The sequence below is a fragment of the Peribacillus sp. NPDC096622 genome (genome assembly GCF_044762665.1).
GTDB lineage: Bacteria > Bacillota > Bacilli > Bacillales > DSM-1321 > Peribacillus > Peribacillus frigoritolerans_B.
The window spans coordinates 115344-173014 of record NZ_JBIWES010000008.1 but is presented as its reverse complement, the minus strand read 5'-3'; the positions used below and the strand labels follow the sequence as shown (position 1 = coordinate 173014).

Sequence of the window (57671 nt, the reverse complement as noted above, 5' to 3'; positions counted from 1 at the left end):
ATCCGTGCCCTGAAAATTGAAGGTGGATGTAATGTTCAGCTTGCGCTAGATCCGAACAGCTATCAATATTATGTCATTGAAGTGAACCCAAGGGTCAGCCGTTCATCGGCACTTGCTTCAAAGGCGACTGGATATCCAATTGCAAAGCTTGCAGCAAAGATAGCCGTTGGTTTGACGCTCGATGAAATGATGAACCCTGTCACTGGTAAAACCTATGCCAGCTTTGAACCGGCACTGGACTATGTCGTTACGAAAATTCCGCGCTGGCCTTTCGATAAGTTCGAAAGCGCCAACCGTAGGCTCGGTACCCAAATGAAGGCGACCGGAGAAGTCATGGCAATCGGCCGTACATTCGAGGAATCAATTTTAAAAGCTGTCCGTTCCCTTGAAGCGGGTATATACCATCTTAATTTGAATGACGAGTTTGAGGATGGAAAAATAGAGAAACGGATCCGAAAAGCGGGAGATGAACGGTTATTCTATATCGGTGAAGCGTTAAGAAGGGGAAAAACGATCGAAACCATCCACGAATGGAGCCAGATCGATTTATTCTTCTTGCATAAGTTGAAAAAGATAATCGACTTTGAAAAGCAGCTAAAAGAACATTCTTTTGATTGTGAAGTATTGCAAAAGGCTAAAGAACTAGGGTTTTCTGACAAAACGATCGCAGAAATATGGGGAGTTCCCGAAATTGATGTCTATGAATTCCGGAAACAGCAAGGAATCATCCCTGTTTACAAAATGGTTGATACATGTGCTGCCGAATTCGAATCGGAAACACCGTATTTTTATGGGACATACGAAGATGAGAATGAATCCATCGTTACTGACAAGAAAAGTGTCATTGTCCTGGGATCAGGCCCAATTCGGATCGGGCAAGGAGTAGAGTTTGATTATGCGACCGTACACTCGGTATGGGCCATTAAGGAAGCGGGATATGAAGCGATCATCATCAACAACAATCCCGAAACGGTTTCGACGGATTTCAGTATCTCCGACAAACTTTATTTCGAACCATTGACTATTGAAGATGTCATGCATGTCATCGATTTGGAAAAACCGGAAGGGGTCATCGTCCAGTTTGGCGGACAGACGGCAATCAACCTTGCAGATGGTCTTGTTGAAAGAGGAGTGAAGATCCTTGGTACTTCCCTTGAAGACCTGGATAGGGCGGAAAATCGCAATAAATTCGAAAAAGCACTTAAGGATTTAGGCATTCCGCAGCCAAAGGGCAAAACCGCAACATCGGTTGATGAAGCGATCGTCATCGCTGAAGATATTGGTTACCCGGTTTTAGTAAGGCCATCGTATGTTCTCGGAGGAAGAGCGATGGAAATCGTCTATAAACAAGAAGAATTACTGCACTACATGAAAAATGCCGTGAAAATAAATCCGGATCATCCTGTCCTGATAGACCGCTACTTAACGGGTAAGGAAATCGAAGTAGATGGTATTTCCGATGGTGAAACGGTCGTGATCCCTGGAATCATGGAGCATATCGAACGCGCTGGCGTCCATTCAGGTGATTCAATTGCAGTTTATCCGCCGCAAAACTTAACGGAAAAACAAAAAGAAGTAATCATCGATTATACGACCCGATTGGCAAAAGGCTTGAATATAATTGGTCTCTTGAACATTCAATATGTCATCAGCAATGAAGAAGTGTATGTGATTGAGGTAAATCCACGTTCAAGCCGAACCGTTCCATTCTTAAGTAAAATTACGAATGTGCCGATGGCTAACCTAGCCACGAAGGTCATCTTGGGCCACACGCTTGAAAGCCAAGGTTACAAATCGGGGTTAGTGCCAGAACAAACTGGGGTCTATGTGAAAGTGCCGGTCTTCTCTTTTGCAAAATTAAGAGGTGTCGACATCTCACTCGGACCTGAAATGAAATCGACCGGTGAAGTAATGGGGAAAGATAGCACCCTTGAAAAAGCTTTATATAAAGGGTTGGTCGCTTCCGGTTTCAAGATCAAGGGACATGGTTCGGTGTTATTGACGATATCGGATAAAGATAAGCAAGAAGCGCTTCTTTTAGCTAGGCGTTTCCATAATATCGGCTTCAAGCTGATAGCCACCAGCGGAACTGCTGCCCTATTGGAGCAATCCGGGATCCCGACTGCGATCGTCGGAAAAATTGGCGAAGAAGGTACAAACCTGCTGGATGTCATCCGGAACGGGGAAGCGCAATTTGTCATAAATACTTTGACAAAAGGTAAGCAGCCGGCCCGGGATGGTTTCAGAATCCGACGTGAATCGGTTGAAAATGGAGTGACATGCCTAACATCACTTGATACGGCAGAAGCCATTTTAAGAGTGATAGAATCCATGACCTTCTCGGCAGAAGCAATGGGAAAAACGGAAAAAAGTCGTGAGGTGAGCTATATATGATCAAGAAGGAAAGAATGAAGGTGTTAAATCATAAGGAACTGGCCCCATCCATCTTTGAACTTACCCTGCAAGGTGAATTGGTTTCAGAGATGAGTCAACCAGGCCAGTTTGTCCAAGTCAAGACAACAGAAGGCACTGAGCCATTGTTAAGACGCCCGATTTCGATTTCTTCTTACAACAGCAGTGAAAAACAGTTCACGATGATATACCGGGCTGAAGGTAAAGGAACGACGCTGTTATCACAGCGTAAAGAGGCGGAAGCGGTCGATATCCTTGGACCCCTTGGCAACGGATTTCCCGTTCATGAGGCTAAACAGGGCGAAACGGCATTATTGGTTGGCGGCGGGATTGGTGTCCCGCCCCTGTATCAATTATCACAAATGTTGGTTGCGAAAGGTGTTACGGTAATCCATGTATTGGGCTTCCAGACCAAGTCAGCCATTTTTTACGAAAAAGAATTCAGTGAATTAGGTGATACCTATATTGCCACGGTGGATGGTTCATACGGGACAAAAGGATTTGTCACGACTGTAATAGACAATCTGGAGCAAGAGTTTGCAACGATCTTTTCATGCGGGCCTACACCAATGTTAAGAGCCTTGGAAGCGGGCTATCGTGAGAAGAAGCTTTTCCTGTCCCTTGAGGAAAGGATGGGATGCGGCATCGGTGCATGCTTTGCTTGCGTGTGTCATACAGGGGATGATCCAACTGGTTTCAGTTATAAAAAGGTTTGCAGTGATGGACCCGTATTCCGGGCAGGAGAGGTGGTATTATGAGCAGGCTTTCAGTTGAATTACCAGGATTACATTTGAAAAACCCGGTCATGCCAGCATCTGGATGCTTTGGATTCGGCCGTGAATACAGTCAATTTTTCGACTTGGATATTCTTGGGGCGATCATGATCAAAGCGACCACTCCTGAGCCGAGGTTCGGCAACCCGACTCCGCGTGTTGCGGAAACCTCTTCGGGAATGCTGAACGCCATCGGTCTGCAAAATCCAGGTTTAGAAAAGGTCATCAGTGAAGAACTGGACTGGTTAGGTAAGTTTGATGTTCCCATCATCGCCAACGTTGCAGGTTCGCAAATAGATGACTATGTAAAGGTTGCCAAGGAAATAAGCAAGGTGGGGAATGTGAAAGCACTTGAATTGAATATCTCTTGTCCGAATGTAAAAGAAGGAGGCATTGCTTTCGGTACGGTACCGGAAGTTGCCAAAGAGGTAACCAAGGCGGTAAAGGAAGTATCTTCAGTCCCTGTTTATGTGAAGCTTTCACCGAATGTCAGTAATATTGTGGAAATGGCCAAAGCAGTTGAAGATGGCGGGGCCGACGGGTTGACAATGATTAATACATTAGTCGGCATGCGATTGGATTTAAAAACGGGCAAACCGATCCTTTCTAACAGAACGGGTGGATTATCTGGGCCTGCAATAAAACCTGTAGCGCTCCGGATGATTTATGAGGTTAGCCAGCAAGTGTCCATTCCAATAATCGGAATGGGCGGCATCGCCACGGCGGAAGACGTCATTGAATATTTCTATGCGGGTGCCAGTGCTGTTGCGGTGGGAACCGCGAACTTCGTGGATCCGTTTGTATGCCCGACCATCATCGAAGAATTACCGAAATTATTGGATGAGCTGGGATTTGACCATATTTCAGAATGTATCGGAAGGAGCTGGAAGCAAAATGAAACAGTCACTAATAATCGCTCTTGACTTCCCTGACCTCCTTCAAACGGAGACCTTCCTAAAACAGTTCCATTCGGAAAAATTGGCTGTAAAAGTGGGGATGGAATTATTTTATCAGAATGGTCCATCAATAGTTTCTTTCGTAAAGGAGCAAGGCCACGATGTGTTTTTGGACTTGAAGCTTCATGATATTCCAAATACCGTTAAAATGGCCATGACAGGATTGGCAACTTTAGGCGCTGACATGGTCAATGTACATGCGGCGGGTGGACAAAAGATGATGGAAGCAGCAATGGAAGGTCTGGATAAGGGAACGTCCGCTGGTAAAAAACGTCCGTTATGCATAGGGGTTACCCAACTGACGAGCACGTCACAAGAACAAATGAATGCTGAGCAAAACATTGCCGGATCTCTGGAAGATTCGGTCCTCCATTATGCAAAACTTACTAGACAGGCAGGATTGGATGGCGTCGTCTGTTCCACCCATGAAGTAAAGAACATACATGAACGCATCGGTCATGAATTCTTAACCGTCACACCTGGAATCCGAAGTGCAGGTGGACAGACGCATGATCAAAAGAGGATTGCCACGCCTGAACAGGCTAGGGATTTTGGAGCGGATGCCATCGTTGTTGGGAGAGCCATAACGGGGGCGGCAGATCCATTAAGGGCGTATTTGGAAATGAAAGCAGCTTGGGAGGGCATATCATGTTAAATAATAAGATAGCTGAACATCTATTGGAAATAAAAGCAGTGTACCTACAGCCGAATGACCCCTTTACTTGGGCATCTGGAATTCAATCACCCATTTATTGTGACAACCGGTTAACCCTTTCATACCCAGAGGTTCGCAATGAAATTGCGGAAGGATTGAAAGGTTTGATTGAACAGCATTTCCCTGAGGCTGAACTGATTGCAGGCACAGCAACTGCAGGCATTCCGCATGCTGCTTGGGTGAGTGAAAAATTAAATGCACCGATGTGCTATGTTCGATCCAAAGCCAAGGAGCACGGAAAGGGCAATCAAATCGAAGGCCGCGCAGTTCCAGGACAAAAAGTGGTGGTTGTGGAAGACTTGATTTCAACCGGCGGAAGTGTTATTACTGCTGTTAACGCGCTGAAAGAGGCAGGCTGTGATGTTCTTGGAGTCGTTTCGATCTTTACTTACGAATTGGAAAAGGGAAAAGAAAAATTCGAAGCTGAGGGCATTATTAACCATTCGTTGAGTGACTACTCGACTTTGATAAAAGTCGCTAATGAAAAAGGGTACATCACCGCAGAGGAATTGGAAAAGCTAAAAAAATGGCGGGAGAATCCGGCTGATACAGCTTGGATTTCAGCATGAAAATAGAGGCGGCCCAATCACGCACGATTGGGCCGCCTCTATTTTTTTTACTCCTTCTCCGCTTCCTTTAAGCGTATGACAGTATCGGCATCCGGTGTAATATAAATGGTCTGCTGATGGTCATAGATCACGAACCCGGGCTTGGAACCGTTCGGTTTCTTAACATGGCGAACTTGTGTGAAATCAACGGGCACTGAACTCGATTGCTTTGCTTTACTGAAGAAAGCTGCTAATACGGCTGCCTCTTTTATCGTTTTTTCACTTGGCGCTTCATTTCGAATCACAACATGTGAGCCGGGTATATCTTTCGTATGAAGCCATATTTCATCACGGCGTGCAAACTTATTCGTTAAATAATCATTTTGTTTATTATTCTTCCCGACAAAAATGAGATCTCCGTCTGTAGCATAATATGTTTCAAGCTGCGGTTTTGCATTTGCAGGCTTTTTCATGCCTTTTTTCTTTTTTTGCCTAATGTATCCTTCTTCCTGAAGTTCTTCGCGAATCTCCTCTATATCTCTGGGTGACGCTGATTGGAGCTGCTGATGCAAGGCTTCGAAGTAGGCCAATTCCAATTTTGTTTTTTCGATTTGTTCTTGGACGACTCCGACTGCATTTTTGGACTTTTGGTATCTGGAGAAGTATTTTTGTGCATTATCTGATGGGTTTTTTAATGGGTCAAGCGGGATGGTGACCACACTTTGTTCTTCATCATAATAATTGACGACTTCTATTTCCTTCATGCCTTTTTTCATCTGATATAGATTAGCTGTAAGCAGCTCACCGAACAACTGATATTGTTCTCCGCGTTCCGTATCTTTTAATGTACGTTCAAGCTTCCCGATTTTCTTTGAGTTCTTTTCGATTTCATTAGTAATGAAACGTTCTACATCCTGGCTCTTTTGCTTAACCCGATCTCTTTCTGCCTTTCCGAAGTAATAGCGGTCGAGCATTTCGCTCAATGAAGAAAACGTACGTTGATTCCCAGTCAGATGCTCTAGTGAAAGCATATAAAAAACTTCTTTATTTCCATCTTGTTTGATCGTGGCAACATATTTCTGTTCCGAGATTTCTTGGATAATTTTTAAAAAAGCTGTTGGAAGGGTCGTGCTGTTGGCAAGTCCAGCCCGGTAGACGGCTTCCTTTGCAACTAATGGTGAAACTCCTGAAAAATGGGCAACAAGCTGTCGATCCAGCTTTCCTGCATTGAAGTCAATGTTCTTCCTGATATCGTCCTCGGTAGCCTCGAAGGGGTCATTCTTTTCTTGTGCGGGTGGAGCCTTATATTCCTGGCCGGGCAATATCGCCCGATAACTGTTAACGGCATGTGATACATGCTTAATGCTGTCCAAAATCATATTTCGTTCTTTATCGACTAAAACAATGTTGCTATGTCGCCCCATGATTTCGATGATTAACTGCTTTTGAGAGACATCGCCAAGCTCATTGCGGCCCTTCACTTCAAAAATGATCATCCTATCAAGTTCATATTGATAAATATTTTCTATCGTATAACCTTCGAGGTGCTTCCTAAGAAGCATGCAGAACATGGGTGCCTCTTTGGGATTTTCATAACTTTCTTCGGTCATTTGAACCCTCGAATAACTTGGGTGGGCTGATAATAAGAGCTTATGGTTCTTACCTCCAGCACGAACAACCAGTATTACTTCATTTTTATAAGGCTGATGTACCTTATTGATTCGTCCACCTTTTAATAAAGAAGCGATTTCTTCCGTCATCGCCTTCGTAAATAATCCATCAAATGACATTCTATTTTTACTTCCTTTACATAAGATTTTCTAAGAACTCATTTTTGCCGGGCGTTATAAATCGATCGGGGCTGCCCATTTTAGTTAATCACAATTTTTAGCGAACTGGGTGAAAGCAGGAGTTGCAGTTCAGTGAATGGATTCTTTTTTTATTTCCTGATATTTATTCAAAATTGGTCCATTCATCATGATTACAGTTCGTTCATTCAAAAAATTAACCGGATCGTTCTTCTTTCCGCAATTCTGTTTAATTATAGCATTATTTTGGACGAGTCTGAATAATCATGGAAGAAGAGCAGGTTGTTTTATGTATCGGTAAGCAGGCAGGTGTTGGGTGAGTAAAGCAAAAAGCGCCTGTTGAGATGTATACAGGAGCCTATTTCATTCTATTCAAAGGGATGTGTGATACTTGATGGAGTTCAGGGAAATGAATAATCAAGAAATGGAGAAAGCGCTTCAAACAAACGTTACACACGGTTTGGACGATGATGAAGTAAAGGACAGGCTGCGAAAGAATGGTTTTAACGAATTGAAGGAAGGAGAAAAACAGTCAGCCATTCTTTTATTTTTCGCCCAATTCAAAGATTTCATGGTCATTGTTTTACTTGCCGCGACATTGGTCTCCGGGATATTGGGTGAATATATCGATGCGATTGCCATCATGGCGATTGTTTTTTTGAATGGATTACTTGGTTTTTTTCAAGAACGGAAGGCAGAAAAATCCTTGGATGCCTTAAAGGAAATGGCTGCACCTCAAGTTAACGTGCTTCGAGATGGCCAGTGGCTGAAAATCCCATCGAGAGAAGTTGTTGTAGGGGATATCCTGAAGTTTTCGAGCGGTGACCGTATTGGTGCCGATTTACGGATCATCGACCATTCAAGCCTTGAAATAGAAGAGTCGGCACTTACCGGCGAGTCACTCCCGGCCGTTAAATGTTCTGATCCATTGATGAATGAGGTTGAAGGTATCGGTGATCAGGAAAATATGGCGTTTATGGGAACGATGGTGACAAGAGGGAATGGAGTCGGAATCGTAATCGCTACAGGAATGAATACGGCGATGGGGAAGATTGCGGATCTCCTGCAGACCGCAGAAACAAAAGAAACACCGCTTCAACGGAGGTTGGAGCAGCTGGGAAAAATTTTGATCGTCACGGCTTTAATATTAACTGTAATCGTGGTCCTGACTGGTGTCATTCAAGGACATGACCTTTATACGATGTTTTTAGCCGGGGTATCTTTGGCAGTTGCGGCGATTCCGGAAGGCCTGCCGGCCATTGTGACCGTAGCCTTGTCTTTAGGTGTTCAGCGTATGATCAAACAAAAAGCGATTGTCCGTAAACTTCCCGCCGTAGAAACGCTTGGCTGTGCAACGGTGATTTGTTCAGATAAGACAGGTACACTGACACAAAACAAAATGACGGTGACGAAGGTTTGGAGTGGGGGGAAAACTTGGGATGTCGGTGGTTCTGGTTACAATCCGGTCGGAGAGTTTTCTTTAGAAGGAGTTTCAGTTGCCCCGAAAAACCATAATGCCTTGCTTCAAATAATTACATTCGGCATGCTCTGTAATAAAGCTGAGTTAAAGGAGAATGGTAAACAATATATTTTAGACGGTGATCCGACAGAAGGGGCGATGTTGGTCGCGGCAATGAAAGCGGGATTGACGAGGGAACACCTATCTAAGAGGTTTACGATAGTGAAGGAGTTTCCATTTGACTCTAGCCGCAAAATGATGAGTGTCATAGTGAAGGATGATAAAGATAATCATTTCGTTATCGTAAAAGGTGCCCCGGACGTATTGATCGCCCAGTCCGACACGATTCTTTGGGAAGGAAGGTCGGAAATATTAAATCGGGAGAGTAAGGAAAGGGTGCAACAGGACATGAATGGGCTTGCATCGCAGGCACTTAGAATGATTGCTGTGGGTTATAAACCTCTTTCAAAAGGAACGATTTTGCTGCATGAAACCGAAGCAGAGCGCAATTTGACCTTCATGGGACTGCAGGGCATGATCGATCCCCCGCGTCCGGAGGTGAAGCAGGCAGTTAAGGAATGCCGGGATGCCGGGATCAAAACTGTCATGATTACAGGCGACCATGTAATAACCGCAAAGGCAATTGCTAAAGACCTCGGAATTTTAAAAGGAAAAGACCGTGTACTTGAAGGACGGCAATTGGCGGACATGGAAGTCGGGGAACTTGAGGAAGTTGTTGAAAGTGTTTCGGTATTTGCCCGCGTTTCCCCGGAACATAAGTTAAAAATCGTAAAAGCCTTGCAAAATAAAGGGCATGTTGTTGCGATGACAGGGGATGGTGTCAATGATGCCCCTGCGATAAAATCAGCCGATATTGGTATATCCATGGGCATCACGGGGACTGATGTCGCTAAGGAAGCTTCTTCCTTGATATTGGTTGACGATAATTTTGCCACAATTAAATCAGCCATAAATGAAGGCAGGAATATTTATGAAAACATCAGGAAGTTCATCCGTTATCTGCTAGCATCCAATGTTGGGGAGATTTTGGTCATGTTTTTTGCGATGCTATGTGCCTTGCCATTACCTTTGATACCAATCCAGATCTTATTCGTGAACCTTGTAACTGACGGACTGCCTGCGATGGCATTGGGCCTGGATTCCGCAGAAGAAGATGTAATGAAAAGAAATCCAAGAAATGCTAATGAAGGTGTTTTTGGAAGAGGGCTTGGCTGGAAGATCATCTCACGTGGTTTTCTGATCGGGGTTTCTACATTGATTGCATTTTATGTTGTATATCGTGCAAATCCGGATAACCTTGCTTATGCACAAACGATTGCGTTCGCTACCTTGGTCCTGGCTCAGCTTATACATGTATTCGATTGCCGAAGTGAACGTTCGATCTTCTCGAGAAATCCATTCGGTAACCTTTATCTAGTGGGGGCGGTGATATCCTCCCTATTATTGATGGTAGCCGTCATGTATGTGCAGCCTTTACAAACAATCTTTCATACGGTACCGATTTCGGGCAGGGATTGGTTATTAGTAATAGGAATGGCATCCATTCCAACTTTTTTACTGGCTGGAACCTTTTTAGCAAGAAAAGCACAATGATATATGATATAATCTTTAAGGTGGTAGAGTCTTGCTCTATTGCCTTTTTATTTTTGTAGTATTTTATTTGTGAGCTAAAGTTTTTGTTCTTTAGCTAATATATAATGAATGTTTAAGGCCAAATTACTACATTATGTTTTGATAGGATGTGGAACCATGGTTACCAGTATGACGGGCTATGGAAGAGAAGAAGCGGAAAACGAACAGGTCAGGGTTTTTGCTGAAATCAAGACCGTGAACCATCGTTTTTGTGAATATATGATTCGAATGCCGCGCCAGCTTTTGGTTTTGGAAGAAAAGGTGAAGAAGAAGGCGAATCAATACATAAGAAGGGGACGGGTGGAAATCTTCATTACAGTGGAAGGTGAGAGCCTTGTTTCCAAAAAGGTGAAGATCGATTGGGATCTTGCTGATCAATATGTGGGATTGATGGATGAAGTCAAGGGAAAATACAATCTGGAAAGTTCAATTACATTACAGGATATGCTGCAACTTGAATCGATTTTCATGACGGAAGAAGTACCCGCCGTTCCTGACGATTTGGAATCCCTGTTAATGAAGGCTGTCACGGGGGCATTGGAAAATTTGAAAAAAATGCGGAATCTGGAAGGTCAAGAACTTGCCTTGGACATGAAACGCCAGCTTGAAAAGTTTGGTGAGATTGTAGCAGGGGTCAAGATGCATGCACCTTCAGTCGTCGAAAAATATAAAGCCCGGTTGGAAATCAAACTGGGCGAGTTGACTGATGGATTGATAGAAGATAGCCGCATTGTGACAGAAGCGGCAATTTTTGCTGATAAATGTGATATAAATGAAGAACTTACCAGACTCGATAGCCATGTACAGCAATTTTCAAGGACCCTTACCCATAGTGAACCAATTGGAAGGAAACTTGACTTCCTTGTTCAGGAAATGAATAGGGAAGTCAATACGATTGGATCAAAGGCAAATGATTCGGCCATTACCAAAGAAGTGGTGGAAATGAAAAGTTTGCTTGAAAAATTGAAGGAACAGGTTCAAAATATCGAGTAGTCGGTTTATGATGAACCTAACAAGGTGACAATAGATATGAATGGGGGACAAAAATGTCAATTAAGCTCATTAATATTGGTTTTGGGAATATCGTTTCCGCGAACCGGATTGTATCCATCGTGAGCCCTGAATCGGCTCCGATCAAAAGGATTATCCAAGACGCCCGAGATCGCGGATCCTTAATAGATGCTACATATGGTAGAAGAACTAGGGCCGTTATAATTACAGACAGCGACCATGTTATCTTATCTGCCGTTCAACCGGAAACGGTTGCCGCACGGCTTCAAGATAGAGATGACAGCGTAGAAGAGGGGTAACTGAAACAATATGAGAGAAAAAGGTTTATTAATCGTTTTGTCCGGACCATCCGGTGTTGGTAAAGGAACTGTTAGGAAGGCGATTTTTTCTCAGCCAGGAACGGCATTCGAATATTCAATTTCGATGACGACAAGGCTGCCTCGCCATGGTGAAGTGGACGGAGTGGACTATTTCTTCAAAAAACGCGAGGAATTCGAAGCACTGATTGAAGAAGGCAAATTGCTGGAATATGCTGAGTTCGTCGGTAATTATTATGGAACACCCGTGGATTATGTCCGTGAAACAATCGATTCCGGAAAAGATGTATTTCTGGAAATAGAAGTTCAAGGAGCTAAACAGGTCCGGGAGAAATTCCCTGAAGGACTTTTCATTTTCCTTGCTCCTCCGAGTTTGACTGAACTCGAAAGCCGCATCGTTACTCGCGGAACCGAGACGGAGGAAGCGATAAAAGGCCGGATGAAAGTGGCCAAGGAAGAAATAGAACTTATGGATCTGTACGATTATGTTGTTGAAAATGATCATGTGGATGCAGCATGTGCTAGAATTAATGCAATTGTAATTGCCGAGCATTGCCGTCGGGAAAGAGTTGCAGTTTTATATAAAAAAATGTTGGAGGCGGAATAAATCATGTTATATCCATCAATTGATTCTCTATTACTAAAAATCGATTCTAAATACTCACTTGTATCGGTGGCAGCTAAACGCGCCAGGGAAATGCAAATTAAAGATAATTGCCTTGTAAAACCGGTTTCCCATAAAGCGGTAGGTCGTGCCCTTGAAGAAATTCATTCCGGTAAATTGACTTACGATAATTCTTACGAGGAAAACTAAGAAAACACAGAGCTTGACCTATCGGGCCTGACACCCTAAAGCAAACAGGAGCGTTACATTTGGAAAGTGCTTCCTTCCTGCGGCCAAGGTGTCAGGCCTGTTTGTTTTGATTTTTTTAAATTAATGGGGGAATCCATTGGTTATTGCGCATTTCGAATGAAATTTCTTCGGTTTTCCGTCATAATTAGAAAAAATAGAATGTACAGTTAGGGGAAATTTGCATGCTTATCGATAAAAAAGTACTTCTTTGTGTCACCGGCGGGATTGCTGTATATAAGGCTGCTGCCCTGACAAGTAAATTAACTCAGGAAGGTGCTCATGTTAAAGTGATCATGAGTGAATCGGCACGTAAGTTCGTGACGCCGCTCACCTTTCAAGCACTTTCGAGAAATGATGTGTACACAGATACTTTTGATGAGAAGGATTCTTCAGTCATTGCCCACATCGACTTGGCTGATTGGGCTGATATCATCCTTTTGGCTCCAGCTACAGCCAATGTCATTGGCAAAGTAGCCAATGGAATCGCGGATGATATGATCACTACCACACTATTGGCAACGGAAGCACCTGTTTGGGTTGCGCCGGCAATGAACGTGCACATGTACGCGCATCCAGCGGTTCAGAAAAATATGGAGACACTTCGGTCGTTTGGATACCAATTCATTGAACCGGGTGAAGGGTATTTGGCCTGCGGATATGTAGGAAAAGGGCGATTGGAGGAACCTGAAACAATCGTAGAACACCTTAATCGATATTTCGGTGAACGCAAATCACAGCAACAGCCTCTTAAAGGAAAGAAATATTTGATAACGGCAGGACCGACACGTGAAGCGATTGATCCGGTGCGTTACGTGACGAATCATTCCAGCGGCAAAATGGGCTATGCCCTTGCCGAAGAGGCAATTGAAATGGGCGCTGAGGTGACTTTGATTACTGGCCCAGTGAACTTGACGCCACCTCCCGAGGCTAGAGTAATACCAGTGGAATCAGCAGCAGATATGTATGATGCGGTATTTGATCAGTTCGATACCATTGACGTCGTAATCATGACGGCTGCAGTGGCGGACTATAAACCGAAGATTTATCATACTCAAAAGATGAAAAAGCAGCCAGGGGAAAATGTGATTGAATTTGAACGGACAAAGGATATCCTTAAGGAACTCGGTGAAAATAAAACTCATCAGATTTTGGTTGGCTTTGCGGCTGAAACGAACAACGTTGAAGAATACGCAAGAGGAAAATTAGTCAAAAAGAATGCAGATATGATCGTTGCCAATAATGTTACCGTCGCAGGGGCAGGATTTGGAACGGATACGAACATCGTGACCATTTACGATAAAAATGGAAGTGCGACCGAACTTCCAAAAATGAGTAAAGCGGATATAGCTAAAAGCATCCTGGCAGAAGTATCTCGCATGCAAAAGGAATGATATCTTATGGATATAGCATCCGTCATCGTGGATGTACCTGCTAAACAAACGGATCGAGAATTCGACTATCGCATCCCTGAAAAGTGGAACCAAGTCATCAAGCCCGGAATGAGAGTCATCGTCCCATTCGGTCCAAGAATGGTGCAGGGGTTCGTCACAGGTTTAAAAGCTAAAAGCGATTTTGCGAAATTGCGCTTTATAAAGGAACCGATGGATTTGGAGCCCATCCTTAATGATGAATTGCTTCAGCTCGGTGACTGGTTGACCAAAAAGGCGATGTGTTTTAAAATTTCAGCGCTACAGGCCATGCTTCCGGCAGCGATGAAAGCAAAGTATGAAAAAGTTATTAAAGTCGTTGAAGATAAAGAGGGTCAGCTCCCTCCCTTCATTCAAAACCTTTTCGGAAAAAATGATTCAATATCTTGGAAAGATGTGATTGAAGGGGAGAATGCCTCCCTCTTCCAAAAGGAAATGCAAAATGGCAATCTTGAGCTCGTATATAATGTGAAAAACCGACTTAACAAGAAGACGGTCCGTGTCATTAAATCTTTGCTTTCCCCTAAGGAACTGAAAGAAATGGCATCAGCCATATCCAGCCATGCAAAAAAACAACAGGAACTCCTTCAATACTTTATTGAACATCAAGAACCCATTCCGTTAAAAGAATTGCTTGAATTGATGAACACATCAAGCGGTACCGTCAAATCCCTAGTGTCAAAAGGGGCCTTGGCTGAAATGGATCAAGAAATATACCGTGATCCTTATGAGAACCGTGTGTTCGAAAAATCCATTCCCTTTACACTAACAGCTGAACAAACAGCTGCATTGAAGCCTATCCAAGAGAAAATACATCATGATGAACATGATGTATTCCTTCTATATGGTGTAACCGGCAGCGGGAAGACGGAAGTGTATCTGCAGGCAATTGCCTCTGTCATTGAAAAAGGGAAGGAAGCCATCATGCTTGTACCTGAAATCTCCTTAACGCCACAGACGGTGAAGAGGTTTAAGGAACGATTTGGGGAGCAGGTAGCTGTCATGCATAGCGGTTTATCCGTAGGTGAAAAATATGATGAATGGCGGAAAATTCACCGTAAAGAAGTAAAAGTGGTGGTGGGGGCGCGTTCCGCCGTGTTTGCTCCTTTTGAAAACCTGGGTCTGGTCATCATTGATGAAGAGCATGAATCCAGTTATAAGCAAGAAGAAACGCCAAGGTACCACGCGAGGGATGTTGCCATCGAAAGAGCAAAATCATATGGTTGCCCGGTTATTCTTGGCAGCGCCACACCTACACTTGAATCTTTTGCGCGAGCCAAGAAAAATGTCTATAAATTATTGACCCTTAGCCAGAGGATGAATAAAAATGCGTTGCCAGCAGTGGATATTGTAGATATGAGGGAAGAACTAAGAACTGGAAATCGTTCCATGTTTTCGGAGCTGCTCTTCACCAAGCTGAAAGACCGGCTTGATAAGGGGGAGCAAACAGTCCTGATGCTAAATAAAAGGGGGCATTCTTCCTTTGTGATGTGCCGAAGCTGCGGATTGGTCATCAACTGCCCTAATTGTGACATTTCACTCACATATCATCGCTTTAATGATATAATGAAATGCCATTATTGTGGGTTTGAAGAGGGAATGCCTTCCGTTTGCCCTGAATGTGAAAGTGAACATATAAGGTTCTTCGGAACAGGCACTCAAAAGGTTGAAGAAGAACTTGCAAAAATTCTCCCGGAAGCAAGGGTCATACGAATGGATGTTGACACGACGAGTAAGAAGGGTTCACATGAGCGATTGCTGAATGCCTTTGGTGAAGGAAAGGCCGATATATTGCTAGGTACCCAAATGATAGCCAAGGGTCTTGATTTTCCTAATATCACTCTTGTTGGAGTCCTTTCAGCCGATACAATGCTGCATCTACCTGATTTCCGTTCTTCGGAAAAGACATTTCAGCTGCTGACACAGGTCAGCGGAAGGGCGGGACGTCATCAGCTTCCGGGTGAGGTGGTCATCCAAACCTATACGCCTGAGCACTATAGCATCGAGCTTTCTGCCCTGCAGGATTATGATGCTTTTTATGAACGGGAGATGCATCTAAGGAGGCAAAGTCATTACCCTCCATATTATTATGTTGTCCTTATAACCGTTTCACATGAAGACTTAATGAAGACGGTGAGTGTTACTGAGAAAATCACCAATTATTTAGGCTCGCGATTGAATCGGGATTCTATCGTACTAGGTCCGGTTGCTTCGCCCATTAGCCGAATCAACAATAGATATCGCTATCAATGTCTGATAAAATACAAACGAGAGCCGGACCTGAATCAGCATTTACGCACACTTTTAGAGCATTACCAAAAAGAAACCGCTCAGAATCATCTGCAGATTTCAATAGATTTAAATCCACAGATCATGATGTAATTATTTAAGAGATGGATGATTACCGCGAGCTGTTACAGCTTGCGTTTTTATATAATGAAGTGTTGTTTTTCATATCTAGGAGGGTACCTTTAATTTTGGCTATTTTACCGATTGTTTTGTTTCCTGAAAAAATTTTACAACAAAAATGCGATAAAGTAACAAGTTTTGATAAAAAGTTGGCAAAGCTGTTAAATAACATGTATGAAACGATGGTGGAGGCGGATGGCGTTGGACTTGCAGCACCTCAAATTGGCGTTAAAAAGCAAGTGGCCGTCGTTGAAATAGAGGAAGGATCAGGTGCAATCGAACTGATTAATCCGGAAGTGCTGGAATTGGAAGGCGAACAGACAGGTGTTGAAGGATGCTTGAGCTTCCCGAGTTTATATGGTGAAGTATCACGTCCTTACCGTGTCAAAGTCCGGGCACAAGACCGAAAAGGATCTTATTTCGAGATAGAAGCGGAGGATTTCCTTGCAAGGGCCCTTCTACACGAAATCGATCATCTGCAAGGAATTTTATTTACAAGTAAGGTTTCCCGGTATATTTCGGAAGAAGAGTTAGAAAGGTATGGAGAAGAATGACAAAAATAATTTTTATGGGTACACCGGACTTTTCAGTGCCGGTCTTGAAAAGAATCATAGATGAAGGGTATGATGTGATCGCCGTTGTCACACAGCCCGATCGTCCAGTAGGCCGAAAAAAGGTGCTAACGCCGCCGCCAGTTAAAGTCGAAGCCGAAAAGCATGGGATACCCGTTTATCAGCCTGAAAAAATCCGTGAAAAAGAAGAACTTGAAAAAATCATTGCATTGAATGCTGACTTAGTGGTGACGGCGGCTTTCGGACAAATCCTTCCGAATGAATTGTTGGATGCCCCTAAGTACGGCTGTATTAATGTACATGCCTCCCTGCTTCCTGAACTGCGTGGAGGGGCGCCTATTCATTATTCCATTTTACAGGGGAAAGAAAAGACTGGGATAACCATAATGTATATGGCGGAAAAATTGGATGCCGGTGATATATTGACTCAGGCGGAAGTTACTATAGAGGAAGAAGACAATGTTGGTACACTGCATGATAAATTAAGCAAGATAGGATCGGATTTACTTGCGGAGACACTTCCAAAACTTATAAATGAAGAGTTACAGGCAATCAAGCAAGATGATGCTAAAGCATCTTTTGCGCCTAACATCAAACGGTCGGAGGAAAAAATCGACTGGTCGAAATCAGGGGAAGACATCTATAACCATGTACGCGGCCTGAATCCTTGGCCTGTTGCTTATACAACCTTAGACGGTTCCATTATGAAAGTTTGGCAAGTAAAGAAAATTGAAGATGGCAAACAGGCCTTGCCGGGCACGGTCATCGATGTACAAAATGATGGTTTCATCGTTTCGACAGGCAATGAGACGGCAATACTAGTAACAGAACTGCAGCCTTCAGGAAAGAAAAAAATGCCAGCGAAAGATTACTTGCGCGGAGCTGGATCGTTCATTAAAGCAGGCATGAAGTTAGGAGAACAGAATGAAGCAAACTAAAAAGGGAGTACGTGAAATCGCTCTCGATATTTTGGAATCTGTAGAGAAAAACCAATCTTACAGTAACCTATTATTGAACAACTTGATTAAAAAGCACCAGTTATCCGTCGTGGACAGTGGTTTGCTTACAGAAATAAGCTACGGTACCATCCAGCGGAAAATGACTTTGGATTATTTTTTGAACCCGTATATTAAACAACCTAAAAAAACGCAAAGCTGGGTCATCAATTTACTTAGACTTTCCGTTTACCAAATGGTCTATTTAGATAAAGTGCCTGACCATGCAATCATTTTCGAGGCTGTCGAAATTTCCAAAAAGCGCGGGCACAAGGGTACATCTTCGATGGTCAATGGTGTGCTTCGTAATATTCAAAGAAATGGTGTTCCTTCTTTAGGGGAAATTAAAGATGATCTGGAACGGCTTTCCATAGAAGTAAGTCATCCTATTTGGCTGGTCCAGCGTTGGGTAGAGCAATTTGGTTATGAAAAAACCAAGGAAATGTGTGAAATCAACTTAACTGCGCCATTACAGACAGGACGGGTTAATCTAAAGAAGATTTCACGCCGTGAACTGATCAGCATATTAACGGAAGAAGGATATGATGTTGAAGCAAGTGAAGTCGTTCCCGAAGCAATCGTCAGCTATAAAGGGAATCTTGCTCATTCAGAAAGCTATAAAATGGGGTATTTATCGATTCAGGACGAGAGTTCAATGCTTGTTGCCCATGCATTGGGTGCGAATGAAAATGATGCTGTGCTCGATTGCTGTGCTGCACCTGGAGGGAAAACGACACATATCGCAGAAGGCTTGACCACAGGACAAGTATATGCGCTCGACCTTCATGAGCATAAGGTCAAGCTCATTAAAGAGCAGGCGGAGCGCCTGAAACTCAGAAACAATATAAAGACAATGGCCCTTGATAGCAGAAAAGTGCAAGAGCACTTTAATAAGGAAGGGTTTGACAGGATCTTGATCGATGCACCATGTTCCGGGTTGGGAGTAATGCGCCGGAAGCCAGATGTAAAGTATACTAAAACAAAAGATGATATAATGAAACTCTCAAGTATACAAAAACAATTATTGGAATCGGCTGCCCCGCTTGTTAAGCAAGGCGGACGGTTAGTATATAGTACCTGTACGGTGGATAAAGAAGAAAATGATAAAGTCGCTGCAGCATTTTTGGAAAGCCATCCGGATTTTGAAAGCGATGCAACCTTGTCCACAAGAATGCCTGAAAGCGTTCAGCCATATATCGAGGGTCATACGCTGCAAGTTTTTCCGCAATATTTTAGCAGTGACGGATTCTTTATTGCGAGTTTTAGAAAGAAGGTGCTGTAATGGCAGAAATCACTAAATCATCTAGAGTAAGAAAAGACACGACACCAGAAAAACCATCGATCTACTCATTGGAGCTTCACCAAATTAAAGAATGGCTTATTCAAAATGGAGAGAAGGCATTCCGGGCCGATCAAGTATATGACTGGCTTTATAAAAAGCGTGTCTCCAGCTTTGAAGATATGTCCAACCTCTCGAAATCACTACGTGATAAGTTGGAGTCACAATTCACCTTCACTACATTGAAGACTTTAATTCAGCAAACGTCCAATGACGGAACGATGAAGTTTTTATTTGAACTCCATGATGGATATTCGATTGAAACGGTGCTGATGCGTCATGAATATGGAAACTCCATTTGCGTGACAACGCAGGTAGGGTGCAGAATTGGCTGTACATTCTGTGCGTCGACACTAGGCGGTTTAAAGCGGAATCTTGAATCAGGGGAAATTGTTGCCCAGGTCGTTAAAGTTCAGCAAGCACTTGATGAATCGGATGAACGTGTTAGTTCTGTCGTCATCATGGGAATCGGTGAACCGTTTGATAACTACGATAATATGATGTCATTCTTGAAGAATATAAACCATGAAAAGGGCTTGAACATCGGGGCGCGTCATATTACCGTTTCCACAAGTGGAATCATTCCTAAAATCTATAAGTTTGCCGAAGAAAGCATGCAAATAAACTTTGCTGTTTCCCTTCATGCACCGAATACGGAATTGAGAAGTAAATTGATGCCGATCAATAAGGCCTACAAACTTCCAGACTTGATTGAAGCCATCAAATACTATACAGAAAAAACAGGTCGTCGTGTAAGTTTTGAATATGGTCTATTCGGTGGCGAAAATGATACAGTGGAGCACGCTGAAGAATTAGCAGCTTTAATAAAAGGGATAAAATGCCATGTAAACTTAATACCGGTTAACTATGTACCGGAACGCAACTATGTACGAACACCTCGGGACCAAATTTTTGAGTTTGAAAAAACATTGAAGAAGCGCGGCATTAATGTAACGATCCGAAGGGAACAAGGCAGTGATATTGACGCAGCCTGCGGCCAGCTTCGGGCCAAGGAGCGTAAAGAAGAGACGAGGTGACCCTATGAGGGCAATATTTAAGACAGACCGTGGAAAAGTCCGCCAGCACAATGAAGATAATGGCGGAATCTTTAAGAACTCGGAAGGCGTTCGCCTTGCCATCGTTGCAGATGGCATGGGCGGCCACCGTGCCGGGGATGTAGCCAGTGCAATGACGATAGACCTTCTGAAAAAGGGCTGGGAAGTATCCAACGGAATCGAAACGGCAAATGATGCCGAAGATTGGCTTAAGCAGCAAATCTTCACGGTCAATCAGTTGCTTTTTGAACATGCAGAAGCGAATACGGAATGTAAGGGCATGGGGACCACCATTGTTGCGGCCATTTGCACCGACAAGTTTGCCACCATTGCCAACATCGGGGACAGCCGGTGTTATTTGTATAATGAGAGCGGTTTTAAGCAGGTCACGGAAGATCACTCACTCGTTAACGAATTGGTCCGTTCCGGTCAGATTTCGAAAGAAGATGCCGAAAACCATCCACGGAAAAATGTTTTATTACGAGCCTTGGGGACAGAAATGCAAGTGGAAATGGACATTATGACGGTCATCTTCGAAGAAAATGATTTACTATTGCTTTGTTCGGATGGATTGACGAATAAAGTGAGTGAACTGGAACTGGAAGAAACGGTAACCAATGCACAGTCACTTGAAGAAAAGGCGAATTCATTAATAGATAAGGCCAATCACTACGGTGGGGAAGATAATATCACCCTTGTGCTTGTTCAATTTACTGAAGAAAGTGAAAGCAGGTGAATTGAATGTTGATTGGTAGAAGAATCAACGGCCGTTATAAACTGATCGAGATGGTCGGCGGCGGCGGTATGGCGAATGTTTACCTTGCAAGGGATATGATCTTGGATAGGGATGTTGCATTGAAAATACTTCGCATGGATTTTAATAATGACGAAGAGTTCATCAAGCGCTTCAATCGGGAAGCCCAATCGGCAACCAGTTTGGCCCATCCCAATATCGTAAGCATTTATGATGTTGGTGAAGAAGATTCCATCTATTATATTGTAATGGAATACGTTGACGGTTTTACACTTAAGCAATACATACAAAAATATTATCCAATCCCAGTTGATGAAGCTTTGGATATCATGAGGCAAATCACGGCAGCGATTTCCCATGCCCATCATAATGGGATCATCCACCGTGACATCAAGCCACAGAACATTTTGATTGATAAAGAAGGAACCGTCAAGATTACGGACTTTGGCATTGCATTGGCCCTAAGTGCAACAAACATAACGCAAACCAACGCAGTCTTGGGCTCGGTACATTATTTATCTCCGGAACAGGCCAGAGGCGGTATGGCAAATAAGAAATCGGACATTTATTCACTTGGCATCGTCATGTTTGAATTGTTGACGGGGAGATTGCCTTTTTCGGGTGAATCAGCCGTGTCGATAGCTCTTAAACATTTACAATCGGAAACTCCTTCGCCAAAACGCTGGAACTCTGAAATACCCCAGAGTGTGGAAAATATTATCTTGAAAGCGACAGCCAAAGATTCATATTACCGCTATGAGAGCGTGGACTCGATGGAAGATGATATACGGACGTCACTTAATCCGGAGCGTTCAAATGAACTGCCTTTTGCGATTCCCGAAGACCATGATGCAACAAAAGCCATCCCTGTCATTACGGATGATCAGCTTTCAAGCATCGATGAGACAATCATAAGGGGTCCTGAAAAAAATACTTTAGTTTATGCGGACGATGAGGAAAGTGAATCAGAAGCAGAGAGTAAATCGAAAAAGAAACAGAAGAAACAAAAGAAACAGAAAAAACAAAAAAACAAGTCGGAACACAAAGGTAAAAAACGAAAGAACATGCCTGCAATCTTGGTGTCCACCTTTTTAGTTCTCGCACTGCTTGCTGTTTTATCTGTCACTGTTTTACCTCCCCTCCTTGTCTCGAAGGAAGTGACGATCCCTGACCTTAAAGGGGAAGAATTGGATGACGCCATTACTGAATTGCTTGAATTGGATTTGGTCATTGGAGATACGATCGAGATTGAAGATGAAGAGGTTGAAGCTGGTCTTGTTATCAAAACCAACCCTAAGGAAGGTAAGACGGTGAAGGAAGGCGCAGAAATCGATATTTATCAAAGCGTTGGTAAAGAGACGATTTCATTGTCCAGCTATGAAGGTCGAGATTACTCAGATGTTAAATCCCTGCTTGATAAAATGGGATTCAAAAACATAAGCGTGACTGAAAAATATGATGACAGTGCAGCCGGCACGATCATAGATCAATCGCCTTCGGGTGCCACTGAAGTCGTACCATCCGAAACGGAGCTTGAGCTGACGGTCAGTAAAGGGGAAGATCTGCTGAGTTTGAAGAACTTAACGGGGTTCAATGAAGCTGGCCTTAATGATTATTCAAGCGAAAGTGGAATAAAGATTGATGTCGAAGAAGAAATCTATCACGATTCCGTGGCAGAGGGGCTAGTCATTTCCCAGTCACCCGAACCTGATACGAAGGTGGAAAAGGGCAGTACAGTGAAAGTGGTCATTTCAAAAGGGAAAGAAGAAATTCCTCCCAAGAGTGTAACGGAGGAAGTCAAAATCGAGTATGATCCGGTTGAGCCAGGCAAAGCGCAAAAAATCCAAATTTTCATCGAGGATATCAACAATAGCATGACTGAGCCTAAAGAAACATTCTTTATCGTGGAAGATGCCAAGAGAACGATCGAATTAACGGTTTCCCCGGATAAGAAAGCAGGATATAAAGTCATGCGGGACAATCAGGTCATCATCGACCAAGCCGTTTCATATCCAGAATAAATCTAAGAATTAGGAGTGTGGTTATGCCCGAAGGAAAAATTATCAAAGCATTAAGTGGATTTTATTATGTGCTTGATGGTGAAGAGGTCTATCAATGCCGCGGACGGGGTGTGTTCAGGAAGAATAAGGTAACGCCCCTTGTAGGTGATTATGTGGTTTTTGAAGCGGAAAATAAAACGGACGGGACCGTGACCGAAATAAAACCGCGAAAGAATGAATTGATTCGTCCGCAAATCTCGAATGTAGATCAGGCGATCCTTGTCTTTTCAGCAGTAGAACCTGATTTCAGTCCAGCCTTGCTTGATCGATTTCTTGTATTGATCGAGGATAACGAAATCGAACCGATTATCGTCGTGACGAAACTGGACTTGGTTACAGCCGATAACCAAAAGAAATTGTCTCAGTATATCAAGGACTATCAGAAACTTGGCTATACTGTACTTGAGACATCTTCAGTTACCGCTGGAGGAATTGAAGAATTAGTGCCGTATTTAGAAGGAAAAACCAGTGTATTTGCCGGTCAGTCCGGGGTTGGGAAATCGTCTTTGCTGAATGCAATCAATCCAGAATTGGCTTTAAAGACGGATGATATTTCTTCACACCTGGGACGCGGGAAGCATACGACCCGGCACGTTGAGTTGATTCATATTGGCTCTGGACTTGTCGCGGATACTCCAGGGTTCAGTTCACTTGAATTCATGGAAATGGAAGCTGAACGGCTATCCTATTGCTTCCCGGAAATGCATAAGCATGGGGAAGACTGTAAATTCAGGGCCTGTCTGCACGATAAAGAACCGAAATGTGCAGTGAAGGAAGCGGTTGATTCCGGGGAAATCCCACGTTATCGATATGAGCATTATATGCAATTCTTAGAAGAAATAAGAGATAGAAAGCCGAGGTATTAAAATGGTTAAAATCGCACCATCCATTTTATCAGCTGACTTTGCAAAATTGGGAGAAGAAATTCTTGATGTGGAAAGGGGCGGAGCGGATTTGATCCATGTGGATGTCATGGATGGGCATTTCGTGCCGAATATAACGATAGGCTCACTAATTGTTGATGCTATCCGCCCAGTAACGAAGCTTCCGCTTGATGTTCATTTAATGATCGAACAACCTGATCGTTATATCGAGGCCTTTGCGAAAGCGGGAGCCGATTATATTACTGTACATGTCGAGGCCTGCACACATTTGCATCGGACGGTTCAATTGATTAAATCTTTTGGTGTAAAGGCAGGCGTGGTGCTTAATCCAGCCACTCCGGCTTCCTTGATACAACCTATAATCGAAGATATTGACATGGTATTGTTGATGACGGTCAATCCGGGTTTTGGCGGCCAAAAGTTCATTAAATCCGTTCTGCCCAAAATTGCCGAAGTGAAGGCGATGGCAGGAAAGTATAATCAAAATCTCGAAATAGAGATTGATGGTGGAGTAAATGAAGAAACGGCTAAACTATGTATTGAACAAGGGGCGACAATCCTGGTGGCCGGCTCGGCAATATATAATCAGGAAGATCGACACGCAGCGATTCAAAAGATTCGGGGAAAGTGATATAAGCCGACACTATCATATTCGTATGATGGTGATCGGCTTTTTTCATCAATTAAACTAGGACACCTTGGATATGATTATATATGGAAAAGGATGATTTCGATGATTATCAGTATAATGGCTGGAGGTCCGGAATGTTTTTGGCCGGATCTGACATGGTATAAGGAGAAGACAGATCTTTGGGTCGGGGTTGACAGAGGAGTATGGTCTCTGCTTGAAAAAGGTATCGAACCTAAGTACGGTTTTGGGGATTTTGATTCAGTTTCGGAAGATGAATACCAGAAGATTGAGCAAAAGCTGGAACAAATCAATCTATATTCTTCGGAAAAGGATGAAACGGATTTAGAGATCGCATTTAAATGGGCAATAGGGCAAAAGCCAAGAGAAATTCACATTCTGGGCGCAACAGGGGGAAGAATGGACCATTTTCTCGGGAATATCCAGCTGCTCCAAAAAGAAAGTGTCCTCCCTCATCATGGCGATATGGATATATACATAGTCGATCGGCAAAATATAATCACAGTAAAGACAGCAGGTTCATATGAGGTCACTGATTTGAAAGATAAGAAATATTTGTCATTGCTCCCCGTAACGGCTGAAGTCACCGGCATTACACTTTCGGGTTTCAAATATCCGCTGGACGATGCAAGCTTGGAAATAGGTTCGACGCTTTGCATCAGCAATGAACTAATTTCCGAATCTGGGAATGTTTCATTTGAGAAAGGCATATTAATGGTGATAAGAAGCAGTGATTAAAATTCATGCTTAGAGCAGATTCGGATATAATTACGATCATCCTATATCCGCTTAAAAGCTTATGTTGTAATAGAAAAATTCCACTTCATCTTTAATTGTGGGATGCAAAGAGGAGGGGCATGATGAAATTTTATACGATTAAATTGCCAAAAGTTCTGGGCAGTTTGGTAAGGGCTATGCTCGGAGCGTTTAAAAAAGGCTGATACTTATCTCCATGACACCTCTCAAATTAAGGGAGGTGTTATTTTTCGGTAAAAAGGGCGGCCATCCATTAATGGGTGAAGGCATCCTTTCTTGATGCAGACTAGAACTGATCAAAGATTGAAACCATCCCCATTAAATACCGGCCATTACAAGTAAAAAGGCATCCTAAGAGGATGCCGTAACATTATACGCGTTCTACTTTGCCCGATTTAAGAGCTCTTGCAGAAACGTATACACGTTTAGGTTTACCGTCAACTAAAATACGTACTTTTTGAAGGTTAGCGCCCCATGTACGCTTGCTAGCGTTCATTGCGTGAGAGCGGCTGTTACCAGAACGAGTTCTTCTTCCAGTGATTACACATTTACGTGCCATGTCAAATTCCCTCCTAACTACAACAAGCTTAAGTTTTTCGCAGTCGTCTTAAGTCTTTGTAAAATACTTTAATAATTTATCATACCTACCGTTAGAATGCAATACTTCAGTTAATTACTTTCAAGAAAAAAACCTTGACATACATACTTCAAAATTGAATTATATAGAGTACCGTAAGACATTTACTTTTAAAACCAAAGACATTATAGTAAAATGTCTTTAGTTGATTTGATTTTTGGGAGGGAAAAGAAAATGTCTATCGAATTACAAACGAAGTATGGACAAATTGATATCTCTAATGATGTTATCGCTACTGTAGCAGGCGGCGCAGCCGTGGATTGCTACGGAATTATAGGAATGGCTTCCAAAAAACAATTTAAAGACGGCATTGCCGAAATTCTAAGAAAAGAAAACTTTACTAAGGGTGTAATTGTCCGTCAAGAAGAGGAAGAAGTTCATATCGATATGTATATTATCGTAAGTTATGGAACGAAAATCTCGGAAGTTGCACATAATGTGCAATCAAAGGTAAAGTACACTCTGGACAAAACTGTAGGATTAGCTGTTGATTCCGTTAACATTTTTGTACAGGGAGTTCGTGTGACGAACCCTTAAGTATAGGAGGAAAGTTTGTGTCAATTACAAGTTTGAACGGTAAGCGCTTTGCAGAAATGATCATTCAAGGTGCCAACCATTTAGCGGCTAATGCCCAAATGGTTGATGCGTTGAATGTTTTCCCTGTTCCGGATGGAGATACAGGAACGAATATGAATTTATCGATGACTTCGGGAGCGAAGGAAGTGCAAAATAACGTCCAGGAACACATCGGGAAAGTGGGTGCGTCCCTTTCAAGAGGACTGCTAATGGGTGCACGCGGCAATTCGGGAGTTATCCTTTCGCAACTGTTCCGCGGTTTTGCTAAAGCGATTGAACATAAATCGGAAATCAATAGTGAAGAATTTGCCCAAGCTTTTGAAGCAGGGGTTCAGACAGCTTATAAAGCCGTTATGAAACCTGTTGAAGGAACCATTTTAACGGTTGCCAAAGATGCAGCCAAGCAAGCGGTTTCATCAGCAGCAAAGCATATAGACCTTATTCAGGTAATGGAAGAAATCGTTACGGAGGCCAATGCTTCATTAAAACGCACACCTGATCTTCTTCCAGTCTTAAAAGAAGTGGGAGTCGTAGATAGCGGCGGGCAAGGGTTGGTGTTCGTATATGAAGGTTTCCTTGCTGAACTGAAAGGTGAAGCCCTTCCAGTCCGATCTGCAAATGGTCCAAGCATGGATGACATGATCAGTGCCGAACATCACATGAATGTACAAGGGCATATGAACACGGAAGATATCGTGTATGGCTACTGTACGGAATTCATGGTCCGATTGGAAAGTGAAAAACTTGCCAATAAATCATTTGATGAAGAAAAATTCAGAAATGATTTAAGTGAATACGGAGATTCTTTACTAGTCATCTCAGATGATGAAGTCGTTAAAGTACATATTCACTCTGAACAGCCTGGCACGTGCCTGAATTATGGACAGCAATATGGTAGTTTAATAAAAATGAAAATCGATAATATGCGTGAACAGCATACTGCGATTGTAGGTGAGACGAATACACCGCTTCAAACTAAACCGTCCACCAAAGAGAAGTACGCTGTAGTGTCAGTGGCGATGGGGTCTGGCATCAGCGAATTATTCAAAAGCATCGGCGCTAAGTCCGTCATCGAAGGCGGGCAAACGATGAATCCTAGCACGGAAGATATCGTTAAAGCTGTCGAAGGGGCATATGCAGATCATGTGATCATCTTGCCCAACAATAAAAATATCATCATGGCGGCCAATCAGGCTGCAGATGTACTTGGGGATCATGTGACTGTCATTCCAACGAAAACAGTACCACAGGGAATGGCTGCATTGTTGGCTTTCAACCCTTCACTTGATGCCGAAGAGAATAAAAAAGCGATGATCGAAGCCCTTTCGCATGTGAAAACGGGCCAGATTACTTATGCTGTCCGGGATACCAACATTGACGGTCTTGCAATCGAGACCGGGGACTTCATGGGAATTGCTGAAGGCACCATCAAGGTGAAGGATAAAGACATGACTAAAGCGGCACAAGATCTTCTCTCCGATATGATTGACGAAGATTCAGAAATCCTTACCATTTTATATGGCGAAGATGCCACTGCTGAAGATGTCGAGAGCCTTGTTGTGTTTTGTAATGAGAATTTCGAAGACGTTGAAGTTGAAGTCCATAATGGGAAACAACCTTTATATTCTTTCATTTTTTCAATTGAATAAGTAGAGAACCATGAAGATAAGGGAGACCTATTCGTCACAATGTTTGGAGGATCCCGAAAAATATAAAAGGCAATAAACTGCATATGTCATTAGGCTATGCAGTTTTATTTTTATGAAAAGAAGGATTATGGACAGCATAATTGTAATTACAATATATCAGGCTTTATTATTAAACTGACTCCCAGTGAATAGAAGGAGGAGCTAATCATGAAATTTAGAAGTGTATTCGATATAATTGGTCCTGTTATGATCGGCCCCTCTAGTTCCCATACAGCAGGAGCTGCAAGGATCGGTAGGGTTGCCAGGAATTTATTCGACCGGGAACCGAAATGGGCCCATATTTCTTTTTACGGATCGTTTGCCAAAACCTATAAAGGCCATGGAACGGATGTAGCCATTGTAGGAGGCTTACTTGATTTTGATACATTTGATGAGAGAATCAAAGAATCGCTGGAATTAGCACGCAAAAAGAAAATGAAAATTACATTTCGAGAAGAAGAGGCGGTACCGGAACATCCAAATACAGCAAAAATAACAGTTGGTGATGATGATGGTGAACTGGAACTTGTCGGAATATCGATTGGCGGGGGAAAAATCGAAATCGTCGAATTGAACGGGTTTAAATTGAGGCTGTCCGGGCACAACCCTGCCATACTCGTCGTTCATGATGATCGATTTGGTGCCATTGCCAATGTTTCAAACATATTAGCCAAGCATCAAATCAATATTGGCCAAATGGAGGTCTCCCGAAAAGAGAAAGGGAAGATGGCCTTGATGACGATCGAAGTGGACCATAACCTGGAGGATCATGTCATCGCTGAAATTACAGCACTCCCCAACATCACTCAAGTAGCAAGGATTGTGGATTGATAGAGCAATCGTTTCCACTTAGGAAGGAGAAGAAATCATGTTTCGAAATGTAGCGGAATTAGTAGAATTAGCTGAATCAAAGCAGAAAAAAATTTCAACGCTGATGATAGAGCAGGAAATGGAAGTAACGGGAAAAAGCCGTGAAGAAATCATCCGCCAGATGGGAGTCAACCTGGATGTAATGGAACAGGCAGTTGAAAAAGGACTTCAAGGTGTACGGTCCGTTTCCGGCCTGACGGGAGGAGATGCAGTCCTTCTTCAAAATTACATTAAATCAGGAAATTCCTTATCCGGTGAACTGCTGTTGGATGCGGTAAGCAAAGCCGTGGCAACAAATGAAGTGAACGCAGCCATGGGAACGATTTGTGCGACACCGACTGCCGGATCAGCTGGTGTTGTGCCAGGGACCCTTTTTGCTGTGCAAAATAAATTAAAACCGAATCGGGATCAGAAAATTGAGTTCCTATTTACAGCAGGGGCGTTTGGTTTTGTAGTAGCGAATAATGCTTCTATCTCTGGAGCCGCAGGGGGCTGTCAGGCGGAGGTCGGTTCTGCTTCGGGTATGGCAGCGGCAGCCATCGTTGAAATGGCAGGAGGGACACCGGCCCAAAGTGCAGAAGCGATGGCAATCACATTAAAGAACATGCTTGGTCTTGTGTGTGATCCTGTTGCTGGGCTTGTGGAGGTGCCTTGTGTGAAGCGTAATGCCATGGGTGCAGCCAATGCCATGGTTGCAGCAGATATGGCGTTAGCGGGTATCACAAGCCGCATACCGTGTGATGAAGTGATTGATGCAATGTACAAAATCGGGCAAACGATGCCATCGGCTCTTAGGGAAACTGCACAAGGAGGTTTAGCGGCTACACCGACTGGGCGGGAGTTGGAAGCGAAAATCTTTGGCTTACCGCTAAATAAGAAGTGAACTCGGCTTTACGGGAACCCATAACAGCAGTAAAAGGCATTGGGGCCGAAACGGCAGCAGCATTGGGGGAAATGGAGATCCATACCGTCGCGGATCTCCTTGAGCACCTCCCATATCGCTATGAAGATTACCGATTGAGGGATTTAGAAACGGTCGAGCATGATGAGCGGGTTACTGTCGAAGGCAAAGTTCATACGGTACCAACGTTAGGGTACTTCGGAAAGAAAAAATCCAGGCTTACGATTAAAGTTTTGACTGGGAGATATTTAATAAATGTCATTTTTTTTAACCAGCCCTACCTGAAGCCAAAGCTTGCGATAGGCGAAACCGTAACGGTAACAGGAAAGTGGGATCGTCATCGCCAAACCATTACAGGTTCGGAATGCCATGTTGGTGATCGTAGCAGGGAAAAAGAGTTCGAACCGGTGTACACGGTGAAGGGCAGCATTACTGTCAAAGGGCTCCGCCGCTTTATCTCCAATGCATTTTCTGAATATGGGACAATGATAGAAGAAAATCTGCCCCCGCAATTATTGGCATCATACAAACTGATGCCGCGTAACGATGCTTTTCGAACCATGCATTTCCCTCAATCGGCAAATGAGGTGAAAAAGGCCCGACGCCGTTTTGTGTATGAAGAATTTTTATTGTTTCAACTTAAAATGCAGGCACTTCGTAAAGTGCAGCGGGAGCAGTCAAAAGGAATAGGACAGGAATTTGACATGGAGCGGCTGGAAGCCTTTGTTGAAACCCTCCCATTTCCTTTGACGAACGCTCAGAATAGGGTCGTCGAGGAAATCCTGAATGACATGAAATCTCCCTACAGGATGAATCGTCTGCTTCAAGGGGATGTCGGGTCTGGGAAAACGGTGGTTGCCGCCATATGCCTGAAGGCGACGATTACAGCAGGTTTCCAAGGTGCACTTATGGTCCCGACGGAAATCTTGGCTGAGCAGCATACACAATCGCTGAAGGCCATGTTGGAACCGAGTGGAGTAAAGGTCGCATTGTTGACAAGTTCGGTAAAAGGCAAAAAGCGCAAGGAACTATTGCAAATGCTGGAATCCGGGGAGCTGGATCTTTTGATAGGAACTCATGCATTGATTCAAGATGAAGTGAATTTCTGGAACTTAGGCCTTGTCATAACGGATGAACAACATCGTTTCGGAGTGGAACAGCGCCGCATCCTTCGTGAAAAAGGTACAAATCCAGATGTACTTTTCATGACGGCTACACCAATTCCGCGAACACTCGCAATTACAGTGTTTGGGGAAATGGACGTTTCGACAATCGATGAAATGCCTGCCGGGCGTAAAGCGATAGAAACCTATTGGGCGAAACACCAAATGCTTGATCGGATCTTAACCTTTGTCGAAAAGGAATTAAAGAAAGGGAGGCAGGCTTACGTCATCTGTCCATTGATTGAGGAGTCGGAGAAACTCGATTCTTTACAGAATGTTCTTGATGTTCATGCAATGCTGACACAATACTTTGCTAACAGGTACAAAGTGGGTCTTATGCATGGACGGCTGCCTGCGGATGAAAAAGAAGAAGTGATGCAGCAGTTCAGTGCCAATGAAGCACAAATCCTTGTTTCCACGACGGTCGTCGAGGTTGGGGTGAATGTTCCAAATGCAACGGTAATGGTCATTTATGATGCGGAGCGCTTTGGGCTTTCACAGTTGCATCAGCTACGCGGAAGGGTTGGACGGGGGAGCGATCAGTCCTTTTGCATCCTGCTGGCTGATCCGAAAACGGAAGTCGGCAAAGAGCGTATGAAAATCATGACTGAGACAAATGATGGTTTTGCCCTTTCCGAAAAAGATTTGGAACTTCGTGGCCCCGGGGACTTCTTCGGTAAAAAACAAAGCGGCCTTCCCGAGTTCAAGGTAGCCGACATGGTCCATGATTACAGGACCTTGGAAGTGGCAAGGATGGATGCTGCAAAATTGATCGCCTCCCAAAGCTTTTGGCATTCCCCGGAGTATGCACCTTTGCGGGACTATTTGGAGGGAACGGGAGTATTTACGGGAGAAAAGCTGGACTGAACTGAATAAAAAACCAATAGCAGATTGTGAGATTTTACGCTATATCTTGCAATCTGTTTTTAAAATATATATACTACTATTAGTACCTAGTCATAATACTACGGATGGTGACCTTCAAATGCGAAGAAATAAGAAGGAACGCCAGCAATTATTAATCGAAACGATTAAACAGAATCCTTTTGTAACGGATGAGGAGCTGGCTGAAAAATATTCGGTGAGCGTCCAGACCATTAGGCTTGACCGTCTTGAATTATCGATACCGGAACTGCGTGAACGTATTAAAAGCGTGGCCGAGAAAAAATTCAGTGACGAAATCAGGGCATTGCCTTTGGATGAAATCATCGGGGAAGTAATTGATCTTAATTTAGATGATAATGCAATTTCGATTTTGGATATAAATAAAGAGCATGTCTTTAAGCGCAATGGAATCGCAAGGGGACATCACCTTTTTGCCCAAGCAAATTCATTGGCTGTGGCAGTCATAAATGATGAATTGGCATTAACTGCGAAAGCATCCATTTTATTTACCCGTTCTGTAAAGGAAAATGAAAGAGTGGTAGCTAAAGCGAGGGTTAAAAACGTGGACCACACCAACGATCGTTCCGTGGTGGAGGTTAGAAGCTACGTAGGTAATGAACTGGTTTTTAAAGGCGAGTTCGAAATGTATCGCTCTTAACTTGCTAGTAAAGGATGAAAGAAAATGAAGATAACGATAGATGCAATGGGTGGCGATAATGCTCCCAAGGCACAGGTTTTGGGAGCGATGAAAGCTGTCGAGACTTTTCCCGATGTGGAAATCACCTTGATAGGCAATGAATCCGAGATTAACCAATACTTAGCGAAACACGGCCGAATAAGAGTTATACATACTGATGAAAAAATATTAAGTACCGATGAACCTGTTCGTGCGGTTCGCCGCAAGAAAAGTGCCTCGATGGTATTGGCTGCACAGCAAGTGGCTGACGGAGAAGCGGATGCATGCATTTCTTCAGGCAATACGGGGGCGCTAATGGCTGCAGGTTTGTTTGTGGTCGGAAGGATAGAAGGCATTGAACGTCCGGCATTGGCTCCCACCCTGCCGACAATCGATGGCAAAGGTTTTGTACTACTGGATGTAGGCGCGAACTCCGATGCGAAACCGGAGCATCTCCTTCAATTCGCCATAATGGGGTCTGTTTATGCCCAAAAAGTGCGGGGAATCGAAAAGCCCCGTGTCGGATTACTTAATATCGGAACAGAAGAAAAAAAAGGGAACGAACTGACTAAGCATGCCTTTACATTATTGCAGCAATCATCGGAGATATCCTTTATAGGTAACGTAGAGGCAAGGGACCTCCTAAACGGAGCGGCGGATGTTGTCGTGACGGACGGCTTCACGGGAAATATGGTGTTAAAGACGCTTGAAGGTACTGCTATGGGCGTATTCAAAATGGTGAAAGAGGCCTTGATGAGCAACCTCAAGAGTAAGTTGGCTGCAGCAATGGTAAAGCCTGAACTAAAAGTCATAAAAAATAAAATGGATTACTCGGAGTATGGCGGTGCTGGCCTCTTCGGTTTGAAGGCACCTGTCATTAAGGCACATGGTTCTTCAGATGCGAATGCGGTCTATAATGCAATACGCCAGACTCGCGATATGGTTGGAAATGACGTCATATCGACAATTGCGGAGACAATAGAAAAACAATAATAATTCATAGGGGCAGGGGAGTAACAGATGGGTAAAATTGCTTTTGTCTTTCCAGGACAAGGATCACAATCAATAGGAATGGGGCATGGCTTATTTCAGGAAAACGAGCGTGCTCAGCAAATTTTTCGATCAGCAGATGAAAAACTTGATTTTCCGCTTTCGGAATTGATCTTTAATGGCACACAACAAGAATTAACGGTGACTTATAATGCTCAGCCAGCTTTATTGACCACGAGTTATGCTTTTGTCAAGGAGTTGGAAGAAGCAGGGATCAAACCCGATTATACTGCCGGGCACAGTTTAGGTGAATATACGGCATTAGTGGCATCTGGTGCAATTTCTTTTGAAGATGCCGTTTATACAGTGCGCAAGCGTGGTGAATTCATGGAAGCTGCGGTACCGAATGGTCAAGGCTCAATGGCCGCGATTTTGGGAATGGAACGTGAAGCTCTATCTGAAGTCACTTCTGAAATTACGTCCACAGGTGAATCCGTTCAATTGGCCAATATTAATTGTCCAGGGCAAATCGTCATTTCAGGCACCTCCGAAGGGGTTAAACTTGCAAGTGCAAAAGCCAAGGAAAATGGGGCTAAAAGGGCTCTTCCTCTTGAAGTGAGTGGACCGTTCCATTCGGAATTAATGAAACCGGCAGCAGAAAAGTTACAGGGTGTCCTCGATGAGGTAAGCTTCAAACAGGCAGAAATTCCTGTCATTTCAAACGTAACGGCTAAGCCCATTACAGCACCTGCCGAAATAAAAGAGAAATTAATCGAACAGCTGTATTCACCGGTCCTTTGGGAGGACAGTGTGAAAAATCTACTTGAATTGGGCGTGGATACGTTCATCGAGGTAGGCCCAGGGAAAGTGTTGGGCGGATTGATAAAGAAAATTGATCGTTCCGTTCAAATTCATTCGGTATCCGATATAGATACTCTAACTAAAACAATTGAAACATTGAAGGGGGTACAAGCATGATCCTCGAAGGTAAAAAAGCACTTGTAACGGGAGCTTCACGAGGTATTGGCAGGGAAGTTGCATTGGAACTTGCCCGTCAGGGAGCAGACGTTGCCATTAACTATTCCGGCAGTGAAGCTAAAGCGAATGAAGTGGTCGATGAAATCAAGGCATTGGGCCGTAAAGCATTCGCCATCCAATGCGATGTTGCAAATAGTGAATCAGTGACAAACATGATCAAAGAGGTCGTCGAACAATTTGACAGAGTGGATATCCTGGTTAATAATGCCGGCATTACACGTGATAACCTATTGATGCGCATGAAAGAAGATGAATGGGATTCTGTGATCAATACGAATCTTAAAGGCGTATTCCTATGCACAAAAGCTGTTACAAGGCAAATGATGAAGCAGCGCAGCGGCAGGATCATCAATATGGCATCGATCGTCGGCGTCAGCGGAAATGCAGGGCAGGCTAATTATGTAGCGGCTAAAGCCGGTGTCATCGGTTTGACTAAAACGACGGCAAAGGAACTTGCTTCAAGAGGCATTACGGTCAATGCGATTGCCCCAGGTTTCATCTCAACGGATATGACTGGAGAATTGCCTGAAGACGTCCAAAAAGCCATGCTGGACCAAATTCCGCTTGCACGTTTCGGTGACCCTAAAGATATTGCTGCAGTGGCGTCTTTCCTTGCTTCCGATGCAAGCAAATATATGACTGGGCAAACACTTCATGTAGATGGCGGCATGGTCATGTAAGTTTTCTTTGATTTTTTTCGAAATTAATTTATAATGTCTTGAGGGGAGGTGAACACATTGGCAGATGTATTAGAAAGAGTAACTAAAATCGTTGTAGATCGTTTGAACGTAGAAGAATCAGAGGTAAAACTTGAAGCTTCTTTCAAAGAAGATCTTGGTGCCGATTCCCTTGATGTAGTTGAACTAGTCATGGAATTCGAAGACGAGTTTGATATGGAAATTTCGGACGATGACGCTGAAAAAATCGCCACAGTAGGTGATGCTGTGAATTACATACAAAGCACTATGTAATGAATTGTCATTTGACTAAAAGCTCCGTTTTTTAACGGGGCTTTCTCTTATTGCTTAAAGAAGTTTGATTCAGCCGCAGATAACGGAATGAGCATGTTCACGGGTATGCTCCGCCTGCATGGCAGTGGTCTTTTGCCTTTAGTTTTCTTTAAGCGGATAATAATGTATGATGGTACATAGGAAAGCTTGACAGGAATTCCTGCCAGGTTTCTTTTTATATATTGGAAAAATATGCTTTTTGAACCGTGGAGGGTTTTGTGTGATGCGTAGGAACGGAAATAATCGTAAACCATCAATCAAGGAAAATAAATTTAAACAGTTGCAAGAAAATCTGGGTTTTCATTTTAAAGATGAAAATTTATTGAAACAAGCTTTTACACATTCATCTTATGTGAATGAGCATCGCCGTAAGCCTTATGAAGATAATGAAAGGCTTGAATTCTTGGGGGACGCTGTACTTGAACTGACCATCTCTAAATACTTATATCAAAAATATCCGATGATGAGCGAAGGTGAACTCACCAAACTAAGGGCAGCCATTGTGTGTGAGCCTTCACTTGTTGCTTTTGCCAATAGCCTTTCTTACGGGGAATATGTATTACTCGGAAAAGGGGAAGAAATGACAGGCGGAAGAGAACGCCCTGCCATGCTTGCGGATGTATTCGAAGCCTATATTGGTGCTTTGTACCTTGATCAAGGATTAGAGCCAGTTGTGCAGTTTTTGAAGAAGGTCGTGTTTCCGAAGATAGACGAGGGTGCTTTTTCTCATGTGATGGATTATAAGAGCCAGCTTCAGGAGCTTATCCAGCGCGATGCCATCGGTGTCCTGCAATATAAGATCTTGCAGGAAAAAGGACCGGCCCATAATCGGGAGTTTGTTTCGACGGTCTCCCTGAATGGGGAAGAACTTGGCTCTGGAATAGGAAAGTCCAAAAAAGAAGCGGAGCAGCATGCAGCCGAGCATGCATTGATCGTTTTAAAAGAAAAAAATCAACAAGATAGTTGAACAGTAGAGGGGGAAAGGTCATGTTCCTCAAACGTTTGGACGTTGTAGGATTTAAATCTTTCGCAGAGAAAATTTCGATTGATTTTGTACCTGGTGTCACGGCAGTGGTTGGACCAAACGGAAGCGGTAAAAGTAATGTGACCGATGCAGTCCGGTGGGTCCTTGGAGAGCAGTCTGCGAAATCACTGCGTGGAGCAAAAATGGAAGATATCATCTTTTCGGGAAGTGACACGAGGAAAGCGTTGAATTTTGCGGAAGTATCATTGACCCTTGATAACGAGACCAATTCCCTGCCGATTGACTTTCATGAAGTCAGTGTGACAAGAAGGGTATATAGATCGGGAGAAAGTGAATTTTTCATTAATAATCAAGGTTGCCGTCTGAAAGACATCATAGACCTTTTCATGGATTCCGGTCTTGGGAGAGAAGCGTTTTCCATCATCAGCCAAGGGAAAGTGGAAGAAATCCTTAGCAGTAAGGCTGAAGAAAGACGAGTGATTTTTGAAGAAGCAGCCGGTGTCCTGAAGTATAAAACGAGGAAACGAAAAGCGGAATCGAAGCTGACGGAAACACAGGATAACTTAAACCGTGTCCATGATATCCTCCATGAATTGGAGGGGCAGGTGGAGCCGTTAAAAATTCAGTCTTCCCTCGCCAAGGAATTTTTGGCGAAGAAAGATGAACTAGAGCAAATAGAAGTGGCTTTAACCGTTTTTGAAATAGAAGAGCTTTATGAAAAATGGGAAAAACTATCACAGGAACTTGAAAAACATAATGAAATGGAACAGGAAATGGCAGGACAGCTTCATGACAGGGAAGCGCATCTCAAAAAGCTAAGGGATAGTCTTGCGACGCTTGAGACATCGATCAATGGCCTTCAGGAGATTCTCCTGAATGCCAGCGAAGAACTTGAAAAGCTTGAAGGCCGTAAAGAAGTTTTGAAAGAACGGAAAAAAAATGCCGCCCAAAACAAGTCACAGCTGGAAAAAGCGATTGTGGAAGGTGAGGCCGCTGTCGAGCGTTTGTCTTTGCAAAAGGAAAGGGAAACGGAAATCCTGTATGCACTGAACTTGGAAGTGAAAGGGATTTCTGAAACCTTACATGAAAAACAAAAAAGCCTGGGACTATTCAATAGTGATATCGAAGCGATGATCGAAGCGAAAAAGAGTGACTATATCGAGTGGTTGAACAAGCAGGCCTCGGCCAAAAACGAAAAACAATACCTGCTCCAGCAGCTAGCGCAGCAGGAACATAAAAATGCAAAACTTGATATGGAAAATGAAAAGTTCTTAACCGAAAGAATGGATATCACTGCTAAAAAAATGGAATATTCACAGCTGATGGACAATATGACCAAGCAGCTTGAAGAGCATGTCGCTTATTTCCGAAATCAGCAGAATAAATTGAATGCGGCAAAAGATACGTATCAAAAACAAGAAACCACCCTTTATAAGGCCTATCAATTCCTTCAACAGGCAAAATCGCGTAAGGAACTGCTTGAAGAAATGGAAGATGATTATGCAGGCTTCTTTCAGGGTGTAAAAGAGGTTTTGAAAGCGAAAGAAACCCTTCGAGGCATTGAAGGGGCAGTTGCGGAATTGATAAAGGTTCCAAAGGAATATGAAACGGCCATTGAAACGGCTTTGGGCGGAGCGATGCAGCATGTTGTCGTGGAACGCGAAGAGCATGCGCGGGAAGCCATTTCCTTCTTGAAGAAAAATAGGTATGGGCGTGCGACGTTCTTGCCTTTATCAGTCATAAAGGCGAGGGAGATATCAGCTAACCAATTGTCGATGCTTAAGGGGCATTCAGCTTTTGTAGGGACGGGTTCCTCATTGATCCAATATGACGATAGGCATGCAGCGATTGCTGAAAACCTGTTAGGGACCGTGATTATCACCACAGATTTAAAAGGTGCAAATGACCTGGCGAAAATGATGCAGCACCGTTTCCGCTTCGTGACACTTGAAGGGGATATCGTCAATCCAGGTGGTTCAATGACTGGCGGAGCATTAAAGCAAAAAACGACCTCCCTGCTTTCAAGGAAAACGGAATTGGAAGAACTCCAACAAAAACTTGCTGCCATGGAAGTTAAAACGAATCAGCTGGAAAAGCAAGTCAAACAGCTCAAAGTGGATGTGGGTGTTCAAGAGCAAACGCTTGAACAAACCAGAAAAACGGGAGAGAGACTTCGATTACAAGAACAAACCCTTAAGGGCCAACTCCGTGAAGTGGAGCTGCAGGAAAGAAATGTGAATGAACGGCTGCATCTTTATGATTTGGATAAAAATTCATATTTGGAAGAACAACAGCAAAAAACGGCAAGACTTGAAGAGCTGGAAGATCTTTTGGAATCATGTAAATCGGAAATTGAAGGGCTGGACCGATTGATTTCCGATATGACCGAACAAAAGCAATCACAACAATCTTCAAAAGAGAGCCTTGCTGAAGAAACGAATGAACTGAGGGTAATGCTGGCTTCCAAACGTGGCCAGCTGCAAAACCAAAAAGAGAAGATGGAACGCATTGAATCGGATCTTTCTAAGGAAACAAGCAGGCTTGCCGAAAACAAAGATGATTTAGGGCTCCTGACCAATGAAATGACAGACAGTTCAAGCGGGGAAGAGTCCTTGGAGGATATGGCTCAGCAGAAATTGCTCGATAAAAATGGAGCAATTGAAGGAATCACCATAAAAAAACAGGAAAAAAACGAACTTCTAATGGAAGTTGAAACCCTTGAACTGTCTTTGAAAGAAGAAAATCGACTTTATAGAGGCATTGTCGAAGTGATAAAGGATGAAGAAGTGAAATTAACTCGTCTGGATGTCGAACTGGAAAATCGCCTCGACCACTTGAGAGAAGAATATACCCTTTCCTTTGAAGGTGCTAAAGAACAGTATCCATTGATGATGCCTGCAGACGAAGCTCAAAAAAGGGTGAAGCTCATCAAGCTTGCAATCGAGGAACTGGGGACGGTGAATTTAGGTGCAATTGATGAATACGCACGTGTAGCTGAACGCTATGAATTCCTTCTTAGTCAAAAGGAAGACCTTCAACAGGCAAAAGATACATTATTCCAAGTCATCGATGAAATGGATGATGAAATGAAGCGGCGCTTTGCGGATACCTTCTATTCGATCCGTAAAGAATTCGAACAAGTCTTCAAAGCTTTATTTGGCGGAGGCAGAGCGGAGCTGAAACTGACGAATCCTGATGATTTATTAAATACAGGGGTAGATATCATTGCACAGCCTCCTGGAAAAAAACTGCAAAATTTGAGCCTCTTATCCGGCGGAGAACGAGCATTGACAGCCATAGCCCTTTTATTCTCCATTCTAAAAGTGCGTCCTGTTCCTTTCTGTATCCTTGACGAAGTCGAGGCAGCGCTTGATGAGGCGAATGTCGTCCGTTTCAGCCAATTCTTAAGGAAGTTCAGCAGGGAAACGCAGTTCATCGTGATTACTCACCGCAAAGGCACGATGGAAGAGGCGGATGTCCTATATGGCATTACGATGCAGGAGTCAGGCGTCTCCAAACTTGTTTCCGTCCGGATGGAAGAATCAGAAAACTTTATTGAAGTTTAAAATTCATGAATTAGAGGAAGTGGGACAATGAGTTTTTTCAAAAAGCTAAAAGAGAAATTTACGACACAGGAAGAAAAAGAAAAATCAGTTGAAGCAGAAGTATCCATTGGGGAAAAATTCAAGCAAGGTTTGACAAAGACGAGGAATTCCTTTACTGGAAGAGTTAATGAACTTGTTGCCCGTTATCGGAAAGTGGATGAGGACTTTTTTGAAGAACTTGAAGAAATCCTGATACAGGCTGATGTAGGCTTTGATACTGTGATGGCATTGATTGATCAATTAAAAATGGAAGTCAAGCTTCGCAATATCTCTGATACGAGGGAAGTGCAGTCCGTTATTTCCGAAAAGCTTGTTGAAATCTACCAAGGTGATGATGAAGCGACTTCAAGCCTGAATATACAAGAAGAAGGTTTGACGGTCATTTTGTTTGTAGGGGTTAATGGGGTAGGTAAAACGACGACCATTGGTAAACTTGCCCATAAATTCAAAACGGAAGGAAAATCTGTCGTATTGGCTGCAGGGGATACCTTCCGTGCCGGTGCGATTGAACAGCTTGAGGTTTGGGGAGAGCGTGTCGGTGTCAGTGTAATCAAACAGGGTGAAGGCTCTGACCCGGCAGCTGTCATGTTCGACGCCATTCAGGCCGCCAAGGCACGAAAGGCGGATATCCTGATCTGTGACACTGCCGGTCGCTTGCAGAATAAAGTGAATTTAATGAAGGAATTGGAAAAGGTGAAACGTGTAATTGAACGTGAAGTACCAGGTGCACCACACGAGGTGCTGCTTGCCCTTGATGCTACGACTGGGCAAAATGCCCTTATTCAGGCCAAGACATTCAAGGAAGCGACAAATGTTTCCGGTATTGTTTTAACAAAGCTTGATGGCACCGCAAAAGGTGGAATTGTTTTGGCAATTCGCAATGAATTGGCCATTCCCGTTAAATTTGTCGGGCTAGGTGAAAAGATGGATGATCTACAGGAATTCGATGCTGAGAAATATGTTTATGGCCTTTTTGCTGATATCATCGATAAAGAAGAGGTTTAAGGAAAAATTGTAAGCCGGAAGAGATGATTCTCTTCTGGTTTTTTTTACAATGATAATTGGGGGAACAATTGCAGAAAGGTCCAAAAAAGAGGCGGAAAAAGAAAAAAATTATGCTTTGCAAACACGTGGTAAGGAGTTTGACTTGACATCAAATAAACAAGGCTTTACAATATAAACTTGTAAAGGGTTTTCACTTAACAGCAGGGAGGCTTGCTAAGATGCTTGAAAAGACAACGCGGATTAATTATTTGTATGACTTTTACCAATCGTTGTTAACAGAGAAGCAGCAGAGCTACATGTCCCTCTACTATCTGGATGATTACTCTCTTGGCGAGATTGCCGATGAATACGAAGTCAGTAGGCAGGCAGTCTATGATAATATAAAAAGAACAGAAGCGATGCTTGAGGAATATGAAGCAAAGCTATTGTTATTTCAAAAATTTCAAGAGCGTAACCAGTGGATTGCGAATATGAAGGGACTCATAGAAAAGGAATCCTTTTCAAAAGAGAAGCTGCTAGACGCAATCACAACGCTTGAGAAGTTGGATTAGGAGGCGGCAATATGGCATTTGAAGGATTGGCCGACCGACTGCAGAGCACGATGCAAAAGATCCGTGGAAAAGGGAAGGTCAACGAAGCGGACGTTAAAGAAATGATGCGTGAAGTTCGATTGGCCCTGCTTGAAGCGGATGTAAACTTTAAAGTCGTGAAGGATTTTGTAAAACGTGTCAGTGAACGTTCGGTAGGTCAGGAAGTGCTGAAAAGCTTAACCCCCGGTCAACAGGTAATTAAAGTAGTTAAGGAAGAATTGACTGAGCTGATGGGCGGCGAACAGAGCAAGATTGCCGTAGCCTCGAAACCACCGACTGTCATTATGATGGTAGGTCTTCAGGGTGCTGGTAAAACGACGACCACCGGAAAGCTTGCCAATCTTCTTAGAAAAAAATACAACCGCAAGCCATTGCTCGTTGCGGCTGATATTTACCGTCCGGCGGCGATTAAGCAGCTTGAAACACTTGGCAAACAATTAAGCATGCCTGTTTTCTCCCTTGGGGACCAGGTCAGCCCTGTTGAAATTGCCAAACAGGCAATTGAAAAAGCTAAGGAAGAACATCATGATTATGTGTTGATTGATACCGCAGGCCGTCTTCATGTGGATGAAAACTTGATGGGCGAACTGAAGGATATCAAAGAGTTGACAAAACCTGATGAAATCTTCCTGGTTGTCGATGCGATGACAGGTCAGGATGCGGTCAATGTAGCCCAAAGCTTCAATGAACAGCTAGGCCTGACAGGAGTCGTATTAACGAAACTTGATGGGGATACACGTGGTGGTGCGGCGCTTTCAATTCGTTCAGTCACCGACACGCCGATTAAATTCGTCGGTATGGGTGAAAAATTGGATGCACTTGAAGCGTTCCATCCAGAACGGATGGCGTCAAGGATCCTCGGCATGGGTGATGTATTGACCCTTATCGAAAAAGCACAGGCCAATGTAGATGAAGAAAAAGCGAAAGAATTAGAGAAAAAGATGCGTACAGCCACTTTTACCTTTGATGATTTTCTTGATCAGCTTGGTCAGGTGCGGAATATGGGACCGCTTGATGATATTCTGAAAATGATTCCCGGTGCGAATAAAATGAAAGGGATGGACAACCTTCAGATCGATGAGAAACAGATCGGTCATGTTGAAGCTATCATCCGTTCAATGACAACGCATGAAAAGGAACATCCGGAAACCATGAATGCATCCCGCAAGAAACGGATTGCAAAAGGAAGCGGCAGATCGATTCAAGAAGTAAACCGTCTACTGAAGCAATTCGAAGAAATGAAAAAGATGATGAAACAGGTTACGAACATGCAAAAAGGAAAGAAAAAGGGATTCAAATTCCCGTTCATGTAAGGTTTATTTTAGGAAGAAACTGAGGCGAAATACGGGTCAACGCCATGTATTTCAACACTTTTTTTACCTGTTAAGAAAAAAACCTTTACAAACATGCAAGACATTTGATATTATACTATCTTGTGTGAAACTATTCGGAGGTGCTTATTTAAAATGGCAGTAAAAATTCGCTTAAAACGTATGGGAGCTAAAAAGTCTCCTTTCTATCGTATTGTAGTTGCAGATTCTCGTTCACCACGTGACGGACGTTACATTGAAGTGGTAGGAACTTATAACCCGGTTGCTCAACCAGCTAAAGTTGAAATCAACGAAGAGCTTGCTCTTAAATGGTTACAAGATGGAGCTAAACCATCTGATACAGTTCGTAACTTATTCTCTACACAAGGCATCATGGAAAAATTCCATGTTGCAAAAAACAGCAAGTAATCGACGGTAGTTGATGAAAGCACTGATTGAAACGATTGTTTCAGCACTTGTGGATTATCCGGAAGAGGTCATCGTGACCTCCAAGGAAGAATCCGACCGGATCGTTTATATCCTCTCAGTTCATAAAGAGGACATGGGCAAGGTGATCGGTAAACAAGGGCGTGTTGCTAAGGCGATTCGGACTGTGGTATATGCAGCAGGATCTTCACAGCAGAAGAAAATCTATTTGGAGATTTCCGAATAAGGAGGGTTAATACCCCTCCTTTTTTTGTACTTCAAGAAAGTGAAATTTCGACTTGGATCCTAATTGAATAGACCCGGACTTTAAACTTTACGCCTTTTTAAGACGCATCTTTTACCGATTTACGTTATACTTAAGAGAATGACCCCCATTTCAAAAAGATTACCCCATCATACATATTTTTTGAAGGAAATAAGAAATCATAGATAATAGGAGGTGCTGGAATGAAAATTCTCCAAAATGTAATCGTTAACCAAGTATTAACGGAATCCAGCAAGAATCAGCTCCTCGAGAAATACAAGTCAAAACGCCTTCAGCTTCAAAAAGAGAGTGAACAGCTTCGCTTTGAACTGAAAAAACTTGAAAAAACAAGAACTCTCCAACCTGCTAGTCTCCGTGCTCATTTTGAAAAAGAAATAAACCAGAGGCAAGAAAAAATTAAACTGCTTGAATTTCAAATGGAGCAGTTGGAGATCCTTCCCGCAGGTAGTGAATTGAAGGAACGGGAAGTTCAAAGTATCATTGATGTGGAAATTGGGGCAGATTGGGACGAAATCATGGCAACGAAGACCATTGTCATTAAAGATGGAATCGTCTCGGAAATTCGTTAGAGGTGAAAGAATGGAAAAATGGTTTAATGTAGGTAAAATTGTCAACACACATGGTCTTTTAGGAGAAGTCCGTGTTATTTCTTCAACAGACTTTCCAGAAAAACGATACAAAGTGGGAAATACTCTGTATTTGTTCAGGGACACGGAGAAAAAACCTTTGCCCCTCATCATCAGGTCGCATCGCACACATAAAAACTTTAACCTATTGACGTTCGAGAATTATTATAACGTCGGACAGGTCGAGGCTTTTAGAAACGGGGTCCTGAAAGTGAAGGAAGCACAGCTTGGTAAATTGGACGAAGGTGAGTTCTACTTCCATGAAATCATCGGCTGTTCGGTATTTACGGATGAAGGCATGGAAGTTGGGGAAATCGTTGAGGTTCTCACGCCTGGGGCCAATGATGTTTGGGTCATTAAGAAAGCTGGCAGTAAGGACATCCTGATCCCGTATATTGAACAAATTGTAAAAGAAGTGGATATTTCCGCTAAAAAGGTCATCATTACACCGATGGAAGGACTTTTAGACTGATGAAAATCGATGTGCTTTCGCTTTTTCCAGAAATGTTCGAAGGGGTATTTGGTTCGTCAATCTTAAAAAAGGCTGCGGAAAAGCAGGCTGTCAGCTATAAGGTGACCAATTTTCGGGATTATGCAGATAATAAGCATTCGACGGTAGACGATTATCCTTATGGCGGCGGTGCCGGAATGGTATTAAAGGCACAGCCGATCTTTGATGCCGTGGAAGCTCTTAAAGGGCAAAGTGAGCTAACCCCAAGGGTAGTCCTGCTTTGTCCCCAGGGAGAGCGTTATACGCAGAAAAAAGCCGAAGAGTTTGCTGAAGAGGAACATCTCATTTTCATTTGCGGGCATTATGAAGGGTATGATGAGCGCATCCGGGAGCATGTCGTAACTGATGAAATATCTATTGGTGACTTTGTGCTCACTGGCGGGGAATTGGGAGCAATGGTCATTATTGACAGCGTCGTTCGCTTGCTGCCGGGCGTTTTGGGAAATGTTGACTCCCCGATCCTTGATTCCTATTCTTCTGGTTTGTTAGAGCATCCCCATTATACTAGACCTGCAGATTTCCGGGGGATGAAAGTTCCCGATCTGCTAATATCCGGGAATCATAAAAAAATCGATGAATGGCGGATGAAGGAATCTCTGCGCAGAACTTGGATTCGGCGTCCGGATTTGCTCGAAAGTTATGAACTATCGGAAGTTGAAAAAAAATTATTGTCCGAGATTAAAAAAGAAGACTGATGTCTATTGCATCGACGTTTAGAGTATGATAGGATATACCTTGTGACTTGGGCAAAATGCTCAGTCTTATAACGATGTTCCGCTGCAAACAATAAGTATTTGCAAGAGCGTCCAGGAGGAGTTGAAATCGATGCAAAATCTTATTAACGAAATCACAAAAGAACAACTTCGCTCAGATCTTCCATCATTCAGACCTGGTGACACAGTACGTGTACACGTAAAGGTTATTGAAGGAACTCGCGAACGTATCCAGTTGTTTGAAGGCGTTGTAATCAAACGTCGTGGCGGCGGAGTTAGTGAAACTTTCACAGTACGTAAGATCTCTTACGGCGTTGGAGTAGAACGTGCTTTCCCTGTTCACACACCAAAAATTGCGAAACTAGAAGTTATCCGTCACGGTAAAGTACGTCGTGCGAAACTTTATTACCTACGCGAACTTCGTGGTAAAAAAGCACGTATTAAAGAAATTCGTCGTTAATCCTTCGAATATCTTCATGCGGGTTTACCATGATCCACATAAGGTGAATAACCAAACAGTATCATGCAAAAAAAGGGAGCTTGTTTATCAGGCTCCCTTTTTGCACTTTAAGAAACGATGAATGCACATACGGTGAAAACTATATAGAATCCTGCTCGCTATAGCGTCCGCAACATGTTAAAATAATTGTTGATATGCTTCAAAAAGGGTGGGTAAGGATGGCGAAAAAGAAAAATGAATTGTGGGAATGGACAAAGGCGGTCATAATCGCGGTTATAGCGGCGACGCTGATTCGTTATTTCCTCCTGGCTCCTATTGTTGTGGACGGTAATTCCATGATGCCGACATTAAAGGATACGGACCGCATGATCATTAATAAAATCTCCTATACGATTGGCGAACCCAAAAGATTCGACATTATCGTGTTTCGTGCTCCAGAAGGCAGGGATTACATAAAGCGGGTCATCGGATTGCCAGGCGAAAAGGTGGAATATAAAGATGATACTCTTTACGTGAATGGAAAAGCTTATGATGAGCCATACTTGGATGAATATAAGAAACAATTGATTGATGGCGGGGCTTTGACGGAGCCTTTTACATTAAGTGATGTCATAGAACGAGGAACGGTACCTGAAGACACCCTATTTGTCCTAGGGGATAACCGCCGATTGAGCAAGGATAGCCGCTATAATAGTGTGGGTGTCGTTCCTTACGATAAAGTGTTAGGAAAAACTAAATTAGTTTATTGGCCGATTGAAGACTTTCGATTGGCGGAATAGTAGGAAGGTGGATTCCATTGACAATACAGTGGTTCCCTGGCCATATGGCCAAAGCAAGACGGGAAGTAACAGAGAAATTAAAACTGATCGACATCATCTTTGAACTTGTGGATGCCCGGATTCCGGCATCTTCACGAAATCCGATGATCGACGAAATCATTCAGCATAAACCGAGGGTTATCCTTTTGAATAAAGCAGATATGGCCGATCCGGCAAAAACGAATATGTGGCTAGAGCATTATAAATCGCAGGGGAAAACGGCGATTGCCATTAATTCGCAGGCAGGAAACGGATTAAACCAGATTACAGCTGCTGCCAAAAAACTTTTAAAAGAGAAGTATGAGCGGATGGAATCAAGAGGAATAAAGCCGAGAGCGATCCGTGCCATGATAGTCGGCATTCCGAACGTGGGGAAATCGACACTAATCAATCGACTTGCCAAAAAGAACATTGCCAAAACAGGGAATACCCCTGGCGTCACGAAAGCGCAGCAATGGATAAAAGTTGGTAAGGAATTGGAATTGCTGGATACGCCGGGGATTCTCTGGCCGAAATTCGAGGATCAAGAAGTTGGTTTGAAGCTTGCATTGACAGGTGCCATCAAGGATACGATTTTAAACTTGCACGAAGTCTCTTTATACGGCCTTCGCTTTTTGGAAAAAGAATATCCGGATAGAATGAAATCCCGTTATAACCTGGATGTAATTCCGCAGGAAACGCTCGAATTGTTCGATGCGGTCGGAAAGTTCAGGGGCTGTTTGGCATCTGGGGGCTTCATCGATTATGACAAAACCGCAGAGTTGGTCGTACGTGAAATCCGTTCAGAAAAGATGGGCCCGCTTACGTTCGAGGTTCCTTCGGATTATGAAGAGGATGATATCCCCGAATAAGATTAACATTGACTTGATTGTTGTAATACGGAGCTGGAGTTGGATGTCGAAAAGATTTTTTCTTTTTGATGTCTCTTTTCCGCTCCGTATTTTTGTCTGAACTGTAGAAAGAAGCAAGACTGCCGATAATTAAAATGATGGGTGATATAAGATGATAACTGCAATGAGCATTAAGGAAATCTCCTCAAAGTTAAAGACAATAAGAGAGCCCGATGATATATTTTTACAGAAATGCCGGGAGGATGGACGAAAGGGAGTAACCGACTTAGTAAATAAATGGCAAAGAACTTATGAAAAAGAACAACAGGTAAGGGATGCTTTCACGGAAATGACAGAGTTTGAAAGACAATTACGTAAACAGGGGTTTTCCATTCTGGCTGGTATCGATGAAGTGGGAAGAGGACCGCTGGCAGGACCGGTTGTGACGAGTGCAGTCGTCTTGCCTGATTCTTTTTATTTGCCCGGGCTTAATGATTCTAAAAAGATTCCGGAGTCAAAAAGGGAACTGTTTTATGAGATGATTTTTAAGGAAGCGTTATCCGTAGGTGTAGGTGTCGTACATAGCGAAGTAATTGATGAAATCAATATATATCAAGCCACGAAAAAGGCAATGGTGGCAGCAGTGAACGATCTGCCAGAACTTCCGGATCATCTGTTGATCGATGCGATGGAACTGGATGTGCCGATTCCGCAGCTTTCGCTCATAAAGGGGGACGCAAGAAGCATTAGCATCTCTGCGGCCTCCATAATAGCGAAGGTGACTCGTGATAGGATGATGAAGGAATATGGTCAAAAATATCCGGAATATGGTTTTGAAAAGCATATGGGTTACGGGACAAGCCAACATTTAGAAGCCCTCGACACGCATGGGCTTACACCATGGCATAGAAGAAGTTTTGCACCAGTTAAGGAAATCGCTGCACGATCGAAGGATTAAGGGGGGATGAGTGGTGCAATCCATAACAAGCAGTCAACCCGTATCTTCACCCATTGAAATAAAAGGAACTGCGAGTTTGAAAAACGGGCAAATCCTTTTCGGGAAGGTGAATAAGGTTTTTCTTAACCAAACGGCCGAGGTACAGATTGGCCATCAAAAAATGGTTGCCACTCTCGATATCCCGCTTCGGACAGGAGAAAAGTATTGGTTTCAAGTGCAGCACCCAATTGAGGGGGGTGTCGTGTTAAAAGCTTTAGATTCCCCCAGTTTGAACGTTTCCGGCTTAAAGGGAACAGCTGCACAATTGATAGCCCATCTCGGCATAAAACCCGAACCTGCCGCAACCAGGCTTTCCGAATACCTCCTGACAAATCGCCTCCCGATAACCAAGGAAACTTTTCAATCCGCTTTGCAATGGATAAAGGCTGCTGATGCTGCAGAAGTTGGTCTGCCTGTAATAAAAACAATGTTCATTCAGCAACTGCCTTTTGTAAAAGCTGTATTTGATGCATTATATACGCAGTCCAAAAGTGAACCTTTCCACAAACTCCTCAGTGGCTTCAAGCAGCAGCTGCAGGATGGTGGGGCAGTAACGAAGACTGCCTCCAAGCTAATGGGGGTATTGGACTCTTTACATATTGCCAAACAGAACCAGCTTCAACAAAACGGTTTGCAAAAACTAGTGACCATTTGGCTGAATTCCGATTCAACGCCAGAAATGAAATCCGGTGCATTTTCCTTGCTTCAAAAGACGGGTTTCGTTCCAAAGGGAATGACGGAATCCGTCTTTATGGAAAGTTTAATTGATGGAGCTGAGGTTAGGTACGGTTTTCCTAAGAATTCAGCGATTGATAAATTACACCAAGGATTTCAGCTGCTTTCCGAGGCGAAAGGCGGAGCATTTGCAAAAGTTGAAGAGATCGAAATTGCTATTAATCGCATATTGAGTAGTCATGATCATGAGAAGGAAAAACTGCCAATTGTCATCCACTCGATGCAGAGAAAAAACATTTCTGCAGAAAAACTTTCCCCTCTTGCCTTTCATTTTCTCCAGAATGCTTTTGCCGAAGCGACAGCTAAAAAGGCAATAGGCGGAAAAACAGAAGTGAATGACCTTATAGGCTACTTGAATAAGGACACAGAGCAAGTAGATGAGTCGAGGGGTAAAGTAGCTGAATTGCTGTTTCGGTCGCTTAATAAGCTTCCGGAGGCCCAATACGCTAGGATTAATGAGAAGCTGGTCCTTTCACATGGATTGGAAGAGGAGTTTCAAACAATCGATTTCACCAATGGACCTTCTGTCGCACACCAACTGAAAGAAATGACCAAGATCCTTGGACTTCAGCTGGAACATGCACTCATTAATCTTCCTGGAGATGATATGGCGGATTTCCCGAAGGATTTAGAGACACTTAAACCGCTGCTGCTTAAATTGCTGAATGAGCAAATTCCGGCATCTATCAAGGAGATGGCAGAACAAATCCTAAATCGGATAACTGCACAACAGATCCTTTCACAAGAAAACGGGCCGATTCAGAATTTACTCCTTACACTTCCACTCAATCTGGGATCTATTCAAACGGATCTGACGTTACAATGGAGCGGAAGGAAAACAAAAGAAGGAAAAATAGATCCGGATTACTGCCGAGTCCTATTTTATTTAGAATTGGAGCGCCTTGAAGAGACGGTCATCGACATGCAGGTTCAAAACCGAATCATAAAAGTGACGGTCATCAATGGGCATGGTGCAATCCTTGAAGAGGCAGCCGGTCAATATCTTGACATCCTGAGAGAGAATCTTGGGAAAATGGATTACAGATTATCAGGAGTTTCATTTGTAAATCCCGTGAATGAAAAAGAGCGGGACCTTAAGGTGAACCGGCTTCCTTTTCTAGAAGCCGGTTCATATAGTGGAGTGGATATTCGAATATGATAAATGATAAAAGAAAAGAAGCCATTGCCTTAAAGTATGATCAAAAGACATCCAAAGCGCCCGTCATATTGGCGAAGGGGAAAGGTAAAACGGCTGAAAATATTCTGGAAAAGGCCATGGAACTCGATATACCGGTCCAAAGGGACGAATCGCTTGCTGCACTTTTAGGCCAATTGGATATTAATCAAACGATTCCGGAAGAATTGTATGGAGCTGTTGCAGAAGTATTTGCATTCATTTATAAAGTTGACCAGGACATGAATCGGTAGGAGACTAACCATATGATTTCACCAAATGGGATTCTGTTGGTTTATGTAGAATATTAGGGAAATCACTGACGATTTTTCATTATATTAAAAAAATACTAAACTATTGCAAAAGGACAAAGCCGTGGCTTTGTCCTTTTGCTTTTCCTTTGAACCAAGACCAGGATAACCGTGATTTTTCATGAAGATATCTCTGGGTTAATATATTGAAAAGGCTTTCATATTAGTGTTTTTTAGAATTATGACTCTTTTTATAATAGAGTTTCAGAGTCAAAATAAATGATATTAGTAAGAAAAAAACACAACGGCGAAGAAGGTTTTTTCTATTTTACACAAGGGTATGGAAGTATATTATAATAATATTTCAAAAATTATGTGAAAGAATATTATGCACGAAGGAGAATTTTGTTGTAATATGATAGAGAAAACACGCATTAAATTTAAAAGTTGTTTTTTAGTAGATAAGGAGGATGGGAAATGAATATCCATGAGTATCAGGGGAAAGAGATATTGCGACAATACGGGGTATCCGTTCCAAATGGCCGGGTTGCCTTTACTGTTGATGAAGCAGTTGAAGCAGCGAAGGAGTTAGGTACGGAAGTTGTTGTCGTCAAAGCTCAAATTCATGCGGGCGGCCGCGGGAAAGCCGGCGGAGTCAAGGTAGCGAAGAATCTTGATGAAGCACGTACATATGCAGAAGAGATTCTTGGCAAGACATTGGTGACCCATCAAACGGGACCTGCCGGCAAGGAAGTTAAGCGTTTACTTATTGAAGAAGGCTGCGACATTACGAAAGAGTATTATATCGGGCTTGTCCTTGACCGTGCTACGGATAGTGTCGTATTGATGGCTTCTGAAGAAGGCGGTACGGAAATTGAAGAAGTGGCCGAAAAGACGCCAGAGAAAATTTTCAAAGAAGTAATCGATCCGGTTGTCGGCCTGACTGGTTTCCAAGCACGGAGAATTGCATTCAATATCAATATTCCGGCTTCACTTATAAATAAAGCTTCCAAACTGATGGTTAACCTATATACAGCTTTCGTTGATAAAGATTGCTCAATCGCAGAAATCAACCCATTAGTGGTAACGGGCGACGGCGATGTAATGGCGCTTGATGCTAAATTGAACTTCGATGATAATGCGATTTACCGCCATAAGGACATCGCGGAGTACCGTGATTTGGATGAAGAGGATGCGAAAGAGATTGAAGCATCAAAACATGGCCTTAGTTACATATCGCTTGACGGAAATATCGGATGCATGGTTAATGGCGCCGGGCTTGCTATGGCGACGATGGACATCATTAAACATTATATGGGAGATCCGGCTAACTTCCTTGACGTTGGTGGTGGCGCCACTGAGGAAAAAGTAAAAGAGGCTTTCAAAATCATCCTTTCCGATCAAAATGTTAAAGGCATCTTCGTTAATATCTTCGGAGGAATCATGAAATGTGACATCATCGCTACAGGTGTCGTGGCTGCTGCTAAAGAGCTTGGCCTGGATGTACCTCTCGTTGTTCGTCTTGAAGGAACGAATGTGGACCTTGGCAAAAAGATTCTAAAAGAGTCAGGTTTAAATATTACGGCTGCTGAATCAATGGCAGATGGAGCACAAAAAATAGTATCACTTGTAGGATAATAGGCAGGGGGGAACATAATGAGCGTTTATATTAATAAAGATACGAAAGTGATCGTTCAGGGAATCACTGGTGCAACAGCATTATTTCATACAAAACAAATGTTGGAATACGGCACGAAAATCGTAGGAGGAGTCACTCCGGGTAAAGGTGGAACAGAAGTGGAAGGGGTGCCTGTATTCAATACAGTTTCCGAAGCTGTCACTGAAACCGGAGCGAGTGCATCTGTTATCTATGTACCGGCTCCATTTGCTGCCGATGCAATTCTTGAAGCCGTAGACGCAGAACTTGATCTTGTCATATGTATCACGGAACATATTCCTGTCCTGGATATGGTCAAGGTGAAGCGCTACATGGAAGGTAAAAAAACTCGCTTGATCGGTCCGAACTGCCCAGGTGTCATTACTCCTGAAGAGTGTAAGATTGGTATCATGCCAGGGTATATCCATAAAAAAGGCCATGTTGGCGTAGTTTCTCGTTCTGGAACGTTGACGTACGAAGCTGTTCACCAATTATCGCAAGCTGGCATCGGGCAATCATCGGCTGTCGGTATCGGTGGAGATCCCGTGAACGGAACGGATTTCATTGATGTTTTAAAAGCGTTCAATGAAGATCCGGAAACACATGCGGTAATCATGATCGGGGAAATCGGCGGGACGGCAGAAGAAGAAGCAGCAATCTGGGTGAAGGAAAATATGACTAAGCCAGTTGTTGGTTTCATTGGTGGCCGTACCGCTCCTGCAGGTAAACGCATGGGACATGCTGGTGCCATTATCTCAGGAGGAAAAGGGACTGCTGACGAGAAAATCCGCGTTATGAACGAATGTGGAATTAAAGTTGCCGAAACTCCATCCGTAATGGGAGAAACATTGATCTCCGTCTTGAAAGAAAAAGATATTTACGAACCTTGTAAAACACATTGATTTAAGCTGGGCCGACCTTTTTTGGGTCGGCCTTTATTTCCTCGAAATTCCTCGGGAGAGACCAAGCGCATCACTATCAACCTACCTTTAAAAATATCCGATTAGGGGCGTTTCCAATTGAATAAAAAAGAAAAGTTAATCCATCTCCATCATTGCCGCGGAGCAGGGTGGAAAACAATCCAAGCAATCATGTCCAAAGACCCATCATTATCTTCCCTGTTCACGACGAATTACGTTGAATGGGCAAAAATGCTCCCTATCCCTTCAAATAAGCTTAACCTCTTTCTCAATGATTTACATTCATTCAATTCCATCGAAAAACTTAAAAAATACGAAGATAGCCAAATCCATTGTTTGACGATCTTCGATGATGAATATCCTTTTTTGCTAAAGCAAATATTCGATCCTCCGTGGGTTCTTTATTTTAAAGGTGATAAGAAGCTTTTAACAAGGAAGAATACCCTAGGTGTTGTTGGAACACGTAAGCCAACCTCGTATGGTCTGGAGGCCTTAAAAACGATTCTATTACCGCTTGTAAAGAAAAAGTTCGTGATCATAAGCGGAGTGGCGGCTGGAATCGATGCAGAGTCACATAAGATCACATTAAGGGAAGACGGAGAAACGATTGGGATTTTAGGTGGGGGGCTTATGCAAATATATCCGAAATCCAATTTTACCCTTGCTGAAGAAATCATCAATAAAGGCCTGCTTATATCTGAGACTCCGCCGGAAGTGAAGGCGGAACCATGGATGTTTCCACTCAGAAATCGAATCATCAGCGGATTATCAAAGGGAGTATTCGTGGTAGAGGCAAAAGAAAGAAGCGGTTCCCTTATTACGGCACAAGCCGCTTTGGAACACGGCAGGGAGGTATTTGCGCTTCCTGGTAATGTTACCAGCCCTGAATCACTGGGAACCAATCAATTGATTTCCGATGGTGCCAAACTTGTTTTAAGCTCCAGGCAAATCGAGGAAGAGTTTTGAACAATATAATATAGAAGATAGACGGAGAATCAAACGGGAAAATTGAAAAAATAGGTGCTTTTTTAGAAGAGTGGGTTGAATTATTAGACAAAAAGGTTGAAAATATTGTAAAACTGTTATAAGTTTTGCAAATGGCACCTCTTGCCAGAATACCTATAGATAAATGAATCAGCATGCTTTGAAAAGTAAAGAGGTGTTGACAAATGATTTTTGAATGATTAATAATAGTGAAGATTTATATTACCTCTTTGAGGAGGATTTATTGGATGTCAGAATACTTAGTGATTGTGGAATCGCCCGCAAAGGCGAAAACAATAGAACGTTACTTGGGAAAAAAATATAAAGTAAAGGCTTCCATGGGGCATGTACGCGATTTGCCTAAAAGTCAAATGGGTGTCGATGTTGAACATGAATATGAACCTAAATATATAACTATCCGCGGCAAAGGCCCGGTTTTAAAAGAATTGAAAACCGCTGCAAAAAAAGCGAAAAAAATCTATCTCGCGGCTGACCCCGACAGGGAAGGGGAAGCAATTGCCTGGCATTTGGCTCACAGTCTTGATGTTGACGTTAACTCAGATTGCCGCGTGGTATTCAACGAGATTACTAAAGAGGCTATCAAGGAATCATTTAAATCACCGAGGCCAATAAATATGAAATTGGTTGATGCTCAGCAGGCAAGAAGGGTCTTGGACCGTTTGGTCGGATACAATATAAGCCCGCTTTTGTGGAAAAAGGTGAAAAAAGGCTTAAGCGCGGGACGTGTCCAATCGGTTGCTGTACGGATGATCATTGACCGGGAGAAGGAAATCAAAGATTTTGTCCCGGAAGAGTATTGGACAATCAAGGCTGATTTTGTAAAAGGAAAAGAACAGTTTGAAGGTTCTTTCTTCAGCCTTGGCGGCGAGAAGAAGGAATTAAATACCGAAGAGGACGTCAAAAAAGTGCTCGCTTCTTTAAATGGCGGCGAATTTACGATAGGAGCTGTGGCTAAAAAGGAAAGAAGGCGCAATCCGGCTGCACCTTTTACAACTTCTTCCCTGCAGCAGGAAGCGGCACGTAAATTGAATTTCCGTGCGAAGAAAACCATGATGCTTGCTCAGCAGCTTTATGAAGGAATCGAGCTTGGCAAGGAAGGTACAGTCGGGTTAATCACTTATATGAGAACCGATTCGACCCGTATTTCAGATAGTGCCAAAGATGAAGTCCATAACTTCATTCAAAATAATTATGGTAAAGAATATGTTCAGGTTGAACAGCGCAAGGAGAAGAAACAAACTAATGCCCAGGACGCGCATGAAGCAGTCAGGCCAACAAGCACATTACGTGAACCGGGTGTGGTCAAGGAGTTCTTATCCAGAGATCAATTCCGTCTTTATAAATTGATTTGGGAACGATTCGTTTCTAGTCAAATGTCTTCAGCGGTCATGGATACGATGAGCATCGACCTGCATAACGGGGATGTCATCTTCAGGGCAAATGGTTCAAAAATTAAATTTCCGGGTTTCATGAAGGTATATGTTGAAGGGTCCGATGACTCGGTGGAAGAAAAGGAAAATGCACTTCCGGATGTGAAAAAGGGAGATCAATTCTTTTCAAAAGATATCGAGCCGAAGCAGCATTTCACACAGCCTCCGCCACGATATACTGAAGCCCGTTTAGTCAAGACCCTAGAGGAACTGGGAATAGGCCGTCCGTCTACATATGCCCCTACCTTGGATACGATTCAAAAACGGGGCTATGTTACCTTGGATAATAAACGGTTCATCCCGACAGAGCTTGGTGAGATCGTTCTTGAATTGATACGCGAATTCTTCCCGGATATTCTCGATGCAGAGTTCACTGCCAAGATGGAACAGGAATTCGACAGCGTTGAGGAAGGCAATATTGAATGGATAAAGGTCATTGATGAATTTTATAAAGAATTTGCAATTCATTTGGCTAAAGCCGAAGTCGAGATGGAGAAAATTGAAATCAAAGATGAACCTGCAGGTGAAGATTGCGTGGAATGCGGACATGGGATGGTCTTTAAGATGGGACGTTATGGAAAGTTCATGGCATGCAGTAATTTCCCGGATTGCCGTAACACCAAACCAATCGTCAAAGAAATCGGTGTCAAATGCCCAAAATGTAAGGAAGGAAATATCATTGAAAGGAAAAGTAAAAAACGCCGCATTTTTTACGGGTGTGATACCTACCCTGGATGTGACTTCATATCTTGGGATAAACCGCTGCCGCGGAGTTGTCCAAAATGTGAAGGTACACTTGTTGAGAAAAAACTCAAAAAAGGTGTCCAGGTCCAGTGCATGGATTGTGATTTCAAAGAAATGCCCCAAGCATAGAAAAGGCCGTGAAATCGTTTACTTTCCCTTTGATCTATCGAAAAACCCTAAATATAAATTGACTCGGCATCTGCCGGGTTTCTTTATGTTCAGGAAAGTATGATATCATGATGTTATGTGGATTTACTTCCAAGAAGAAAATGGATAAAGCTTGAAACTTTTTTATTTAGGCCATGTGATGTAAAATTCAGTGGACAAGTACATTCTTTTAAAGATATAATTCCTATTTGTGTCCGTTACCCTTATAGTAAATATGGATTGCAGGAAGAATGTTGGCTTTGTGGCATATTTTTAAAATAATCGTTAGCAGGAATGAGTATTTCGGGTATAAATACATAGATATCGTTAAAAATGAAACTTTTAGAAAGCAGTTTTAATGATAAATGATCCTGTCTTATCATATCTATACATGGAGGTTCGAAAAATGAAAGAAACAAAAGTAAGTGTAATCGGTGCTGGGCTAGCTGGAAGTGAAGCGGCGTGGCAGTTAGCTAAAAGAGGAATTAAAGTCGATCTATACGAAATGCGCCCTGTAAAACAAACGCCAGCCCATCATACCGATAAATTCGCTGAACTTGTTTGTTCCAATTCACTTCGGGCAAATACGTTAACAAATGCAGTTGGT

The 57671-nt window shown here is 43.0% G+C and carries 55 protein-coding genes (2 of these 55 cut by a window edge); 53 read left to right on the top strand and 2 right to left on the bottom strand.

Annotated features, from left to right (window positions below; all coding sequences use genetic code 11):
* The 5 genes in view from carB to pyrE are tightly spaced (each overlapping or abutting the next) and all read left to right on the top strand, a layout consistent with a single transcriptional unit that may run on beyond the window.
* A protein-coding gene (carB, locus tag ACIQYG_RS16115) for a carbamoyl-phosphate synthase large subunit (RefSeq protein WP_402839644.1) crosses the window boundary here: on the top strand, window positions 1-2394 show its 3' portion. The gene continues 813 nt to the left of window position 1, outside the view; the window shows 2394 of its 3207 coding nt (coding positions 814-3207); its start codon lies beyond the left edge, outside the window; its stop codon occupies window positions 2392-2394.
* Window positions 2391-3170, top strand: coding sequence for a dihydroorotate dehydrogenase electron transfer subunit (locus tag ACIQYG_RS16110; protein WP_402839641.1), 780 nt, complete (start codon window positions 2391-2393; stop codon window positions 3168-3170). The genes carB and ACIQYG_RS16110 overlap by 4 nt, the downstream gene beginning before the upstream one ends.
* Window positions 3167-4108, top strand: a complete 942-nt coding sequence (locus ACIQYG_RS16105; protein WP_402839638.1) for a dihydroorotate dehydrogenase — start codon at window positions 3167-3169, stop codon at window positions 4106-4108. The genes ACIQYG_RS16110 and ACIQYG_RS16105 overlap by 4 nt, the downstream gene beginning before the upstream one ends.
* On the top strand, window positions 4080-4796 hold the full coding sequence (gene pyrF, locus ACIQYG_RS16100) for an orotidine-5'-phosphate decarboxylase (protein WP_402839635.1): 717 nt from the start codon (window positions 4080-4082) through the stop codon (window positions 4794-4796). Before ACIQYG_RS16105 ends, pyrF begins: the two co-directional genes overlap by 29 nt.
* Entirely contained in the window at window positions 4790-5425 is a 636-nt protein-coding gene (gene pyrE / locus ACIQYG_RS16095) for an orotate phosphoribosyltransferase (RefSeq protein WP_402839632.1), read from the top strand. The genes pyrF and pyrE overlap by 7 nt, the downstream gene beginning before the upstream one ends.
* A gap of 47 nt (window positions 5426-5472) precedes the next feature.
* On the opposite strand, the gene ACIQYG_RS16090 is transcribed toward pyrE, so the two are convergent.
* Window positions 5473-7194: an Rqc2 family fibronectin-binding protein gene (locus ACIQYG_RS16090; RefSeq protein ID WP_402839629.1), complete on the bottom strand. Its 1722-nt coding sequence runs from the start codon at window positions 7192-7194 to the stop codon at window positions 5473-5475.
* A 412-nt stretch (window positions 7195-7606) separates the two neighbouring features.
* On the opposite strand from ACIQYG_RS16090, the gene ACIQYG_RS16085 reads away from it, so the two are divergent.
* The 17 genes from ACIQYG_RS16085 to spoVM all read left to right on the top strand — a co-directional run bounded on the left by ACIQYG_RS16085 (window position 7607) and on the right by spoVM (window position 25590).
* A complete protein-coding gene (locus ACIQYG_RS16085; protein WP_402839768.1) occupies window positions 7607-10285 on the top strand; it encodes a calcium-translocating P-type ATPase, SERCA-type in 2679 nt (892 codons plus the stop codon).
* Window positions 10286-10441: 156 nt separating this feature from the next.
* Window positions 10442-11317: a YicC/YloC family endoribonuclease gene (locus ACIQYG_RS16080; protein ID WP_402839626.1), complete on the top strand. Its 876-nt coding sequence runs from the start codon at window positions 10442-10444 to the stop codon at window positions 11315-11317.
* Window positions 11318-11370: 53 nt separating this feature from the next.
* Complete coding sequence (gene remA, locus ACIQYG_RS16075) at window positions 11371-11634, top strand: extracellular matrix/biofilm regulator RemA (RefSeq protein WP_034313813.1); 264 nt, start codon at window positions 11371-11373, stop codon at window positions 11632-11634.
* Between the two features lie 10 nt (window positions 11635-11644).
* A complete protein-coding gene (gmk, locus tag ACIQYG_RS16070; protein ID WP_034313809.1) occupies window positions 11645-12259 on the top strand; it encodes a guanylate kinase in 615 nt (204 codons plus the stop codon).
* A 3-nt stretch (window positions 12260-12262) separates the two neighbouring features.
* Window positions 12263-12466 (top strand): DNA-directed RNA polymerase subunit omega, encoded by a 204-nt coding sequence (gene rpoZ, locus ACIQYG_RS16065; protein WP_076366615.1) that lies wholly within the window; start codon window positions 12263-12265, stop codon window positions 12464-12466.
* A gap of 221 nt (window positions 12467-12687) precedes the next feature.
* Window positions 12688-13896: a bifunctional phosphopantothenoylcysteine decarboxylase/phosphopantothenate--cysteine ligase CoaBC gene (gene coaBC / locus ACIQYG_RS16060; protein WP_402839620.1), complete on the top strand. Its 1209-nt coding sequence runs from the start codon at window positions 12688-12690 to the stop codon at window positions 13894-13896.
* Window positions 13897-13902: 6 nt separating this feature from the next.
* Window positions 13903-16314: a primosomal protein N' gene (gene priA, locus ACIQYG_RS16055; RefSeq protein ID WP_402839617.1), complete on the top strand. Its 2412-nt coding sequence runs from the start codon at window positions 13903-13905 to the stop codon at window positions 16312-16314.
* A 95-nt stretch (window positions 16315-16409) separates the two neighbouring features.
* Complete coding sequence (gene def / locus ACIQYG_RS16050; RefSeq protein ID WP_402839615.1) at window positions 16410-16895, top strand: peptide deformylase; 486 nt, start codon at window positions 16410-16412, stop codon at window positions 16893-16895.
* Complete coding sequence (fmt, locus tag ACIQYG_RS16045) at window positions 16892-17851, top strand: methionyl-tRNA formyltransferase (protein ID WP_402839612.1); 960 nt, start codon at window positions 16892-16894, stop codon at window positions 17849-17851. The genes def and fmt overlap by 4 nt, the downstream gene beginning before the upstream one ends.
* Window positions 17838-19190 (top strand): 16S rRNA (cytosine(967)-C(5))-methyltransferase RsmB, encoded by a 1353-nt coding sequence (rsmB, locus tag ACIQYG_RS16040; RefSeq protein ID WP_402839610.1) that lies wholly within the window; start codon window positions 17838-17840, stop codon window positions 19188-19190. Before fmt ends, rsmB begins: the two co-directional genes overlap by 14 nt.
* Complete coding sequence (rlmN, locus tag ACIQYG_RS16035; protein ID WP_402839607.1) at window positions 19190-20284, top strand: dual-specificity RNA methyltransferase RlmN; 1095 nt, start codon at window positions 19190-19192, stop codon at window positions 20282-20284. Before rsmB ends, rlmN begins: the two co-directional genes overlap by 1 nt.
* A gap of 4 nt (window positions 20285-20288) precedes the next feature.
* Window positions 20289-21038: a Stp1/IreP family PP2C-type Ser/Thr phosphatase gene (locus ACIQYG_RS16030; protein ID WP_063596293.1), complete on the top strand. Its 750-nt coding sequence runs from the start codon at window positions 20289-20291 to the stop codon at window positions 21036-21038.
* A gap of 5 nt (window positions 21039-21043) precedes the next feature.
* Window positions 21044-23077 carry a Stk1 family PASTA domain-containing Ser/Thr kinase gene (gene pknB, locus ACIQYG_RS16025; RefSeq protein ID WP_402839602.1) on the top strand — a complete coding sequence of 678 codons (2034 nt, stop codon included), beginning with the start codon at window positions 21044-21046 and terminating at the stop codon, window positions 23075-23077.
* A gap of 23 nt (window positions 23078-23100) precedes the next feature.
* Window positions 23101-23982, top strand: coding sequence for a ribosome small subunit-dependent GTPase A (gene rsgA, locus ACIQYG_RS16020; protein ID WP_402839599.1), 882 nt, complete (start codon window positions 23101-23103; stop codon window positions 23980-23982).
* 1 nt (window position 23983) lies between these two features.
* Window positions 23984-24631: a ribulose-phosphate 3-epimerase gene (gene rpe / locus ACIQYG_RS16015; RefSeq protein WP_402839596.1), complete on the top strand. Its 648-nt coding sequence runs from the start codon at window positions 23984-23986 to the stop codon at window positions 24629-24631.
* Between the two features lie 102 nt (window positions 24632-24733).
* Complete coding sequence (locus ACIQYG_RS16010) at window positions 24734-25387, top strand: thiamine diphosphokinase (protein ID WP_402839593.1); 654 nt, start codon at window positions 24734-24736, stop codon at window positions 25385-25387.
* A 122-nt stretch (window positions 25388-25509) separates the two neighbouring features.
* On the top strand, window positions 25510-25590 hold the full coding sequence (gene spoVM / locus ACIQYG_RS16005) for a stage V sporulation protein SpoVM (RefSeq protein WP_034313769.1): 81 nt from the start codon (window positions 25510-25512) through the stop codon (window positions 25588-25590).
* Window positions 25591-25775: 185 nt separating this feature from the next.
* Here the strand turns inward: spoVM and rpmB are convergent, their stop codons facing one another.
* A complete protein-coding gene (gene rpmB / locus ACIQYG_RS16000) occupies window positions 25776-25964 on the bottom strand; it encodes a 50S ribosomal protein L28 (protein ID WP_034313767.1) in 189 nt (62 codons plus the stop codon).
* Between the two features lie 252 nt (window positions 25965-26216).
* Here rpmB and ACIQYG_RS15995 point away from each other — a divergent pair, with 252 nt between their 5' ends.
* The 31 genes from ACIQYG_RS15995 to trmFO form a co-directional block, all read left to right on the top strand.
* Window positions 26217-26579 (top strand): Asp23/Gls24 family envelope stress response protein, encoded by a 363-nt coding sequence (locus ACIQYG_RS15995; protein ID WP_048684651.1) that lies wholly within the window; start codon window positions 26217-26219, stop codon window positions 26577-26579.
* A 17-nt stretch (window positions 26580-26596) separates the two neighbouring features.
* Window positions 26597-28267: a DAK2 domain-containing protein gene (locus ACIQYG_RS15990; protein WP_402839590.1), complete on the top strand. Its 1671-nt coding sequence runs from the start codon at window positions 26597-26599 to the stop codon at window positions 28265-28267.
* A gap of 207 nt (window positions 28268-28474) precedes the next feature.
* Entirely contained in the window at window positions 28475-29137 is a 663-nt protein-coding gene (gene sdaAB, locus ACIQYG_RS15985) for an L-serine ammonia-lyase, iron-sulfur-dependent subunit beta (protein WP_098371044.1), read from the top strand.
* Between the two features lie 37 nt (window positions 29138-29174).
* A complete protein-coding gene (gene sdaAA / locus ACIQYG_RS15980) occupies window positions 29175-30059 on the top strand; it encodes an L-serine ammonia-lyase, iron-sulfur-dependent, subunit alpha (protein WP_402839585.1) in 885 nt (294 codons plus the stop codon).
* A complete protein-coding gene (gene recG / locus ACIQYG_RS15975) occupies window positions 30056-32107 on the top strand; it encodes an ATP-dependent DNA helicase RecG (protein ID WP_402839582.1) in 2052 nt (683 codons plus the stop codon). Before sdaAA ends, recG begins: the two co-directional genes overlap by 4 nt.
* 118 nt (window positions 32108-32225) lie before the next feature.
* Window positions 32226-32783, top strand: coding sequence for a transcription factor FapR (gene fapR / locus ACIQYG_RS15970; RefSeq protein ID WP_034313744.1), 558 nt, complete (start codon window positions 32226-32228; stop codon window positions 32781-32783).
* A 24-nt stretch (window positions 32784-32807) separates the two neighbouring features.
* Window positions 32808-33794 (top strand): phosphate acyltransferase PlsX, encoded by a 987-nt coding sequence (plsX, locus tag ACIQYG_RS15965; protein WP_402839577.1) that lies wholly within the window; start codon window positions 32808-32810, stop codon window positions 33792-33794.
* Between the two features lie 27 nt (window positions 33795-33821).
* Window positions 33822-34769: an ACP S-malonyltransferase gene (gene fabD / locus ACIQYG_RS15960; RefSeq protein ID WP_402839574.1), complete on the top strand. Its 948-nt coding sequence runs from the start codon at window positions 33822-33824 to the stop codon at window positions 34767-34769.
* The gene (fabG, locus tag ACIQYG_RS15955; RefSeq protein WP_402839571.1) at window positions 34766-35509 is read left to right on the top strand and encodes a 3-oxoacyl-[acyl-carrier-protein] reductase; all 744 of its coding nucleotides are present in this window, start codon (window positions 34766-34768) and stop codon (window positions 35507-35509) included. Before fabD ends, fabG begins: the two co-directional genes overlap by 4 nt.
* Window positions 35510-35566: 57 nt before the next feature.
* A complete protein-coding gene (locus ACIQYG_RS15950) occupies window positions 35567-35800 on the top strand; it encodes an acyl carrier protein (RefSeq protein ID WP_034313729.1) in 234 nt (77 codons plus the stop codon).
* 262 nt (window positions 35801-36062) lie between these two features.
* Window positions 36063-36806, top strand: a complete 744-nt coding sequence (gene rnc, locus ACIQYG_RS15945) for a ribonuclease III (RefSeq protein ID WP_402839568.1) — start codon at window positions 36063-36065, stop codon at window positions 36804-36806.
* 20 nt (window positions 36807-36826) lie between these two features.
* The gene (smc, locus tag ACIQYG_RS15940; RefSeq protein WP_402839565.1) at window positions 36827-40390 is read left to right on the top strand and encodes a chromosome segregation protein SMC; all 3564 of its coding nucleotides are present in this window, start codon (window positions 36827-36829) and stop codon (window positions 40388-40390) included.
* A gap of 27 nt (window positions 40391-40417) precedes the next feature.
* Window positions 40418-41434: a signal recognition particle-docking protein FtsY gene (ftsY, locus tag ACIQYG_RS15935; RefSeq protein WP_402839562.1), complete on the top strand. Its 1017-nt coding sequence runs from the start codon at window positions 40418-40420 to the stop codon at window positions 41432-41434.
* A gap of 218 nt (window positions 41435-41652) precedes the next feature.
* Window positions 41653-41985: a putative DNA-binding protein gene (locus ACIQYG_RS15930; RefSeq protein WP_034313718.1), complete on the top strand. Its 333-nt coding sequence runs from the start codon at window positions 41653-41655 to the stop codon at window positions 41983-41985.
* A gap of 11 nt (window positions 41986-41996) precedes the next feature.
* Complete coding sequence (gene ffh / locus ACIQYG_RS15925) at window positions 41997-43337, top strand: signal recognition particle protein (protein ID WP_034313716.1); 1341 nt, start codon at window positions 41997-41999, stop codon at window positions 43335-43337.
* Between the two features lie 153 nt (window positions 43338-43490).
* Window positions 43491-43763 carry a 30S ribosomal protein S16 gene (gene rpsP, locus ACIQYG_RS15920; protein WP_048684918.1) on the top strand — a complete coding sequence of 91 codons (273 nt, stop codon included), beginning with the start codon at window positions 43491-43493 and terminating at the stop codon, window positions 43761-43763.
* Window positions 43764-43776: 13 nt separating this feature from the next.
* Complete coding sequence (locus tag ACIQYG_RS15915) at window positions 43777-44007, top strand: KH domain-containing protein (protein ID WP_048684915.1); 231 nt, start codon at window positions 43777-43779, stop codon at window positions 44005-44007.
* Between the two features lie 221 nt (window positions 44008-44228).
* Window positions 44229-44615 (top strand): YlqD family protein, encoded by a 387-nt coding sequence (locus ACIQYG_RS15910; RefSeq protein ID WP_034313711.1) that lies wholly within the window; start codon window positions 44229-44231, stop codon window positions 44613-44615.
* A 10-nt stretch (window positions 44616-44625) separates the two neighbouring features.
* On the top strand, window positions 44626-45144 hold the full coding sequence (rimM, locus tag ACIQYG_RS15905; protein ID WP_402839554.1) for a ribosome maturation factor RimM: 519 nt from the start codon (window positions 44626-44628) through the stop codon (window positions 45142-45144).
* Window positions 45144-45878 (top strand): tRNA (guanosine(37)-N1)-methyltransferase TrmD, encoded by a 735-nt coding sequence (trmD, locus tag ACIQYG_RS15900; protein WP_402839551.1) that lies wholly within the window; start codon window positions 45144-45146, stop codon window positions 45876-45878. Before rimM ends, trmD begins: the two co-directional genes overlap by 1 nt.
* A 130-nt stretch (window positions 45879-46008) precedes the next feature.
* On the top strand, window positions 46009-46356 hold the full coding sequence (gene rplS / locus ACIQYG_RS15895) for a 50S ribosomal protein L19 (RefSeq protein ID WP_034313702.1): 348 nt from the start codon (window positions 46009-46011) through the stop codon (window positions 46354-46356).
* Between the two features lie 218 nt (window positions 46357-46574).
* Window positions 46575-47135: a signal peptidase I gene (lepB, locus tag ACIQYG_RS15890; protein ID WP_402839547.1), complete on the top strand. Its 561-nt coding sequence runs from the start codon at window positions 46575-46577 to the stop codon at window positions 47133-47135.
* A 17-nt stretch (window positions 47136-47152) separates the two neighbouring features.
* The gene (ylqF, locus tag ACIQYG_RS15885) at window positions 47153-48025 is read left to right on the top strand and encodes a ribosome biogenesis GTPase YlqF (RefSeq protein ID WP_402839544.1); all 873 of its coding nucleotides are present in this window, start codon (window positions 47153-47155) and stop codon (window positions 48023-48025) included.
* Between the two features lie 154 nt (window positions 48026-48179).
* Complete coding sequence (locus tag ACIQYG_RS15880; RefSeq protein ID WP_402839765.1) at window positions 48180-48962, top strand: ribonuclease HII; 783 nt, start codon at window positions 48180-48182, stop codon at window positions 48960-48962.
* A gap of 13 nt (window positions 48963-48975) precedes the next feature.
* Window positions 48976-50895: a hypothetical protein gene (locus tag ACIQYG_RS15875; protein ID WP_402839542.1), complete on the top strand. Its 1920-nt coding sequence runs from the start codon at window positions 48976-48978 to the stop codon at window positions 50893-50895.
* A complete protein-coding gene (locus ACIQYG_RS15870; RefSeq protein WP_402839540.1) occupies window positions 50892-51164 on the top strand; it encodes an EscU/YscU/HrcU family type III secretion system export apparatus switch protein in 273 nt (90 codons plus the stop codon). The genes ACIQYG_RS15875 and ACIQYG_RS15870 overlap by 4 nt, the downstream gene beginning before the upstream one ends.
* Before the next feature lie 474 nt (window positions 51165-51638).
* Entirely contained in the window at window positions 51639-52799 is a 1161-nt protein-coding gene (gene sucC / locus ACIQYG_RS15865) for an ADP-forming succinate--CoA ligase subunit beta (RefSeq protein WP_402839538.1), read from the top strand.
* 18 nt (window positions 52800-52817) lie between these two features.
* Entirely contained in the window at window positions 52818-53720 is a 903-nt protein-coding gene (gene sucD, locus ACIQYG_RS15860) for a succinate--CoA ligase subunit alpha (RefSeq protein ID WP_402839536.1), read from the top strand.
* 117 nt (window positions 53721-53837) lie between these two features.
* A complete protein-coding gene (gene dprA / locus ACIQYG_RS15855; RefSeq protein ID WP_402839534.1) occupies window positions 53838-54704 on the top strand; it encodes a DNA-processing protein DprA in 867 nt (288 codons plus the stop codon).
* Between the two features lie 266 nt (window positions 54705-54970).
* Window positions 54971-57046, top strand: coding sequence for a type I DNA topoisomerase (topA, locus tag ACIQYG_RS15850; RefSeq protein ID WP_402839532.1), 2076 nt, complete (start codon window positions 54971-54973; stop codon window positions 57044-57046).
* Between the two features lie 424 nt (window positions 57047-57470).
* Window positions 57471-57671: the 5' portion of an FADH(2)-oxidizing methylenetetrahydrofolate--tRNA-(uracil(54)-C(5))-methyltransferase TrmFO gene (gene trmFO, locus ACIQYG_RS15845; RefSeq protein ID WP_063576889.1), read on the top strand. It continues 1107 nt past the right edge of the window; the window shows 201 of its 1308 coding nt (coding positions 1-201); the start codon lies at window positions 57471-57473; its stop codon lies beyond the right edge, outside the window.

What these genes read in the sequence shown, in the direction of transcription:
- ACIQYG_RS16110 (WP_402839641.1), top strand. Translation starts at nt 2,391, where the DNA reads ATGATCAAGAAGGAAAGAATGAAGGTGTTAAATCATAAGGAACTGGCC.
- ACIQYG_RS16105 (WP_402839638.1), top strand. Translation starts at nt 3,167, where the DNA reads ATGAGCAGGCTTTCAGTTGAATTACCAGGATTACATTTGAAAAACCCG.
- pyrF (WP_402839635.1), top strand. Translation starts at nt 4,080, where the DNA reads ATGAAACAGTCACTAATAATCGCTCTTGACTTCCCTGACCTCCTTCAA.
- pyrE (WP_402839632.1), top strand. Translation starts at nt 4,790, where the DNA reads ATGTTAAATAATAAGATAGCTGAACATCTATTGGAAATAAAAGCAGTG.
- ACIQYG_RS16090 (WP_402839629.1), bottom strand. Translation starts at nt 7,194, where the DNA reads ATGTCATTTGATGGATTATTTACGAAGGCGATGACGGAAGAAATCGCT.
- ACIQYG_RS16085 (WP_402839768.1), top strand. Translation starts at nt 7,607, where the DNA reads ATGGAGTTCAGGGAAATGAATAATCAAGAAATGGAGAAAGCGCTTCAA.
- ACIQYG_RS16080 (WP_402839626.1), top strand. Translation starts at nt 10,442, where the DNA reads ATGGTTACCAGTATGACGGGCTATGGAAGAGAAGAAGCGGAAAACGAA.
- remA (WP_034313813.1), top strand. Translation starts at nt 11,371, where the DNA reads ATGTCAATTAAGCTCATTAATATTGGTTTTGGGAATATCGTTTCCGCG.
- gmk (WP_034313809.1), top strand. Translation starts at nt 11,645, where the DNA reads ATGAGAGAAAAAGGTTTATTAATCGTTTTGTCCGGACCATCCGGTGTT.
- rpoZ (WP_076366615.1), top strand. Translation starts at nt 12,263, where the DNA reads ATGTTATATCCATCAATTGATTCTCTATTACTAAAAATCGATTCTAAA.
- coaBC (WP_402839620.1), top strand. Translation starts at nt 12,688, where the DNA reads ATGCTTATCGATAAAAAAGTACTTCTTTGTGTCACCGGCGGGATTGCT.
- priA (WP_402839617.1), top strand. Translation starts at nt 13,903, where the DNA reads ATGGATATAGCATCCGTCATCGTGGATGTACCTGCTAAACAAACGGAT.
- fmt (WP_402839612.1), top strand. Translation starts at nt 16,892, where the DNA reads ATGACAAAAATAATTTTTATGGGTACACCGGACTTTTCAGTGCCGGTC.
- rsmB (WP_402839610.1), top strand. Translation starts at nt 17,838, where the DNA reads ATGAAGCAAACTAAAAAGGGAGTACGTGAAATCGCTCTCGATATTTTG.
- rlmN (WP_402839607.1), top strand. Translation starts at nt 19,190, where the DNA reads ATGGCAGAAATCACTAAATCATCTAGAGTAAGAAAAGACACGACACCA.
- ACIQYG_RS16030 (WP_063596293.1), top strand. Translation starts at nt 20,289, where the DNA reads ATGAGGGCAATATTTAAGACAGACCGTGGAAAAGTCCGCCAGCACAAT.
- pknB (WP_402839602.1), top strand. Translation starts at nt 21,044, where the DNA reads ATGTTGATTGGTAGAAGAATCAACGGCCGTTATAAACTGATCGAGATG.
- rsgA (WP_402839599.1), top strand. Translation starts at nt 23,101, where the DNA reads ATGCCCGAAGGAAAAATTATCAAAGCATTAAGTGGATTTTATTATGTG.
- rpe (WP_402839596.1), top strand. Translation starts at nt 23,984, where the DNA reads ATGGTTAAAATCGCACCATCCATTTTATCAGCTGACTTTGCAAAATTG.
- ACIQYG_RS16010 (WP_402839593.1), top strand. Translation starts at nt 24,734, where the DNA reads ATGATTATCAGTATAATGGCTGGAGGTCCGGAATGTTTTTGGCCGGAT.
- spoVM (WP_034313769.1), top strand. Translation starts at nt 25,510, where the DNA reads ATGAAATTTTATACGATTAAATTGCCAAAAGTTCTGGGCAGTTTGGTA.
- rpmB (WP_034313767.1), bottom strand. Translation starts at nt 25,964, where the DNA reads ATGGCACGTAAATGTGTAATCACTGGAAGAAGAACTCGTTCTGGTAAC.
- ACIQYG_RS15995 (WP_048684651.1), top strand. Translation starts at nt 26,217, where the DNA reads ATGTCTATCGAATTACAAACGAAGTATGGACAAATTGATATCTCTAAT.
- sdaAB (WP_098371044.1), top strand. Translation starts at nt 28,475, where the DNA reads ATGAAATTTAGAAGTGTATTCGATATAATTGGTCCTGTTATGATCGGC.
- sdaAA (WP_402839585.1), top strand. Translation starts at nt 29,175, where the DNA reads ATGTTTCGAAATGTAGCGGAATTAGTAGAATTAGCTGAATCAAAGCAG.
- fapR (WP_034313744.1), top strand. Translation starts at nt 32,226, where the DNA reads ATGCGAAGAAATAAGAAGGAACGCCAGCAATTATTAATCGAAACGATT.
- plsX (WP_402839577.1), top strand. Translation starts at nt 32,808, where the DNA reads ATGAAGATAACGATAGATGCAATGGGTGGCGATAATGCTCCCAAGGCA.
- fabD (WP_402839574.1), top strand. Translation starts at nt 33,822, where the DNA reads ATGGGTAAAATTGCTTTTGTCTTTCCAGGACAAGGATCACAATCAATA.
- fabG (WP_402839571.1), top strand. Translation starts at nt 34,766, where the DNA reads ATGATCCTCGAAGGTAAAAAAGCACTTGTAACGGGAGCTTCACGAGGT.
- rnc (WP_402839568.1), top strand. Translation starts at nt 36,063, where the DNA reads ATGCGTAGGAACGGAAATAATCGTAAACCATCAATCAAGGAAAATAAA.
- smc (WP_402839565.1), top strand. Translation starts at nt 36,827, where the DNA reads ATGTTCCTCAAACGTTTGGACGTTGTAGGATTTAAATCTTTCGCAGAG.
- ftsY (WP_402839562.1), top strand. Translation starts at nt 40,418, where the DNA reads ATGAGTTTTTTCAAAAAGCTAAAAGAGAAATTTACGACACAGGAAGAA.
- ACIQYG_RS15930 (WP_034313718.1), top strand. Translation starts at nt 41,653, where the DNA reads ATGCTTGAAAAGACAACGCGGATTAATTATTTGTATGACTTTTACCAA.
- ffh (WP_034313716.1), top strand. Translation starts at nt 41,997, where the DNA reads ATGGCATTTGAAGGATTGGCCGACCGACTGCAGAGCACGATGCAAAAG.
- rpsP (WP_048684918.1), top strand. Translation starts at nt 43,491, where the DNA reads ATGGCAGTAAAAATTCGCTTAAAACGTATGGGAGCTAAAAAGTCTCCT.
- ACIQYG_RS15915 (WP_048684915.1), top strand. Translation starts at nt 43,777, where the DNA reads ATGAAAGCACTGATTGAAACGATTGTTTCAGCACTTGTGGATTATCCG.
- ACIQYG_RS15910 (WP_034313711.1), top strand. Translation starts at nt 44,229, where the DNA reads ATGAAAATTCTCCAAAATGTAATCGTTAACCAAGTATTAACGGAATCC.
- rimM (WP_402839554.1), top strand. Translation starts at nt 44,626, where the DNA reads ATGGAAAAATGGTTTAATGTAGGTAAAATTGTCAACACACATGGTCTT.
- trmD (WP_402839551.1), top strand. Translation starts at nt 45,144, where the DNA reads ATGAAAATCGATGTGCTTTCGCTTTTTCCAGAAATGTTCGAAGGGGTA.
- rplS (WP_034313702.1), top strand. Translation starts at nt 46,009, where the DNA reads ATGCAAAATCTTATTAACGAAATCACAAAAGAACAACTTCGCTCAGAT.
- lepB (WP_402839547.1), top strand. Translation starts at nt 46,575, where the DNA reads ATGGCGAAAAAGAAAAATGAATTGTGGGAATGGACAAAGGCGGTCATA.
- ACIQYG_RS15870 (WP_402839540.1), top strand. Translation starts at nt 50,892, where the DNA reads ATGATAAATGATAAAAGAAAAGAAGCCATTGCCTTAAAGTATGATCAA.
- sucC (WP_402839538.1), top strand. Translation starts at nt 51,639, where the DNA reads ATGAATATCCATGAGTATCAGGGGAAAGAGATATTGCGACAATACGGG.
- sucD (WP_402839536.1), top strand. Translation starts at nt 52,818, where the DNA reads ATGAGCGTTTATATTAATAAAGATACGAAAGTGATCGTTCAGGGAATC.
- topA (WP_402839532.1), top strand. Translation starts at nt 54,971, where the DNA reads ATGTCAGAATACTTAGTGATTGTGGAATCGCCCGCAAAGGCGAAAACA.